The following is a 57,671-nucleotide window of genomic DNA, read 5'->3' on the forward strand; positions in this document are numbered from 1 at the left end:
GCCATTTTTGAATTCCTTATGTTCATCGCCCCGCTTGGTCAAGATCCTCAGTTCATACCTAACTTGAAAAATACGAGTTAAAAGTTCAATATAAAGATAATTGAATGTTAGATAACGATGTTAACTGCGCTAAAGCATGAAGCAACAATAAAATTTTGCCTGCGGTTCTGCCTTGCGGGCAAAGCATAATAGGAGGAATTCATCATGGAGATTGGAGTTAGCTCGTTCGTAGAGACTTGGCCGGATGTGAAGACCGGCGAAGTAATGAGCCATGCGCAGCGGCTGCGTGAGGTGGTTGAGGAAATCGTCCTGGCGGATCAGGTCGGACTGGATGTATATGGGGTAGGTGAGCATCATCGTAAGGATTATGCGGCATCCTCGCCTGCAGTTGTGCTTGCCGCAGCTGCATCGCAGACGAAGTGGATTCGGCTGACCAGTGCGGTTACAGTGCTGTCCTCCGCTGATCCGGTGCGGGTGTTTCAGGATTTTGCCACACTAGACGCCATCTCGAACGGGCGCGCCGAGATTATGGCAGGTAGGGGCTCCTTCATCGAATCGTTCCCGCTGTTTGGCTATGATCTGAACCATTATGATGAGTTGTTCGAGGAGAAGCTGGAGCTGCTGCTTCGCATTCGCGAGTCGGAAAAGGTAACGTGGCAGGGTAAGCATCGTCCGGCGATCCATAACCTTGGCGTTTATCCACGTCCGGTTCAGAATCCGCTGCCGGTGTGGATTGGCAGTGGAGGCAATTCGGAGTCAGTCGTGCGCGCTGGCCTCCTCGGTTTGCCGCTGGTACTAGCAATCATAGGCGGCAGTCCCCGCCAATTTGCACCCTTGGTCAAGCTGTATAAAGAAGCAGCTGCGCATGCAGGACATGATGTATCGAAGCTGCCGATCGGCTCGCACTCCCACGGATTTATAGCGGAAGATACGGAGACCGCTGCGGACAAATTCTTCCCATCGACGCAGGCCAGCATGAATGTGCTGGGACGCGAGCGGGGCTGGGGGTACTATGACCGATCCACTTTCGATGCGGCTCGAAGCTTCGAGGGTGCGCTCTATGTTGGTGATCCAGAGACGGTTGCCCAGAAAATCATTCATCTGCGCAAGCATGTAGGCATTACTCGCTTTATGCTCCATGTGCCGGTGGGCACGATGCCTCATGATGAAGTCATGCGGGCAATCGAGCTGCTCGGCACCGAGGTCGCGCCCCGTGTACGCTCCGAGATTGACCGGTGGGAAGCGGCTGGAGAGCCTGTGGAGTATTAATTGAATCGAAGCGATTTAGGATAGAATTACGAAGCAATCAAGTACTGGATTGTATTCTTGTTGATGTGCCTATTAGCGCCAACCTAACCTTTTTTCATATCTAAAGGTTTAGTCGATTTATGTCGATATAAGAAGAAGTCTGTAACAGACATAAGTAAATAAAGACATAAGTTAAGACTATAAGGAAGGCGCTGACACCACATGCAAAAGAATAACAAGCAGACAAAGAGCAACAAAGCAGCTCGATGGAAGCGGATGAACCTCACCGGTTTGACTGCTAGAATTATGCTGATTTCAATCGCCTGTATGGTCATCCCAATGCTTTTGACATTGTGGTATGCCATCAGCCAATCTACCACCTCCCTGGAGGAGGAAGCCGAGATGTCGATGAAGAACATCGTATCGGAAAATATCAATCAGATGGAGCTGGCTTTTGCGGATTTGGCGCGGGCTTCTACCATGATCGCAAGCAATCCATTCATCGTCCATACATTTGAAAACCTTCAGACAACAGGTGATAAGAAAACGGATGGAACGAAGGAATCAACCGAGTATCTTACTAAACTTGTCACAGATGCAGGGGGACTTTATGAAAATATATACGCAGCCTTTGACGGCGTTATTGTAGCAGATGGTATTGGCGGACAATCGACCGGAATTGATATCGGATTGGCCGACCTGGATCCCGCGCTTCTGGAAGGGATCAAGAAGGGGCCGGTTCTCTATGGTCCATCACAATCCCCTGTAACCAGCGGTCCCATTATGGCACTGCTTGCCCGAATTCCCGACGGCAGTTCGGATATCAAGCCTTCTATCGTCGGAACGGCGGTAGATTTGACGAAGCTGTCGTCCGATATCGTCGAAACGACGGAGCAAGGTGGAGTCAAGACCTTTATGCTCAATAAGGCAGGGGTTGTTATCGCTTCGGAAGATAGTGAGAGTGTGCTGAATTTTGATATGACCCAGGCCGAAGGAGACATTCCTGCCTTTTTTGAAGAGGTAATCAAAAATAGCCGGGGGATCGGCCATTTTACCTTTGACGATCAGAAGCTGGTCGCAGCTTATGCCAAATCGGATACCCAAGATATCTATGTGGTTTCCTATAAACCGGTTAACGAGTATCTGAAGGATGTAAACAAGCTGAGACAGGGTCTTCTGTTTGTCATTATTGGAAGTATTCTGATTTTTGCTATTATTCTGATCCTATTGTCCTTCCGGATTACAACACCGATTAAAATTGCTTCGGAGCGTTTGGAGGTCATGGCAAGCGGTAACTTCTCTCATCCGATCCCTGAGAAGTACATGAGAAGCAAGGATGAGACGGGTGTTCTGCTGAGATCCATGCATACGATGCAAGAATCGATCAGCAGTATGGTTCTCACGATCAAGAACGAGTCTGACAAGCTTGACGAATCGGTTAACGTGGTTAACAACCATTTGGATGAGCTCAATCATCAGATTCAAGATGTAACAGGGACGACGGAACAGATGGCGGCAGCTATGGAACAAACCGCAGCATCTACATTTGAAGTGAATCAGGCGTCTATCAATTTCCGCGAGTCCATAGACAATATATCCAGAAAGGCGCATGAAGGAGAAGAGACATCAAGGGAAGTCAGTAAGCGGGCCGTAAATGTCCACGAGTCGGCAGTTCAATCGTCCCAGCGGGCAGTGCAGATGGGCGAGCAGATGCAGGCTGATTTGACCCAGGCGATTGCACAGACGCAAGCGGTCGAACAGATCCAGATGCTGGCTAGCACCATTTTAGAAATTACGACGCAGACGAACCTGCTTGCACTGAACGCCAATATCGAGGCGGCCAGAGCTGGCGAGGCGGGTAGAGGTTTTGCTGTGGTTGCCGGCGAAATCCGCAAACTGGCCGAAGTGTCTGGTAAATCCGCTAATCAGATTCAGGATGTCGTTTCCGTCGTGACTTCTTCGGTCAACAACTTAAAGGAAAACTCTGAAGCTATGCTTGATTTTATTAACACGACGGTGACCCGGGATTATAACGCCATGATGGAAATCGGACGGAAATACGATCAAGATGCGGTGTTCTATGAGAAGCTCCTCGGAGAATTTAGCAACACGGCTGCCGAGCTGAGTCATTCGATTCAAGGCGTGTCTCAGACGATTCATGAAATCTCGATTGCCAACAATGAGTCTGCAGAAGGGACTGGCAGAATCTCGGAGAAGGCGGGCGTGGTTCTTGGAAAATCAGGTCAGGTGCTCCAGGCTGTAAGCAGTACAAAAACGAGTGCAGAGCATTTAAAAGAAGTTATTTCTAAAATTAAGGTTTAACTTAAATATAACCCCGGCTGTCATTTCTCGACAGTTGGGGTTATTTTTTTGCTCATTTAGATTAGCCATCCTATTGCTAACCGTGTTGTCCGCAATTGAGGCAGGAAGCGAATAGATCGCTTCATAAACAGGGAGAATAAGCGTCATCATGCTGATCGGAAAAGCGGCTAGTCCTAGATTGGAAATCAATTGGGTTGGACAATCCAATTGATAATCTTTATAATTAATAAATAGTTACCCAAGGTAACTAATTTGGACGGAGGTATCAAATGGACGCCCACAGACATTTTTTCCATAAATACTTTACGCTTTACCGCCCTTTCGTCAATGAGTTAAACCGAATGCTTGAAGACTATAACCTGTATTATGCCCAGTGGTCCATTATGTATTATCTGGATGTTTACCAGTCCATGACCTTGGTAGAGCTGTCCAAAATGCTGTACGTCGAGAAGCCCACGGTCACCAGAACCGTGAACGCGCTGATCAAGCTGGACTATGTCGAGCAAATTGCGGTGCGTGATAAACGAGAGAAGCGCATTCAGTTATCTAAGAAGGGAGTTCGCGTCGTTCAGGAAGTTCGCAAGGTGTTTGACCAGTACGAGCAAGAGATTATGACAGGCATTTCTAATGAGGATCAGGCTACGGTTATCCGCGTGATGGAGACGGTGAGGGACAACATTATTAGAAAAGGTGATTAACTTGGAGCAAGCAGACTCTCGAGATCGATTATGGAGCAAGGATTTTTTGATTGTGTTTGGCGTCAATTTCCTGCTCTTTTTATGTTTTTATCTATTAGTAGTGATTATGTCGTCGTATGCGAAGGATCAGTTTCACGCTTCAACGGGAATGGCTGGCCTCGCTTCCAGCATTTTTGTTGTGGGGGCATTGATTGGACGGTTGATCGGGGGCAGCATCATCGAGAGAGTCGGACGTAAAAAGCTGCTCTTTACTGGTTTGATCGCCTTCAGCGTTCTGATCGGATTGTATTTCATCGTTAACAGCCTGACCGTTCTGCTTATCGTCCGATTCTTCCACGGTATGGCCTTCGCACTTGCTTCAACAGCGACAGGAACGATTGCCGCCAGTCTGATCCCGGACTCCAGAAGGGGCGAAGGCACGGGCTATTATGGCGTGAGTATCATTATCGCTTCAGCGATTGGCCCATTCATCGGCCTGATGATTAACGAGCATATTTCGATGATGACTAACTTCACATTATGCGCGGTGCTGGGTGTTCTCTCTTTGGTATCGGCATTTTTTATGAATATACCGAAGCTTACGCTGACTGCCGAACAGGAGAAGGATCTGCAAGGTTTTAAGCTATCCAACTTTATTGAACCGAAAGCACTGCCGATTTCACTGGTCAGCTTTGTCATGGGCTTTGGATATTCCAGCATTTTGACGTACCTCATGATCTTTGCCGGGCAGATTAGTTTGGCTCAAGTCGCCAGTTATTTCTTTATCGTCTACGCCATTGTTGTCATTCTGTCGAGACCCTTCACGGGCCGCTGGTTTGACCAGAGAGGGGCCAATGTGGTGATGTACCCGGCAATTCTCTCGTTTGCGATTGGCATGGTGCTGCTCAGTCAAGCTCATAACGGCCTCACTCTACTGCTCTCGGCAGTATTCGTCGGTCTGGGTTACGGTACGACACAGTCCAGCGCTCAGGCGCTTGCTATCAAGCGTTCGCCGGCTCACCGTGTTGGACTTGCAACGTCGACTTTCTATATATTCGTGGATTTGGGCATCGGTGTGGGCCCCGTTATTCTCGGTCTCCTAACCCCGCTCATCGGTTTTCGAGGTATGTATATTGCAATGGCAGTTCTGCTTGCTGCGGGTATCGTGCTCTACCATGTGTTGGTGGGGAAAAAGGAACGTGACGGGAACGACGGACATGCTGTTATGCATTCATCAACCATTTAAACAGAGGAAAGACTGCCTATGGGCGGTCTTTTTTTGTGTGTTCTGGATGCGAGGGTGTATGCAGGGAAATGTAGGGAAGGTTATACAAGCATTCAAGAGGACACCCTAAGCATTAAAAACGAAAAAGGTGAATTGATGTGAAGGCACGCTTAAGCCTCGTTCTGATGCTGATATGTAGTCTCCTCATATTCGTTCAGGTAGAAAGCACAGTCTACGCACAGCCACAAGCCAAGACTAGAGAGCAGCAGCTTGAGAAGGCTATGCTGCAGCATCTATACCCGGTTATCCGTTCGTCTCTACAGGAAATATTTCACGAGACATATCCTTCTTTTGCCTGTGAGCGAATTTTATCCATTAACGAGCGAACGACGATCACGGAGGAGGAGCATCATGCAAGTCCGGTTGATGCGATGCACGGGGGAAGATATTTTGAGATAACGGTGGGCTTGTGCAAGGGAAGTGGGGAGCAGATCGAGCTGCGGTTCAAGAACGATTCGCCGACAGGGCAGTATGTGTTGAACATGTTCCATGTAAGGTAATATCGAAGCGGATGGGAACAGCCGAAAGAATTATTTTAACCATTTTCTACAAATCACGGGGCTCATCCTATAGTAAAATTAATGGTGATTTGTGATGCTGCTTATTATCCGCCCGCATGAAGGAGTGATTGACCCATGGCGCATGCAAATGATGTTCTGATGAACCAACTGTTAGCGAATGCGAGCGATCCTAGTTGGCATATCCCGTTCCAGCAATCCGTTGAGCATCTAACGGAGGATGAAGCGTTCTGGACGCCCACCAATAATAGCCATAGCATTGCTGAGATTGTCCAGCATCTGATCTATTGGAACGAAACATGGCAGACCCGATTTCGTGAATTGCGGATGGATGCTGTCCCGTCTGCTCCAGACAATCTTGAAACCTTCCATATACAGGACCAAGCTACCTTTGCTGAATTGAGAGATCGATTGATAACAGCCTTATTGCAGTGGCAGGAGCTCCTGTCAGAGAGCAAGCTGGAGCAGGAAGTGAACGGATTTCCGGAGCCAGCCAAGTGGTGGGAGATTGTGAGCAATGCCACCATGCATAACGCCTATCATATCGGCCAGATTGTGTATATACGGAAACTGCAGAAAAGCTGTAGGCGCTGGAATGGTAGCCGACATCTATTTTAAGAAAAGAACTAGGAAGTATGGATTGTAACTAAATACCTGTTGAAGGTGTTTAATATACTGAACGTGTATTTACATCCATTCGGAATAATCTAAATGAAAAGAAAAGATGTTGCCAGGATAAATTAAATAAGGAGTGCTTGAGCGTGAATTTTAAGTCCATTTTCAAAGGGATAGTATCATTTGTTCTGGTGGTTGGTCTAATTGCTGGAACTAGTATGCTACCGGTTTTTGCGAAGTCTACTGAAAGCTCGTCGAAAGATAATGCAGCTGATAGTGGCAGTCATACAGGAACTCAATTTCAGGCCACATACCCATTTAAAAAAAGTAATGGGGCAAAAGTAAACTTTTGGATTAAAAATACCGGGGATGTAAGTGTAAAAATCACAATTAATGGTAGACAGAAAAGAACTATCGCACCAGGTAAAAGTGGCCACATTAGTGCTCCAGTTGGCTTCTTAAGTGGCGATTATAAATTTAAAGCTGTACCAACACCTAATGGTGGTGATATTAGTATTAACTATCGTATTGCTCAAAGAGATTAAGTTTGATGCTTAAATCTAAAAAGCTCAAGTATCAAAGAGTTTGAAAGTATCGATCACTTCAAGCAAGGACTTCCGATTATATCGACTATTAAAATCACCAACGAATCAAGTCAAAATTAAAGGGCATGAGTCCGGTACAATACCGAGCTCATGCCCAACAGGTGCTTGAGTCTAACTTTAAGGGGTCACTTCATTAACCGAAACCGCCTTTTAATCACTAGTTATAAGTATTAACGTTTCGCCGTTACAATACTTGCTGACGGTGCCTTTCCTTTAAAGCGACTCTTTAATTACCCGTTTATAGAACATCACCGATAACAGCCCGAAGATGGAATACAGTGCCGTATACAGCAGCATAACCATAACCATAGGTAGCCACAGCTCGGTTCCGAAGAAGAACCAGCCGGATTTGACGGCAAAGTAACTATGCGATAATCCGACGACCAGGGGAATGCCGAAGTTGAACAGCTGCTTGATCTGAATCCCCCTCAGCAGGTTTCCTTGCGTAAAGCCCAGTTTTCTAAGAATGGTATAGTTCGGCTTCTCTTCTTCCCCTTCATCCATCTGCTTAAAGTACAGGATGCATCCTGAAGTAATCAGGAAGGTAAGCCCCAGGAATCCCACGATGAACATCATCAAACCCATATTGCTCTTCTGGTTGAAAGCCATTTCCGTCTGAGAGAGGTTCCCGGTTTTCTCGCTAATGCCGAGGCTCTTAAAGATCTGATTTGCTTGATTAATAGCGATCGGATCCACAATATCAATGCCGTGATAGACATTGGTTTTCTTCTGGATCTTTGGATCCAGGTCCGAAGCCAGCTTATCGAATACGGTCTGGTCGACAATCGCCATTGGCAGTCCACCGCTTTCAAAATAATAGGATACGTAGGATTCTTTGTCCAAGCCGATCAGCTTCTGCTTAAAGCTTTGATTCGGGCTTATGAGTTCAATTTCCCCTGTGCTTTGAATTGCCATAAATTGCTGGATTGCGTCACTGAATCCCGTTAACAGCATCTCTCCTGGGGAAACATCCTTGTCCTTCACGCTGGCATCACTGATTACCGGGATGGCTGTGGGTCCTAACTGTCCAGATGTATCCAGACTGGTCCCGATAACGCCGGATAGATCCGCAGTAACCTGAATGACATCGCGGTTGGTCTGCTTAAACTCGATATTCTCATCGGATAGTGCCTGAATAAAAGTCGTGAGATCCTTCTCGTCTGCCACTGCAAAATGGTTAGGAACACTCTGCTCGGCCGATTTCTCCGCTGAATAATATGAGATATAGCTGAGTGACAATAGTCCGATCGCAAGTGCGGATACGGTTGTAATGATGGTCAGCAGCAGCGCGTTCGATTTCATGCGGAACATGATGGAGGAGAGAGACAGCACCTCGTTCAGGGACAGGTAACCGCCCTTGCTCTTGCGGATGACATTGAATAGGAAGCTGACCGACCCTTTATAGAACAGATAGGTCCCGATGATAACCGATCCCAAGATCAGGATCATGGCCATGAACAGTTCGTTCATGGAGGTGAAGGCCCCGCCGAACAGCTTGGTAGATACATAATAACCGAGAACGATGAGCCCGATTCCAACCAGACCGAGCAGCATTTCCAAGAAGGACATTTTCTTCACCCGGTTCTCGGTGGTTGATACCGCTTGGAAGAGGGACAGAATGCTCTGTCTTTTGATAAATGTATAATTCATGATCATGATCAGCACGTAGATGACGGCAAACACAATCACGGTCTGAATCATCGCTTCAGTGGAGAAGGTTAGAGCTGCCTTGGTATCAACGCCGGTGATCTTGAACAGAATCATTAAGATCAAGCGTGAACCCGCAAATCCGGCAAAAATGCCGATGACCATCGAACCGAAATACAGAATCAGATTCTCCGCGCTGAGAATTCGGAATATCTTGCCCTTGGTCAACCCGATGAGCTGAAACAGTCCAATCTCTTTGCTGCGCCGTTTAATGAAAATCGTATTGGCATACAGCAGGAATATGGCCACAATGGCTACTAACAGCACGGAAGCGGCGCCAAGTGCAGCCGCCCCTTTAATGGAGCCTTTCGCTTCATCCATCGCCGGGTCATATTCCAGCGTAACAAACGCGAAGTACAGGCCCACGCTGAAGATAAGCGCAAATACATACAGAAAATAATTCTTGATATTCTTCTTCAAATTCCGGTAGATCAGATAATTAATGTTCATTCTGAACACCGCCTAGCACGCCCTGGGTTTTGATAATGTCATTAAAGAAGGCTTGCCGCGACTGCTCACCCTTGTTCAGCTGGGAATAGATCTGTCCGTCCTTAATGAAGACAACCCGGGTGCAATAGCTGGCGGCCACGGGATCATGGGTCACCATGATGATTGTCGATTCGATCTTCTGATTCAATTCACTCAGCTTGTTCAGCAGATCGGAAGCGGACTTCGAGTCCAGCGCTCCTGTCGGCTCATCGGCAAAAATAATGCTCGGATCATGGATGAACGCACGGGCTGCGGAGGTTCGCTGCTTCTGTCCCCCGGAGATTTGGTTCGGATATTTATCCTTGAGTTCGTAGATACCCAGCTCCGTCGCAATGGTTTGGAATTTTTGATCGGCTTCTTTTTTGGATACCTTCTTTATAGAGAGGGGCAGCAGTACATTTTCTTTGACGGTTAATGTATCAAGCAGATTATACTCCTGAAAAATAAACCCGAGATGGTGCTTGCGGAACTCAGCCAGCTCCTTCTCCTTGAGGCCTGTAAACTCCTTGCCCTCTATCTTGATGCTGCCAAGGCTCACTTTATCAATCGAGGAGAGCACGTTTAGCAGTGTGGTTTTCCCTGAGCCTGAGGCGCCCATGATGCTGACGAACTCGCCTTTGTCCACGCTGATATCGATGCCCTTGAGCACTTCCTGTTTATTGAATTTATTGCCGTAGCTTTTATGAATTTGGTTTGCTTCAAGAATTGCCAATTTCAATCACTCCTTCGTTATCTGTCCTTATCATAAAGGAGTCATAGCTTCTTTTCCTTCGATTCACCGAACAAAGCGCAATAGCATGTGACATTGTTGTCACATGCCGGTTATACTCACGAAATCATTCCGTTTTGGAAAGATTAAGGTGAAGCTAGTACCGATGCCAAGCTTCGAATCCACCTGAATGCGGATCAATAGGGCATCGGCTACCCTTTGCGTCAAATACAATCCCATGCCGGTTGCGGCACTATCCTGATGCGAGGTGGTCGATGTGAAGCCTTTGTCAAAAATTCGGGACATGTCCTTCGGGTCTATGCCACGTCCGGAGTCCTGGATAGTAAGTCTGACGTGATCATCCACAAGCTCGCTCTCGATGACGATGTCTGAAGATTTGCTGTATTTGACCGCATTGGTCAACAGCTGGCGGATGATAAAACCCAGCCATTTTGCATCGCTGAGCACTTCGGCTGCCTCGAGCGAAACGTCAAATCCGATGCCTTTTTGCATACACCATGATTTAAGCGCACGTATCTCCTGGAAGATGATCGGCTCAAGCGCGGATACTTCAATCAGCAGATCATTCCGGATAAAAGGGATGCGCTTCTGGTGCAGCTGCTGATCCAGCAGCAGGTGAATGCGGAGCCATTCATATTGGAGCTGTGCTTTTAGCGTCTCATCTTCTACGCGTTCAATCATGAGCTGCATGGTGGTGAGCGGCGTTTTTACTTCATGAATCCAGGATAGCAGATCATCCTTCTCGCCTTCGATCTCCATCAGGCGGGTGGACGATTCCCTCTTGAAGCGCTCGGTCTGCAGAGTGAGGATATCCATGGATATGGTTTCAAATGGGTGTTCCGGCTCGCAGATGGCGGATAAGTCATAGGTATCGTCCCATGCCTGGAGGCTTTTGTAAAATTTCGTTTCCCGATTGTATCTCAAGACCAGAAACACGAAAAAGAACATGGTCGATAAAAATACGATATAGAGGATGGGCAGGAACGGAATCTGGGAATCCACGGCGGCGATGAACAGAAACAGCAGCTGCAGAAACAGGAAGAACAGAATCCAGCTCAGCCGTTCCCGAAGATAGGCCAGAATCATGTATGAGCCTCTTCCGTGGCTATATATCCCTGTCCCACCTTAGTTTCGATGTAAGGATCAAGACCCAGGGGCTCAAGCTTCTTGCGCAGTCGATTGACGTTGACCGTTAGGGTATTATCGCTGACAAAATGCTCGTTATCCCATAAATTCTTGATCAGCTCTTCCCGGCTGACAATTTGATTCTTCCGTTCCATGAGGATTTTCAGAATGAACATCTCATTCTTGGTCAGTTCGGCGATGCCATTAGAGCTGCTAATGGTATTTTTGCCAAACTCGACGGTGGCTCCTCGCCATGTTCGCAGCTCGGTCCGTTCCGTGTTGTAATTGTATACGCGGCGCAGGGTGGCCTGGATTTTGGCAATCAGCACATCGAAGTGAAACGGCTTCTGAATGAAATCGTCCGCTCCCAGCTGCATCGACATCACCATATCGGTGGGATGGTCACGAGAAGACAGGAATATAATCGGCACATTCGAATGCGAACGAATCATGCGGCACCAGTGGAAGCCGTCAAACTTCGGCAGCTGGATGTCGATAATGACCAGGTCGGGCTGAATCGCCGTGAATTCCTGGAGTACAGCGCTGAAATCCTTGACGCCGTAAACGTCATATGACCATTGCAAGAGACGCTCCTGCACTTCATGGAACAGGGTTGCATCGTCTTCGATTAACATAATTTTAAACAAGGGAGATTCACCACACTTTATAAGGTTGTCCATCATGAGAGATATAATCAAGCATCGTTGTTTCTTTCCCAGTGTATAGCAAAAAGACGGTCTGTGCTATCCATGGACAACCTTCGACAAGTGCGTATATGCCTGAGGCATAATTACCTATTTACAATCATTTCCTCCCTGCCGATAATAGAGGATAAGCCTATCACTTGGGAGGGGACTTAATTTAATATGATGAAAAAATTTAAATGGTTAACTGTACTTATCGCTGCTGTAATGGTCATTATGACAGGTTGTCAATCTGTCGGTGGATTGGATATCAACAAGGCTCTGCTGACCAGTCTTGACGTGAAATCCAGTGAATCCAGGTCCAATCTTCGGATTGAGTTAGTAGCTGCGGATAAGACTTTAACGCCTGAAGATAAAGAAGCAATCGATCTTATTAATTCATTATCTTTGAATATCGATCATGCCATCGTTCAGGATAGCAAAACGCTGTCCATTCAAGGCAGCATCCAATATCTGGACAAGAAGCTGCCGGTGCATATCTTCATGGATTCCAAAGGAATGACGATTCAATTGGATGGCGCGAAGCAGCCGATCTATCTGGCGATGGATACCAACGTTCCGGGTCTGCCGGATACCAGCCAGTATGAGCAGGCGGTTCAAGATGTGGTGAAGAAGGCGACAGGGCTTCTGTTGAAGCACTTCCCGAATCCATCCAAGATCGCGGTGAAGCCAGTCCAGGAGAAGGTGAACGGAGAAAGCTTGAATCTGACGCATCTCCAGATGGAGCTGTCGGGTGATGAGATTTTGAATATGATCAAGCCTTTTGCCGAGAGTCTGTTAAAAGACGAGGCGGGCATAAAGCAGCTGATCGGCGATTTCTATGACGCCATGGCACCGATGATTGCCAGCATAAGCGAAGCTTATGGTGAAGAAGCGCTGCCGCAGGAGTCTAAAGAAGAGGTCATCGCTTCGATATACGAGCCTATCATTTTGAGTCTGACCGAACTGGTGGAGGATTTTGAGGGTAAGAAGCAGGAGTTGAAAGAAGAGCTCCCTGAAATAGATACGGTTCTGAGTAAGGGAACCGTACTCAAGCTGGACTATTATTTTGATGGGCAGCTGAATACACGCAAGAATTCACTGGAGCTGACCGTTGCGCTTCCAGCTTCCGAGGACCTGCCATTTAAGGCCTTGAAGGTGTATTCCGAAGGTGAAGTCTGGAATATCGGAGGCGCTGTGAAAGCCAATAAGGTAGACACTTCTCAGGGAGTGCTTGACGTTTTAAGCGATTCGGTAACGCCTGGCCAAGTGCTGCGCAGCTTTGAGAAGGATTCTCTGGTTTACAATACGCTGAAGGATGATCTGGGGATTAGCCATAAATATTTTTTCCTCAATACCTCGAATGGGGAGTTTGGAACCAGTACAATCAAGAAAAATAATCAGACCTTCGTTCCCCTCCGTTATCTGGCCGATCAGCTGGATGCCGAAGTGAAGCTGACCAAAGGTTCGAAGAGCATTACCATCATCAATGATCTGACAGGAGAAAAAATCGTGCTGACGCCTGGATCCAAAAAAGCCAGTGTCGGAGGTAAAAGCGTAACATTGCCGGAAGCTCCGTTCGTCCACTCGGATGGATCTACCTACGTTCCATTGCGGTTTCTAGCCGAAGCGCTCGGTGCTACGCTTCAACTGGAGGGCGATGGCTGGATTTGGGTTGAACGTAAGTAACATTATGCTTAAGGTAGACGGCAAACGTGCTGGTGTGCCGCCTGAATAAGCTGGATATGATTTTGTAATTGAACAGGGCTGTTTCCTGTCATCTTGGGATGATAGGGAGCAGCCCCTTTTTACTATGGAGGAGCAGCTGCTTTATCCTGTAGTTGAAGGCCAAACTGGGGTATTTGAACGCATAAATAAGTTGTTTGTAGAACTTTTGTAGAGAAATTGTCGAGTTCTTTCTGGTATGATCACAAGCTGTACCATCTGTTTTGTGCCTGTAATCCGACCTACATACTATTCTCATAGAAAAACAGATGAAAAACATACTAGGAGATGGAGTGAACTCATGAAGAAGAAAGGAAGCATGCTCGTTCTGATCATCCTGCTGCTTGTTCAAGGGATGTTTGGGACAGGGGTTCGTGCATTATCATTCGATGGGAATGCCTATGCGGCTGAAGTCTCGGGTCTTGCTGCAGACCAGGGAGCTGGCAGCGGATTATCGGTTACGGATGCAGTCTATCATTATCGTGCGAGCACGGGAGATAGCATTTTGACCAAGATCAGAGTCGAGGATTCGAGCGGGACCGTCATTGACTCGGTCTACAATCCGGATGTCGGCCGGGTAGAGCTTGGCTCGGATGCCATCCTGTTCTATGAATGGGAACTGGAGGATGGCCACGGTTATAGTGATGGGATGACGTTTGAATTCGACCTCCCGAAAGAATTTAAACTATATAACAGCATTAACGGATTTCTGGAGACGGACAACGGAAACGTCGGTACATTCTCCGTAACACAAAGCGGCCATGCTGTGATCACATTCAACTCGAATGTGGACAATTCCCAGGTTCGAGGGACACTAAGATTTCAAACTGAGATTAGCCGGCATGAGATCATAGGAAGCGCGGACGTCGAGATTCCGATTATGCTGCGCGATGGTATCCAGCGAATCATCATTCCGGTAAAACCGGCCAAGGGTGAGCTTCTTGGTAAAAGCGGAGAGGTTATCAAGGACTCCAAGGGCAAGCCTTCTACGATCGACTGGCGGCTTCAAGTGAATACACAATTATCGAGGCTGGATCAGACTGTTATCGAGGATTTGATCCCTTCGGGTCTAACTCTGGTACCAGGCTCCATTCAAATAAACCGTCTGACTGTCAATGTAGATGGCAGTACTTTAATAGGGGCTGATGCTACTGGCGAGTTTGACATCGATGAGTCAGATGCTTCCAGGCTGTTAATCACGAAGAAGGCGTCAATGGATGCAGCCTACCAGATCGTATATTCTACGACGATCGATTCAGATAGTAAGACGGAGTTCCTCAATAAGGCGATGCTGTTCGAGAACGGCCAGCAGAAGGCTTACGCGGAGAATAAGCAGACAGTTGATTGGGGAGAGTTACTGGCGAAAAGCGTGACATCCTACGATCAGGACACGCGCACTATCAACTGGTCCATTCTGTACAATTCCCGTCAAACGGTCATACCGTTGAAGGAAGCAATGCTTGAGGATCGTTTCAACTTAACTCAGGAGCTTGTGAAGGATTCATTAACCGTCACTGACACGCAGACAGGAGCTATTCTGAGGGAAGGTACGGACTATCATCTTACCCCTGTGAACAGCGGCGGTGAATATGGATTTAATCTGGTGTTTAATCAAGAAGTTAGCTCTGAATATAAGATTGACTACCAGACAACAGCAAGCGAGCGTGTAATCGAGGATGAAACCGTCACGAACAGTGTGTATGCGAACGGTGTGACGAGAGAAGCGAAGCAGTGGATGCAAAGCTTGGCACTTATAAAGAGCAATACCGGAATTAACTACTACAACAAAACGACGACTTGGGAAATTAAGATTAATCAGGACGCTTACCAAATGGACAAGGTGGTATTAACGGATACGTTCTCCAATGGCGGGCTGGTTCTTGATGGCGGGATTCAGATCTCCGCAGATGGTAAACCACTGATCGAGAATACAGATTATACAGTGGATGCCGCTAATCCTGAAAAAGGATTTAATGTAGAGTTTCTGAAGCCGGTTGATGGGGCTATCATCATCAAATACACAACCAAGTTCGATTCTGATCTTCGAATCAATCAGAATGATCGGAGCTTCCGGAATAAGGCAGTTCTTACCTGGGAAGCTGGCGGCAAATCGTTCAGAGCGATTAGAGAAGCAAGCAAGGAGCCAAACGCACTGACGATACAAAACGGGGATAAGTCAGGAAAATATGACGCTATCAAGAAGGAGATTACCTGGACTATCCGCGGAAATTACAATTACAAGAACTTGGGGACAGCTGTTGTTAAGGATAAATTGAATCTTCCGCAGGAATTTATACCAGATTCTCTTAATGTATATAAACTGAAAGTGGACAAGGATGGAAAGATCGAAACCGATGGATTAATACCTACCACGGAATACAGCGTGACAGCACCGACTGAATCGAATGACTTTGAGCTTCAGGTGGCTTTTGCAAAGACATTGACAGAACCTTTCCAGATCACGTTCAAGACTGCGCTTGACAATCGGATCATTGAGCAGGGACAGATCAACAACCAAGCGATTCTCACGGATGCAGGTACGATAGTATCTAAGTGGGATGGCAATGTGAAGATTCCGCAGGGCGGAGAATATGTCGATAAGAAAGGTACACAGAAGGGCGAGCGAATCGAGTGGACCTTGAATATTAATTTCGGGCAATCACAGGTACAAGAAGCTGTCATTACGGACGAGCCGTCAAGCAACCTGATTTTGGATGAGGATTCCTTCCGGCTGTACGAGACAGAGGTTACGGCCGATGGCAAAGTCAAGAAGTCAGATCCTGTAGACGCCTCGAAATACAAACTTGAATTTGTGTATGGAGATACCGAGAAGTTTATATTGAAATTCTTAGAGACGATTGATCGTCCTTACATCTTGGAATATGAAACATTGATTGATGCAGCCGACCGGGAGTTGGTTAACAATTCGGTTGCCTTTGAAGGCGTGGGTATTACGAAGGGTAAAACGGAGAGCAAACAGCAGTTTGAAGTACGCATGTCCTCCGGCTCCGGTACAGGCTCAGGCGTCCGGGGAAGCCTGGAAGTCTTGAAGGTGGATAAGGAGGATGCCTCGCTTACCCTTGAAGGAGCGACCTTTGTTCTGCAAGACAAAGAAGGGAAGCGCCCTGCAGTGACGCTCACAACAGATGACAAAGGGAAGGCATTGTTCACCAAGCTGCTGTACGGTAATTATATATTGGAGGAGATTTCAGCTCCTGAAGGATATGTAATCGATCAAGCAATAACAGAGATTACTATTGATTCAAGCATTAAACAAACGGGCGATGTGAAGAGTATTAAAATAACCAACAGTAAAAAGAGCACTCCGCCTGATCCAGGCACCCCAGGTCCAGATCCGGGCAATCCAGGTCCAGATCCAGGCACCCCAGGTCCTGACCCAGGCAATCCGGGTCCAGATCCAGGCAATCCAGGCCCAGACCCAGGTAACCCAGGTCCAGATCCAGGCAATCCAGGCCCAGACCCAGGTAACCCAGGTCCAGATCCAGGCACGCCAGGTCCAGATCCAGGCACCCCTGGACCGAGCCCAGAACCATCAGAGCCGAACCCAGGCCCAACGGAGCCTAATCCAAGCACTCCAGGTCCTTCGCAGAATGGGACAGATCCGTCACCAGGCGGTCATGTCGATGAGGTGAAGCCAACTGTTCCTGAGGTTATCATTGAGCCGGACGCAACGAATCCAGCTGTGCCGGGCGAAAGTGATCCAGGTCCTGCCCCGGAAGAGATATCGGGAGAGGACGGTTCTCTGATTGAAAATGAGACGGTGAAACCAGAAGAAACTGCTCCATCGGCTGAGGACAATGCGAATAGTGAACATGCCCAAGCAGACAAGCCGGAAACCCCGATTGCTGTGCTCCCTAAAACAGGGGAGAGCAATCCGCTTCCACTTCAGCTTGGCGGATTGGTTCTAATGCTCGCAGGCATGTACTTGTATCGTCTGCGTAGTAGACGTCAATAAATGATGAACCCCCTTCTTCTGCTTCATAGCGGGAGAGGGGGATTTTGAAATTTGGCTAATCTATAAGAAGGAGGGCTACAATGAGGAAACTATCGATCGTCTTGATCCTTGTTGGCTTCTTCATATTCTTGTATCCGCTGCTTCGCGACTGGAATGGGGACCGCCAGCAGAAAGAGCTGCTGGAGGAAGCCGCACGGATCGAGGCTGAGGCACAGCTCCGTGCTGCAGAGCAGCTTAATGCAGCCGAACATTTCAAGGAAATGTCCCGTATTCTGGACGAGGGAGAAGCGGCTGCCTCAGCCTACGTAGAGCCCGCTGACTATAAAGAGGGGGAGACGGTCGGCATAATCAGCATTGCCAAGCTAGATATGGAACTTCCCATTCTGGAGGGAGCTACCCAGTCTAATATGAAAAATGCAGCGGCTCATCTGACGGGTACAGCGAAGCTCGGACAAGCCGGAAATGCCGCCATTGCAGCCCATCGGGCCCATAAAACCGGGCGTCTATTCAATCGATTGAATGAGCTTACTTACGGGGATGAAGTGATCATCAAAGCGAACGGGCGGGATCTGGTTTACCAAGTGGATCAGGTATCAGTTGTGGAACCAACTGACATATCCGTACTGGAGGGAGATCTGGATAAGCAGAGTATTACTCTGATCACCTGCGATCCTCTCTATGAAGCTACCCATCGATTAATTGTCCGAGCCGAGCTGGTGTCGGGGTAAAGACTAGAGATCCGCAATCAACTCCCTTGCCGGGCATCTAATTAACTTAACTTTAGAAACTGTTTGGAAGTCGAACTCTAATTATGTAGAAAAAGTTGCCTGTCATTGGGTGTACTCAATTTAGATGTGGAGTATCCCCGTAAATGCTAAAAGAGCCATAACAACAATAACGGCCGGACATCATGTCCGGCCGTTTTCTTTTTAGTCACTCGCAGGTTAAACCATCGTTTTCTTGATATTATCTGCGCTAGCAGCAGTCTCAAGGATATAACTGGCGATCTGCTGATTGTCTTCCGTCATGGTTTCTATGGAAGCACTCACCTGCTGCAAACTTGCCGATGCTTGCTCGATGATGGCGGCAAATTCATTGGTGGAGAACTCGACATGCTTGCTGTTCTCACCAACCTCACCCGACAGCCCTTCAAATTCCTTGAACTGCTTGTTTAACTTTTTGAGAATTTCATCCAGCTGAATAAATGTGCTGTTAACTTCATGTGTGGAATCCACGCTCTGTTGTAGACTGAGGCTGCTGGACTGCATATTATTTTGAGCCTCTGCATTGTACATATTAACTTCATTCAGATTATCCGTGATTTTCACAGTCGCTTTATTCGTCTGATCCGCCAGTTTGCGAATCTCTCCGGCAACCACCGAGAACCCCCGCCCTGCTTCCCCGGCACGCGCTGCTTCGATCGACGCATTCAGAGCCAACAGATTGGTTTGCTCCGTAATATCTTTAATATCATGGGCGAATTGGTTCGTTTCTTCAATTTTGGCTGATAACGTCGTGAAATTCTCCTGAAGCGTAGTAATGATGTTGTGTAGATGATCCATTTGATGGGCCAAATCCCGTGCTTTGCTCTGACCCTCTTCTGCCAGATTGCTGGAAGTGACGGAATCATGGATAAGCTCTTGCGAGATGCTAGTCATGGCATGGATGGCATTCAGGTTATCATGGGCTTTCTCGGCAATGGAAGTGATCTGGCTGCTCTGAGCCTGGCTGCCTGAGGACAGCTCCACGATTGCGGTTTTCATTTCGGTTTGCGAGTTTAGATTGCTCTGTGATCTTTCGTTAATCTTGGAGATATTCTCCGCAAGCGTCAGTAATTCGCTCTCCAGCAGGGCCTTCTGTTCTTCCTTGGCACGCGCGTCTGCTTCCGAACGATCTGCATAGTCTTGCAAGTTTTTGAATTGCTTCTGATTAAGGTGAATCAGCAGGGCTAGCAGCAGGCCGAAGAAGGCATACATCATGATTAGAAGGCCTAGTTCATCTTTGACATAAGCATATGTAGCGGTAGCGAACTGGCTATTTAGAATGATGCTGATGAAACCCAGACCGTAGCCGATCCAGAAAAGAACCCGCTTGAACTGCGCTGCCGCAAAAACGGCAAAAAACATGGCAAATACGATCATGGATAGACTTCCACCTACGACGCTGACAGTAGCGAAGTTATAGAGATGAACGCCAATAACGAGGATATAAGCAAACCACTGTTCTTTATGAACTCTTTTTAATATGAAGTACAACACGGGATATAAGATGACCTGCGCAAGTGATCCGTAGAACATGAACCCCGTATGACTCACTAAAAGAATGCTGACCAATCCCAATAAAGTGAAGCTGGTATACATGATCAGCATGAGCTTGTTCTTACTCTGCATATCTTTGTGCTTTAATTGTTCAATAGCATTCATAAAATTCCCCCATCATTGACGTATAAATTAAATATCGACAATTGTTTAAATTTGTTGAATATTGACGTTAAAATATTTTCGTGGTATAATTATCTTAAGTTAAAGATTTATTAATTCGAAATAATATATTGTGAAAAGTTGCGAACACTTCTTAAATATAAGAGACGGAGGAATTTGATTATGAATGGATTAAAAGGTATTCACCACGTAACAGCCATTACCAGCAGCGCAGAGAAGAACTACGAGTTTTTCACCTATGTACTGGGCATGAGACTTGTAAAAAAGACGGTTAATCAGGACGATATTCAGACATACCATCTTTTCTTTGCTGACGATAAGGGCAGCGCGGGAACTGATATGACGTTCTTCGATTTCCCCGGTATTCCGAAGGGCAGACACGGTACAGACGAGATTTACAAAACTTCGTTCCGCGTCCCTAATGATGCCGCACTGGAGTATTGGGTCAACCGATTTGATCGGATGGATGTAAAGCACCAAGGGATTCAAGAGCTGTTTGGCAAAAAAGTACTTGCCTTCGTCGATTTTGACGATCAGCAGTATCAGCTTATCTCCGATGAGAAGAACGAGGGTGTGGCTTCGGGTACCCCTTGGCAGAAGGGTCCCATTCCGCTGGAACATGCGATTACAGGACTAGGCCCAATATTCGTACGGGTATCCACCTTCGATTACTTCAAGGAAATGATGGAGAAGGTACTGCAGTTTACGGAGATCGGTCAGGAAGGTTCGATGCATCTGTTTGAAGTGGGCGAGGGCGGCAATGGCGCCCAGGTCGTTGTGGAGTATAATGCCGTGCTTCCGCGGGCCCAGCAGGGGTTTGGTACCGTTCACCACGCAGCCTTCCGGGTAGAAGATCGTTCGGTGCTGGACCATTGGATCAAGCGTCTGGACAGCTTTCAGTTCCATACTTCGGGCTTTGTAGACCGCTACTTCTTCCAGTCCCTGTATGCACGCGTTGCGCCGCAAATCTTGTTTGAATTCGCTACGGATGGCCCAGGCTTTATGGGAGATGAGCCATATGAAACGCTGGGTGAGAAGCTATCTCTGCCTCCATTCTTGGAGCCGAAGCGTGAGCAGATCGAGTCGATGGTCCGTCCGATTGATACCGTGCGCAGCACGAAAGAGTTCGTGAAGGAATAATATACCGATAGTTTAAAAGCAATCCGGCTTGTTTACCACGAGCGTCGGATTGCTTTTTTGTATTCTACATAACGTATACGCCTATTTCCTATCCCTTTATCTCTCCCATACTGCGATATTTAACGATTAGGCACATCATTTCCGGTTTAAATACAGATACTGTATAGGAAATAATGTCTAAATAGTTGAGGTGGAGCAATTGAAAGGGAAATTTTACAAAAATGTAGTGTTTACAGTTTCGGCCATTATCATTGCCATCCTTGCTGTACTTGGTGCTGTGAGGCCTGGAGCTTTCGGTGAGGTGGCAGGATATTTATACAGGTTCACCACGAACTCCTTCGGCTGGTTCTATTTGCTCTCGATCTTCACGATCATCATATTTTTGATCTGGGTGGCCGCAAGTAAGTACGGGGCTATCCGCCTTGGAGGAGATAAAGAGAAGCCGGAATATCCGTTCTTCACCTGGATCGGGATGCTGTTCTCGGCAGGTTTTGGTGTGGGTCTTGTGTTCTGGGGCGTTGCGGAACCAATGAGTCACTTTTTCACAACGCCGTTCGCAGGCATGGAAGCACAGAGCGCAGAGGCGGCACGTGTGGCGATGGGGTATGCCTTTTTTCATTGGGGCATTAGTCAATGGTCCGTATTTGCCCTTGTCGGTCTTGTCATTGCATTTCTTCAATTTCGGAAGAAGAAAGATGGGTTAGTGTCCACTGCGCTTGAGCCTGTCACCGGTTCGAAGCCTGGGGTGAAGAACGCGATCGATATTCTGGCAGTGATCGCAACAGTTATGGGGATTGCTACCTCAATCGGACTTGGTGTTCTGCAGATGAGTGGTGGTTTGAACACGATAGCCGGATTTAATAATGGGGTAGGATTGCAGCTCGTGATGCTGGTGATTATCTATGTAGCATATATGATCTCGTCGACTACAGGGCTGGACAAAGGGATCAAGTATTTAAGCAACCTTAACCTGGCTATGGCGCTGGTCTTCCTGTTGTTCGTATTTGTCAGTGGCCCGACCGTGTTTATCCTGGAGACGTTCACTTTGGCACTGGGCGATTATATTTCGAATTTTGTATCATACAGCCTTCGGCTTCAACCCTATGCGGAAGGCACCTGGGTACGGGAATGGACGATCTTCTACTGGGCCTGGGCCATCGCTTGGTCGCCTTATGTAGGAGCCTTTGTGGCGAGGGTATCGAAGGGGAGGACCATTCGCGAATTCATCGTGGGTGTCATGGTTGTCCCCCCGGTCATTGCCTGTCTTTGGATCGCGGTTTTTGGCGGGACGGCGATCTGGTTTGATCTGCACGAGAATACCGGGATTGCGGCGGCTGTTCATGCGGATGTGACATCGGCATTGTTCCAGCTGTTCAACCAATTACCGTTCTCTTCCGTCATGAATGTGCTTGCGATTATACTCATTCTGACGTTCCTCGTAACATCGGCCGACTCCGCGACCTACATCCTATCCAGCATGACCACTTATGGCAGCCTGAACCCTCCTCAATTTGCCAAAATCGTGTGGGGTACGCTCATGGCAGCTATCGCGGGTGTGCTGCTGTATGCAGGTGGGCTTGAAGCTTTACAGACCGCTTCGCTGATCGCGGCCTTGCCGTTTACGGTGCTGCTTCTCCTATTAATCATAGCGGTGTTGAAGCTGCTGAGCCGCGAGCCGCTGCCGATTCGGAAGGCTGATCTGAAACGGTTTCGTCATTTGGAGGAAGCAGCTAATCGGAGTAAGAAGTGAAGCCGATCGCAAGATAAGATCAAGAGGGAGCAGCGCCTCATGCTCCCTCTTGTTTTTGTTGGAGATATGTCCGGAGATGACTGCAGCCATAGCCGAACCAATACAAGCACAACAGGGATAGATGAAGATAGTAAGCATACCAGGAAGACAGTTCGTAAGATCTGAACAATCCGTGCACCTCAAAGAAACATAGGATGTTCAGGACCGCAAAGAGAAACAGGGGGGATTGAAGGAGGATTCGTTTCTTTAACGGGCCGGAATGGAGGTTATCACCCTCGGTGTTGGAACGTTCCATATTTACATACCAACGATCAAAATAAACATACAGCACGCCAGCAAGATAACCAATGAGATATGTTCCTGTAATCGCCATATTGATCCGGACCGCAGCCTGTGAAGACAACCCAAGGTCGATCCATAGATCATATAACCAAAATATACTTAGCGAACTGATGATCAGAAGGAGCCCTATAGGAAACGTTAAGCTCCATCGTTGTTCAAATGAACCGCTCGATAATTTTGCCATCTCCCTCACTCCTTCCCAAGCAGCAACTTACCCTTATTTTACCTTATATATATTATGAATGTATATTAATGCGTTCATGCCAAAAAGCCCTCTTACACCCGATAAGGGGGATAGAGGGCTTTGAACATGCGATAAATATGCACCTGTCCTTGAATATATGTTTCCTGATAAGGAACAGGTAAATCGCCAATCATGGCATGAGACGACAGCATTACGAATGAACAGCAGCTTGATAAACAGGCAGAGCCGTTTCTTCATCTGGGTGGAGCTGTTCGGCTAGAGGCCGTTCTTCTTGTTCTCCTCTTAATAGATTGTACGTAATGCAGATCGGTTTAGCTGTACGGGGATCGCGGCCAATCTCGGCATCAATATGGAACACTTTCTTAAGAACCTCATGAGATATGACGCTTTCCGGATCGCCAGCCTGAACGACATTGCCGTCTTTCATCGCAATAATATAATCAGCGAATCTAGCAGCCTGGTTCAAATCATGTAGTACCATGACAATGGTCCGTTCCTGCTCGATATTGAGCCGTTCCAGCAGCTCCAGAATCTCTAGTTGATGTGCCATGTCCAGGTAGGTAGTTGGTTCATCGAGGAAAATCATTTCAGTCTCTTGGGCGAGTGACATCGCGATCCATACCCGTTGGCGTTGTCCGCCGGACAGCGCATCCACCGGGCGGTATTTATAATCCTGGGTTCCTGTAACTTCAAGCGCCCAGTCAATGACTTCCATATCTTGCTTCGTCAAGCGGCCAAAACCACGCTGATGAGGATAGCGACCATAGGATACAAGCTCGCCAACCGTTAACCCGCCCGGTCCTTCCGGAGTCTGAGGCAGTATGGCCAGTTTCTTCGCCAGCAGCTTGGTATTCATCTTGGCGATTTCTTCCCCGTCAAGGATGGCTGCACCGGACTGGTAGGGAATAATACGGGTAACAGCTTTCAAAAGCGTGGATTTGCCGCAGCCGTTAGGCCCGATGATCGTTGTGATTCTTTTATCCGGAATATCTACATTAAGACGATTCAATATCAGATTCTCGCCGTAACCGACGCTTATTTGATCTGTACTTAGGCGAATCATCATTTCACCTCCAGGTAGTTAGCTGCCAAACGATAATGATTCTCAATTTCAATTATTATAACCCGGTTAGGGGTGTTATTGTCAATAAATATCTTAATGCAAATTTTATAAGATATTCATGTTCTACAATGAATAATCCTATATGTTGATCATTTGATTAAATGAATTCTATATATAGATGTAGGATGGTTAAAATAGATTTTTAACACAAGATGGATTGTAAAATAGAGAAAGGCAACGTATACTAATTGATAATGATAATCATTTACGTTAGGGGTTGTTCCATATACAGCCTTTTAATCTATAGACCGGGAGTGAGATACATGAAAGGGAACGAAATCTGGGATGTAACGGTTATTGGCGGAGGACCTGCGGGGTTATACTCGGCCTTTTACAGCGGCCTGCGCGGCATGAAGACCAAGATTATCGAATATCAGCCCAAGCTTGGCGGAAAGGTTCATGTCTATCCGGAGAAAATGATATGGGATGTCGGTGGGTTGACCCCAACTCCCGGCGCAAAGCTGATTGAGCAGATGGTTCAGCAAGGCTTGACGTTTAATCCCGATGTGCTGCTAAGCGAGAAGGTTGAGTCGATTGCCCGCAATGAAGAAGGAATATTCGAACTACATACCGCGAATTCCGGCGTGCATCTGTCCAAAACGGTCATCGTGGCGGTCGGAGGAGGAATCCTGAATCCGCAGAAGCTGGAGATTGAAGGAGCGGAGCGGTTTGAGGTGTCAAACCTGAATTACACGGTGAAGTCCCTGCAGCATTTCAAGGGCAAAACGGTGATCGTCTCCGGTGGTGGTAACTCGGCCGTCGATTGGGCTAATGAGCTGGAGCCTGTAGCGAAGAAGGTATTCCTGGCTTATCGCAAGGAAGAATTGTCAGGCCATGAAGCCCAAGTCGAGCAGCTGATGAACAGTTCGGCCACCTGTTATCTCCATACGTCGATTACAAAGCTCATCGCTTCAGATAATCATGAGGTGATTGAACGGGTAGAATTGACCAATAACGCAACGGGGGAAGTGTCGTATCTGGCTGTTGACGAGGTGATTATTAATCACGGCTATGAACGGGATATGTCCCTGCTCGAGAACAGCAAGCTCGATATTCATCGGGTCAATGATTACTATGTCGCAGGCAGTGCAAACTGCTGCTCCTCAATTCCAGGACTGTATGCGGCAGGCGATATCCTGCATTTCGACGGGAAGCTGCATCTCATTGCAGGCGCCTTCCAGGATGCCGCCAACGCGGTGAACAGTGCGAAGCAGTTCATTGAGCCGGATGCCGGTAAATCTGCGATGGTCTCCTCCCATAACGAGGTGTTCAAAGAGCGCAACCGCGAGCTTGTGAAGCAGTTGATCGATTGATCCTAGGGCTCCTTTTCACATGACTTCCCCAGGAATCACTGGCGAGGAATTTTGACAGATTCATAAATGAAGTAATAGAATAACCCCCAGTCTCTGGGGGTTATTCTATGCTGCTTATTTGGTTAGCCGGAATGAATCTTTAATGTCTTCGACATCCTTAAACATTTCAGAATATCCCTCTTTCAGCTGTTCATCCCCGCTATTGAACTGAACATCGGTTGGCGTACTGAATGTATATACTTTCCCATCAGATTTACCAACTTCGGCAATATGGATGTTATTAAGCAAGTCTTCACCCTCTTCTTGCCACTGCTGTTCTAAGAATACTCTAATGGTAAATAAAGCGCCGCCTGCTCCAGCCTCATTGTTGGCCTTATTCAGAAATTCAATGCTCTCATCTTTCTCAGAAATGATGTAAGCATTCCTCCAGTTTCCCGGTAGTTCCAGTGTGAAATGATAGTCCTGATTCTCATAAACAATGGGAATTTGATCAACTGGATTTTTCTCGATTTCCCTCGCCTGCTCCTTGCCACAAGCTGTTGTTAAAAGAATTACGGTGCAAAGAAAATAATAAATGATCTTTCTTTTCTTGAACATGGTTTTGTCAGCTCCTTTTATCATTAAACGAGTAAAACAAGCTGCAAGTTACCATAAAAGAGCGCTTAGATAGGAATGGATTTCATAAATAAAAATAAATAATTTTTGGGAAATATGGTTCGTGTATTTATGTTATGTTTAGTAGGTTAAAGGCTATTTTTTACATATTTTTTAAATGGACTGGAAGGCATAAGATAATGGGAAACCGGGATTATCAACGTCTTGTGGTGATAGGTAACGGGATGGCAGGGATCAACACCGTGGAGCAGATCCTAAAGCTTTCACCCAACACTTATAAGATCACCGTATTCGGGAGCGAGCCCTATCCGAATTATAATCGTATTCAGTTGTCATATGTTCTGGAGAAGAGTAAAGCGGTCGAAGATATTATTTTGAATGATTGGGACTGGTATATAGAGAATGGTATTGAGCTTCATACTGGAACGTCAGTTACCCATACTGATACAGAGAAGAAAATATTAAACGAAGAGGTGCGGTTCCAGTTGTTCGGTCGCTTCAGGGTTTGACGGATTCCAGTCCGGAAGAGGTAGAGGCGGATGTGTCCCGCTTTATAGAAGAAGGAGCGAATTGGTTCATATTTACGACAGGTACAGGGTTTAAAGCCATGTATCAAGCGGCAGAACGAATGAATGTCGTGCAAGCTTTTGAAGAGAAGCTTCGAGAGGCCAAGATTGCCTGCCGCGGCTATAAAACTAATGCGTTCTTGAAGAAGTCCGGCGTTCACCCCGTGGTTTGTGATGATGACGGAACTATTGCCAGCATGATTGATAAACTTCAGGTGTTTGATATGAAAGATCAGCGTGTGTGGATTCAGCTGCATGGTGAATTATCCAATCAACTTTTTCAATTTATAAAGAACAAAGGTGGGCTGGACGTACAAACAGTGCTTCCTTATCGTTATCATGCACCAGACAGAGAGACACTTGTACAAATCACCGAGGAATTGATCGAAGGAAAAGTGGACGCCGTCTGCTTTACGACAAGGGTTCAGGTAAATTATTTGTTTGAGTATGCAAGACAAGTGGGGCAAGATGAGAAGGTGAAGACGGCTTTTGAACAGAAAGTGCTTGCTGCTGCCGTGGGTAAAGTAACGTTTTAAGCGTTGCATGCTGAGGGGATTCACAGAATAATCGTCCCGGAGAAGGAACGTATGGGCTCCATGATTGTTGAACTCGCTCAATATTTTGAGCGCATAGAAGAGAACGAATGAGTTAGACAGAAGAAAGTGAAGATAAAGCTGTTCTAATTGTCTGCATTTGATGATTGGGACAGTTTTTTTATGAGATAATTACGCCTAAAGACAAGCTGCAACCATAGCCTGAAATGCCATACATAAGGTTTTGCATTCATAAAGAACTGATAATATTGGAATGTGAGGTAACCTTTTTTATATGAATCGGCACTTAAGAGATAGAGACATCGAGAAGGGAGGATAGTGAGCGTGTTCCAATGGATTGAAGAAGCCCGAGAGGGAAGTAGGGGGGCTCAGGAAAGCTTGGTCCGGCATTTTACCGGCATGGCGCTCGCCGTAGCCTACGATAAATTGCAGGACCCCCATTTAGCCGAGGATGCCGTGCAGGAGGCGTTTACGGAAGCCTTTGCAAATCTGCATAAGCTGCAGGATCCCCGGCGTTTTCCCGGATGGTTCAAAGTGATTGTGGAGCGGCAGTGTTACAGGGACTTGCGCCGTAAGCATTTTCAAATGGTACCAATCCATGAGGTAGAATTGCCATCAGAGGAGCAGCGAAGCCTGGAGTCGGTCGTGGAAAAAAGAGAAATGATCAGTAAGCTTCATGCTACGATTGCGGATTTGCCATCCAGCATGCGGATTGCCGTCCAGCTTTATTATTTTCAAGGCTACAGCCTGCGTGAGATTTCGCAGTATTTGGACGTTTCTTTACCGGCTTTGAAGAAGCGGCTCTTTGATGCAAGGCGGAAGCTGAAGAACACGCTTCATGTAGCCGACTTTGTATCGGTGTTCACCGATCTATATGAGGGAGGCAGACGTATGCTGCATATCGTTAACGGAGATTCAGTGGGGGATAAGCTGAAGCAAGGGAATATTCAAGGGGATATCCTGGTGTGGAGAGAGCTTTATTCATTCGGTCCGGTCTTTAAGCGCATGGACGAGCCGGATCACCGGAGAACAAGAGCTCAATATCTGGAGCAGACGCTCGGGATTCCACAGAAGGAATATATCGAGACCTGCGAGTCACAGGAGGGGAAGCTCCAGGATTTTCGCAAATATGATGAAATCGTGCTCTGGTTTGAGCATGATCTGTTTGACCAGACGATGCTGGCCTATTTGCTGCATTGGTTTAAGGAACAGTCACTGGGGAATACGAAGCTGAGTCTGCTGTGCATTGGCGCATACCCGGGCATCGAGCTGTTCCGCGGGCTGGGGCAGCTTAGCACGGAGCAGCTCGAAACTTTATCGGGCACATGGCATGAAATTGGAGAAGAAGAGCTCATGCTGGGCAGCAGGTTGTGGGAATCCTATACCTCAGATCTGCCGGAGAAACATCAGCATATGCTGGAGATGGACTCCTCGGCACTGCCTTTTGCGAGGGATGCATTCGCAGCTCATTTGGCACGGCTGCCCTCTGTAAATAATGGACTCGGGATCATCGAGCAGACCACGTTGGAGGCCGTAGCGGGCGGAACCGATAAGCCGCATGAGTTGTTCCGAAAGGTGGGGGACCAGCTCCATACGCTTGGCATGGGAGACCTAGAGTACTGGTATTACCTGGCGAAGATGACGCAGGGGTCGGATCCCTTGCTCTTGATCGATGGAACGGAGCCTTTTCCTGATTTCAAGCTTTCCGTTCCCCAATTCCAGGATCGAGTGCTGCAAGTAACGAATCGGGGGCGTGACATATTAGACGGAAAGGTCGACTATGCCTGCACCGGAATGATCGATAAATGGGTAGGGGGTCTGCATGTGCAGGGAGAGACTCCGTCATGGCGCTGGAACCCGGAACGGAAATTCGTTGAGCGTACGGATAACCGGACCGACTGCAGATAAGCTGATAAAGGGAAAGGGACGATCCAGCTTGGCGTTGATGCCCAAGCACGGATTGTCCCTTTCTACTGTATCGGATACGACTCGATTTCAAATCCGAGTTGGTTTTCAGGTTGGAGGGGCTAGGCTTAACCTAAACGAGGCCTCCCCGTTGCGACATCCAGATTTAGATGCCCGTCTTGGCATGATAGACCGAGGATGAAGTTCCCGTCTGGTAGTACGGGTAGCTCATCTCCGTCTTCAACTGTTCAGCGGCAGCTTCATCGGTTAGCCTTTCGGTCACATACAAACCGAGATCAATGGATGAAGATACCCCGCTGCCCGTGATGATACGGCCATCCTGGACAATGCGTGCTTGAACGACCTCCTTACAGTAGGGGGCCAAGAGCTCGTAAGCGGATGCATTGGAAGTAGCCCGCTTGCCTTCCAGCAGGCCAGCTGCGCCAAGAAGCAGTGATCCGGTGCACACGGATACGAGATACTTTGCATTCCGGGCTGTCCGCAGCCACGTCAACATGTCGGGATCAAATCTTAGCTCCCTTGTGGCAAAGCCGCCGGGAACGAAGACCAGGTCATATTCCGATAGATCCGGCTTAAGCCGCGATATGGCAAACGCGAGTCCGTGATCATCCGTAATTTGCGCATTCATTGCACAATAATCCCAGGAAATCTCAGCTTCGGGACGGATGCGAGAAAGCCTGGTTATCCCATCGGTGAAGCCGATAAGGTCCAGAGTCGTCATTCCTTGGAACAGAATAAATGCCATCTTCATGATAAACACCTGCTTATACAAATTTTATTAAGCCTTGGCCGCCGACTGATCGGATACAGACCGTCTGCGATTCGACGCCCGGTGAATTCCGTAGTAGCCCATTGCCGACAGGGCACTGAACAACAGGTTGAGGCCGATCAACCATTGGTAGCTATTCGTTAGGTCGAACAGAAATCCGCCCGCGAAGGAACCGAGAACAGCACCCGCCTGATGAAAAACAAGCAATGCCCCTGTCTGCAGCCCAACGGAGCGTTGACCCATGGCTTCACTAGCCACCAGCATGCCGCCGGGAATCGCCCCTAAATAGCTGGCTCCGAAGATAACCGAGAAGATGATCGGAGAGATACTGAAGTGCAGAAACAGCATCGTAAAGGCCACAATGCGGAACAGATACAGGAAGGATAAGGCCAGACTTCTCGACACCCGGTCCAAGAGAAAAGCGAACAGCAGTCCGCCTGCAAGTTCAAGCAGACCGAGAATGCTCAGTGAGGATGTGAACATTGCCGAGCCAACCTGATCATGCCGATGAATGGCCATCAGATGCATCTCAACCGTACCCATGCTGAAGCCGCAAGTAAATAAGGCGAAGATTACCAGAAGCACCGTACGGTTCGTTGCCATCTCCCTGACGATTGAGAGAAGCTGCAGCCGTGCAGGCGAAGGAGGAGGCGAGTCGGAGTCAAGAGGCTTCGCGTCAGGCTGGCCCGGTTGGCGTTCTTTCAGAATAAGCAGGATCAGTGGTATGGATAGAAGTGTAACCCATAAGGTAATCGTGAATGCCGTTGTCCAGTCCAGCCAATCCCGGTTGCTGACAAAAAGAGGTGTCAGGATGGCTAGTCCAAGGGAGCTCGCGCTGGTCATAATCATAAGTGCCTTCGCTTTATGCCGGCTGAACCAGCTTGCAACCAGGACATATCCCGTACTTGCGGCCATGCCGGACAGACCGGAGAGCAGTCCGAGCCCCAGGAAAAACCCCGCCGGATGATGAAGCTTGAGCACGGTCAGCATGGACAGCACCCCAAAGAGTGCGTTCAGAAGCATTACTTTTTTAGGACCGTAGCGGTCGGTTAACCATCCGCCGAGTGGAGAACAGATGGCGGCTACGGCGATGTTGAAAGACCATGTGAAGCTGATAAAGGTCAGGTCCGCGCCCAGATCCGAAGCCATCTCGTGCTGGTAATAAGACATGACGAATCGGCTGATAGCCGCTGCAAAACCAAGTGTCCATAGAAATCCTAGAATGACCCATGCATACCCCCGGTCTGTTTTCATTGCTCTTCCCTCCAGCTCTCTCATATATCTTTACTTCCGCTAACTCTTGGAATAAGCTAATTCTAATCATAGGATAGGAAAATGCCAGGACAATTTTGATCAACTGTATTAATACAGGGGAGTGGGTTTAATGAGCGGGATGGAGACGAAACACGAACAAATTGTTGCCTTTATGATCCGGGAGATGGAGGGAGGGCATATTCGGCCGGGTCACAAGCTGCCTTCTGTCCGGACCGTGGCGAAAATGTTCTCCTGCAGTCCGAATACGGTCGTTCGGGCGTATCAGAGTTTGGAGCGAGAGGATGTCATCTACCCTGTACCCAAGAGTGGGTACTACCTCGTAGAAGGGAAGGGCATTGCGCCTGAGCGAACGGAAAGTATGACATTTGATTTCGCCTCCACGACGCCCCGAGGCGATTTTTTGCCATTCCGTGAGATGGAGCATTGCCTGCGTAAGGCGATTTCCCTGTATAAGGAGGAGCTGTTCGGCTATACCGATCCGCAGGGGATATGGTCATTAAGAAACGAGCTGTGCAAGTATTTCCATGAGCAGCAGATTTTCGCCAAGCCGGACCGCATCGCTGTCGTTACTGGAGCTCAGCAGGCGTTCTCGATCCTAACACGCTTGCCATTCCCGGGCGGTGGGCAGGCCGTGCTGGTGGAGCAGCCGACGTATTTCGGTTTCCTCGCGGCAGCCCGTGCTGCCGGCTGTCCCGTTATTGGCATCAAACGAGATGAGCAGGGCATCGACCTGGAAGAGCTGGAGGCTCATTTTCGCAGCGGATGCATCAAATTCTTCTATACGGTACCGAGATTTCTCAATCCGCTTGGCACCTCCTATACGCTGGAGCAGAAGCAGCGGATCGCCGAGCTTGCCAGACAGTATGACGTCTATATCGTCGAAGACGATTATCTGGCGGATCTGGAGGACGATACGAAGGCGGACCCCTTGTATGCACTGGATTCATCCAACCATGTCATTTATGTCAAAAGCTTCTCCAAGACGATTCTGCCGGGCTTGCGAATGGGGGCCGTTATTCTGCCTGTACCCTTACTGGAATTGTTCCTTGCCCAAAAGCATGCTGCGGATGTTTCGTCGCCAATCCTTTCTCAAGGGGCGCTTGAGATTTATATAAAAAGCGGTTTGTACAGACGACATACAGCCAGGATTCGGACCCATTACCGCGAGAAGATGCGCTATGCCACCGAGGTGTGCGCCGATGTATTTGGCAGGGGCGTCCCTTATACTTGCCCCTCCTCCGGCGTGTTCATCACCCTCTGGCTGCCGAAGTATGTGAAGGCCTCTGCGATACAGGAACGTCTGAAGTTGAGGGGAATTTCAGTGACGAATGTGGATCAACATCTGTTGCCGGAGAATCAACATAATGACCGAATCCGAATATGTATCATCGGGGTAGAGAACGCTCAGATTAAGGCCGGATTTGCTCTGATCGCTGAGGAGATCCGCGCCATGGAGCGGCGAATGAGATAACAGGTATGGTATTCAAGGGAGGGCTGCCCAATGTGGCTTTTTGTTTTTGCGTTTTTTATCGTTGGATTAATTTCTGTCATAAGTCCCACAACATCTTGGCTATTATCTAATTGGTGGCGGTTTAAGGGTGATGCAGATCCAAGTGACCTGTCCTTGGTTATTCATCGCATTGGAGGAGTGATAATGATCATTGTGGCAGTTTTCCTGGTTACGCGGCTTCTCTAAATTGAGGAAGTCCTCTTTATTAAACGCATCTTGGCCTCTGATTACTTCTTATAAGATCTGAAGTGAATCAATTAAAAAAAGACATTCCCTGGACTTATTATTTACTAATTAGTCCGGGAATGTCTTATAAGTGCCCTACAGGGCCAACCATCTTTCAGATCGGCTTGTTACTTCTTCTTCGAAATGGAGAATGGCAGTTCTTCATCGCTGTATTGACGGTAGCTTGGAGCTAGTCCTAGACGGAAGTCGAGGGACTTGCCTGCCAAGATATCTTCATGCGTAATGTACAGCTTGTTGTAATCTTCTCCTTCTAATTGGACGTTCGCAACGAAATTGGATTGCGGATTATTGTTGTCCGTATGAATCTGCATTTGCTTGCCGCTCGGCAGCTCAATCGATACGCTGTCGAATAACGGAATGCCAAGAACATATTCATTACTGCCCGGACATACCGGATAGAAGCCCATGGAGCTAAACACATACCAACCGGACATGCTGCCGTTATCCTCGTCGCCAGGGAAGCCATCGAATCCGCTGTTGAACAAGTTCGACATGATCTGCTTAATGACAACCTGGGAAGAAGCTGGCTGCCCTACATAGTTGAACAGATAAGGAATGTGGAAGCTAGGCTGGTTGGAGATCGCCAGCTGGCCATAATCGACGGCAGCCATCTCGCTCATCTCATGAATTTCAAAACCATATCCCCGCACGTCAAAATCCGGTGCTTTGTTGCACAGCTCAGTGATTTTATTGAAAAAGCGTTCTTTCGAACCGTAAGCCTCAATCAAGCCCTGGAAATCCTGGAATACGGCAAAGCTGGTCTGCCAGGCGCTTCCCTCCGCATAATCAAGCCCCCAGCTTGTATCGTTGAATCCTGGACGGAACTGGCCATCCTGATCCTTGGCCCGCATGAAGCCAGTCTCGGGATCGAAAATATTATTATAGTTGAGCGCGCTTTGTCTGTACTGCTCGGCCACATCCGACTTGCCTAGGACCTCGGCTACGCGGCTGATACAGAAGTCGCTGTATGCGTAATCCAGCGTGTGATTCACGCTCTCGTGATAGCTGCTCGGAACATAACCGTACTTGATGTAGTCCAGCGTTCCTTGACGTCCATAGCAATTCTGCCCGCTCTGCGTGGTGGCAGCGGTCAGCATAGCTTCCAGCAGTTCCGGCAGCAGATGCTGCGCCAATCCCTTAGCTGCCGCATCGGCAATGACAGCGTCAATAAGTGTGCCCGGCATCAATCCGCGCTCATCTGGAGACAGCCATTTTGGCAGGAAGCCGGTCTCGCGGTAGGAATTCAGGAAACCTTCCAGCATTTCCTCATATTCTTTCGGGGCGATGATGGAATAGAGCGGATATACCGTTTTGTAAGTATCCCAGAAGCCGTTATTGGTATAGAGAACGCCCTTCTTGACGGTGCGGGCCGTTGTATCGTAGTGAACCGGCTCCATATTGGCATCAAGCTCATAGAACTTCTGCGGGAACAGGAACATGCGGTAAAGACAGGTGTAGAAAGTACGCAAATACTCCTCGTTCGAGTGAGTAACCTGAATTTTGTTCAGATAATGGTTCCAGGCCTGCGCTGCCGATTCTTTCTGCTCGTCCAGGGTTGTGCTCAGCTCACGCGCAAGATTAAGCTCTGCTTGCTCCAGACTAATAAAAGAGGTCGCCAGTTTAACATCGAGCGTATCCTTTTCGCAGTCTTTGAAGCGAAGGACGACATGCTGGTCCACCTTGTCAAAAGCAACCTCAGGGAAGAACTGGCCTTCAGCGTCGTAGTAACCCGTCGTAGAGAGATCTATTTCCTTGCTGAAGCTCATGGCCACGTACATACGGAATTCTTTATCATGACAGTCTGCGAAGTTGCTCACATAGCCGGTTATTCTGCGCTGGGCTGCATCCAACCGGAACTCACTTTTGTTATGAACGTTAAGCACGAGGCCGGCCTGGTGTCCGGAATTGTATTTCATGCGCATAGACGCGCCATAGCAGCTAGGAACCAGCTCTGTGGTAATGTTGTAGCGCAGCTGCCTTACTTTGAGATAATGAGGCTTAAATATCGCTTCTTCCGGCCGGTAGGAGCTTTGGCAGGTGAAGACAGAGCCTCTGATTTTGTCGTCAGCGATCGGCGTCATCAGGAAGTGGGAGAAGTCTCCCATCCACGGACTCGGCTGATGTGTGAGACGAAAACCTTGGAAGATACGGTCATTCGGGTTGAAGAACCAGCTTCCTTCATTCTTGGTCTGCACGACATAGTGATTCATACCGAAAGGTACACCTGTATAAGGAAGTGCATTCCCGTTGGAAAAGGTATATTGATTGTTGGTGCCTTGTCTTGTATCGACATAGTTCAGCATGTAAGAGATCTCCTTCGGTGTGTAGATATATAGGTGTGTTATAGCTTTTTCACGGTCTGACGTTCAATGAGCTGAACAGGGACCACGGCATCCTCACGCGGATGATTGTGAGGGTTTTCAATAAGGGCGATAAGGTTTCGTGCAGCTTCATACCCCATCTGTTCAAAGTTTTGGGATATGGTTGTCAGCTTGGGCTCAACGAAGTTGGCCAAATCAATATTGTCAAAGCCGACTACAGAGAAATCATCCGGCACGGACAACCCCAGTTCTTTGGCGACTTGAATGATTTCGATGGCGATTAGATCATTCTCGGCAACAATCCCGGTGATCCCTTGGGTCATGACAGACTGAACAAACTGGATATAATATTCCCTGTCGTTATTATGCGTTAAGTAACGATCGGTCAAGTCGCTGACGCTGTAATCGATCAGATTATAATCATACAGTGCTTTCAAATAACCAAAATACCGCTCCCGGATTGATGAGGAATTCTCTACTTTTAAGGAGGAGATGAAGGCAATTTTCTTATGATTATTCTCGATTAAATGCTGGCAGGCTTGATATCCCCCGCCAAAGTTGTCAGAGATAACCGACAGGAACGGAATGCCTTCAATGGATTTATCCATCGTAACAAGTGGGTATTTCGCCAGATGATACTGATACAGAATGCCAAGATCGGAAATGCTGCTAACCGGATAGAAGATTAGTCCTGAATTTGCACTCTGAAGTGCGGATTCCAGCAGCTTTCGCTGCCCGACAATCGTATTGGACTGAATGTTCAGCGTATAGCCAGTCGTTGCGAGAAATTCATTGATGCCTTTCTCGTAATCTCCCAGGCCTGGATTATGGGCGAACGGGAGAATCAGCAGGATCTCTTTGCTCGCTTTGTTCAAGGACGGCTGAGGGGATATGTCGTCACTCACGAAGCTCCCCTTGCCTTGGATCCTGTAAATCAGCTTGGCGTTTTCCAGCTCAGTCAGTGCTCGTTTGGACGTGATACGGCTAACGTTATATTCCTTTGAAATCTCAGCTTCGGTCGGAAGCTGATCCCCTGCCTGAAGCTCCCCTGATTCAATCTTGGCCGTTAGGGCATTCACGATATGTTGATATAGTGGAATTTGTTCCATATCGGATCTCCTCGCTAAATTTGATATATCATTTATTGTCGTTTATGTCAAAGTCTTATGACATTTTTGAAGATTATAGAATTTGTCCGTTTCCAACGAAGCCGGCAAATTTGGTGACTGTAAGAATCACATCTTTGAGGCTACAGTTATTCTGTTTGAATATACGAAATAAACGACGTGGGAGCAACCATATTCTTGATGACTACAAGCGTATTTCTTAACTTCTATTGCAGGAAGGGTATGTGATGGGTCACAACTGATTTTCCATTCAGCGTTTCTCGTTAGAATACCATCCTGCACCTCTATCCCTCATAGTATAGTCCCCCTCAACTATATTTCAAGATCGAACGTTTTCTAGACCAATAAATAGAAATGTAAGCGCTAGACAAAATATTTGATATATCATATAATCGACCATATCGCTAAATATGATATATCAAATACGGGGGTTGATGAAGTGTTCCAAGCTAAAAAAGGGAAAGTTGTCATGTCGATGTTGCTGGCTTCAGCTCTGCTTGTTACCGCCTGCGGTGGTAAATCTGGAGAAGCAAAGAACCCGAAAGGGAACGAAACTGCCGATACAAAAGAAATTTCGCTCTTGCGTCCAAGCTGGAATAATCTGCGGCCTGCATCCAGTGATCTGTGGATGTGGCAAGAATATGAGAAAATGTCCGGAATTAAGGTGAACTGGGAAGAACTCACCGATATCGGAGAGAAGAAAAACGTCATCTTGACGAGAGGCAATTTGCCGGATGCGTTCTATCAGGTTGATTGGAGCAATGGGGAGCTGCTCAAGTATGGTCAGCAGGGACTATTCCTGCCGCTGGAAGATCTGATCAAAGAGCATGCGCCAAATCTGCAAAAATATCTTGAAGAGAACGAGGATGTAAGAAAGGGTTTGACCAGTGCAGACGGTCACATATATGCAACTCCTTACCTTGACCCTTATCCGGAAGGGAACCGGACGATCCGCCTGTGGATCAACAAAAAATGGCTCGATAACCTCGGCATGGAGGTTCCTAAAACAACGGCCGAGCTGGAAGAAGCCTTGAATGCTTTTGTGACCAAGGATCCGAACGGCAATGGCGTGAATGACGAGCAGGGCTGGTATATGCCAAGCGGCTCGCTTGGCTGGACGTTTGAGCAGATGATGATGGGCTCCTTCGGAATCGGCAACGGTGGGCGCAAGGCGCTCGGAAACTTCATTTACGTAGATGATAATGATGAAATTCAGCTGACGATTACAGCCGATGAGTACAAGGAGCTCTTGAAGTATGAGAACCGGATGTACAAGAGCGGTGCCATCAACAAGCAGGCTTTCAGCGGCGTGGACTATGATAAATGGACGGCCGATGCAGCCAAGGATACCGTTGGTGCCTGGAACTGGGCGGCCATCGATTACATTGGCGAGAGCGTAAAGAATGACTTCGTAGCCATTAACGTGCTTGCAGGCCCGAACGGAGATACCGCGTCGTTGACGGATTCCCAAGTTGCAGGCGCTTCCAGTCTGGTTGTTACGAAGGACGCAAAAGATCCTGGAGCGATCCTGAAATGGGTGGACTACTTCTACAGCGAAGAAGGCAGCGTGTTCGGTTATCTTGGTAAAGAAGGCGTCACCTACAATGTGGAAGATGGCAACAAAGTCTACATCGATGAAATCTTGAACTATAAAGACGGCATCGGATTGGGCGCATTCCAATACGTTGATAACGTGTATGGCGGTTACTTCCCGTATATCGAGCTTTCACCAGAGGTTCGAGCTGCTGCGGGTCGCAAAGAAGCGCCGGTTTACACGGATTTGACGGAAGAAACCTTGCCAAGCGTCATGCTGCCGGATCTGCCAGCTACGATCCAGGAAGCGAATGAATCTTCTTCGATTATTGCTGACGTAGGTAACTATGTTGGTCAGATGCGTGTGGAATTTGTGACGGGCACCAAGGATATTGATAAAGAGTGGGACAACTACATTGCCCAATTGAAGAAGATGGGCTCGGATAAATACCTCGAAATAAAGCAAGCCCAATACAAGCGTTATAAAGATAGCTAAACCGTTAGGTTGGGGAGATTCTTCGGGAATCTCCCCACATTTTAAATTTTAAGGAGAGGGGAAAACCATGGAATCTTCACTTCACGAGAAGCAGCTCAAGCCGAAACGCAAATCCATTATGAAGCAAAAATGGCTGTACTTCATGATGCTGCTGCCGCTAACCTCCTTGATCATATGGAATTACATCCCGATGTACGGGATTATCATATCGTTTAAAGACTACTCTCCCGCATTTGGCATCATGGACAGCCCTTGGGTGGGATTTGCCCACTTCGAGCGTTTCTTTAACGCCTTTTACTTCTGGGATGTCATTATTAACACACTGAGAATCAGCTTGTACAGCCTTCTTGTCGGAATTCCACTTCCGATTATATTGGCGCTCATGTTTAATGAGCTGCGCAGTAAGAAATACAAGTCGCTTACACAGACAATCTCCTACATTCCGAATTTTATCTCGATTGTTATCGTGGTCGGCATGGTTACATTCTTCACCTCTCCCGTCGACGGCGTAATCAATACAGTGATTCAATATTTTGGCGGCACCCCGATTGACTTTATCGGCAGCGCCAAGCTGTTCCCGCATGTGTTCGTCTGGTCGGGCATTTGGCAGACCGTGGGCTGGGGAACGCTGATCTATACCGCTGCTATGTCCGGCATCCCGCAAGATCAATATGAAGCTGCCCATCTGGAAGGCGCCACTCGCATGCAGTGCATTCGGCACATTACCATTCCGGCGATTATGCCGACCATTGTCATATGCGCCATTCTGGCGACCGGGTCCGTCATGTCTGTCGGGTTTGAGAAGGTTCTCCTTATGCAGAATGATGCGAACCTGGCTACGTCCGAGGTTTTATCGACTTATATGTACAAATCGGGTATTTTGAACGCAGAATACAGCTTCTCGGCCGCTGTCGGATTGTTTAACAACCTGATTAACTTTATCGTGCTCTATCTGGTGAATAAATTCGCGCAGAAATTCAGTGAGACCAGCCTGTGGTAAGGAGGGGCAACCATGCAGTTTCATCTATCTAGAGAAGACAAAATTTTCAATTGGATCAACATTGTTGTCGTTGGTATCATCACACTGCTGATTCTGTATCCATTATTATTCGTTGTATTTGCTTCACTGAGCGATCCGCGCCAGATCTTCGACAATGCCTTGCTGCTGTGGCCCAGGGGGTTCACGCTGGAAGGATATAAGCGGGTGTTCGATAATCCCGATATATGGATGGGGTTTAAAAATGCGGTCATCTACACCGTGCTTGGAACGGCTGTGAACGTGATCATGACCACGCTGGCGGCCTATCCGTTATCCCGGAGAGATTTCCGGGGGCGAAACGTCATTACGATTCTGTTCACATTCACGATGTTCTTCTCGGGTGGTTTGATTCCAACTTATCTGGTGAACCAGCACTTGGGGATCATTAATACGATGTGGGTGATGATCCTGCCGGGAGCGGTTAGCGTATACAATATGATCATTATGCGTACGTACTTCCAGCAGAACATTCCGCTTGAATTGGAAGAAAGCGCGTTTATTGACGGAGCTACCGACATGCAACTGCTCCTGAAAGTGGTTCTTCCGCTCTCGACGCCAATTATTGCCGTGATGATGATGTTCTATGGTGTAGGCCGATGGAACGGCTATTTCGACGCGATGATTTACTTGTCTGACCGTGAATTGTTTCCATTGCAGCTGATTCTGAGAGAAATCCTTGTGCAGAACCAGATGGGGGATGCGGCTAACCAAGCGATGATGAACAGCAACCAAAGCGAAGTCAACATGATCAAGCAATCCATTAAATATGCGGTGGTTGTCGTTTCGAGTATCCCGGTGTTGATCTTCTATCCGATTGTGTCCAAGTATTTTGAAAAAGGTATCATGATTGGTGCGATTAAAGGCTAAGTTTCATGGCACGATACATTCTTTCATCAAAGGAATCTTCCTGGAAATCTCTCATAGTGGAGATTTCTTTTTTTATATTTTAACATCAGTGGTTCTTATTTGGGCCTTACTATAAAGGAACGTGTGTTCTATAATGGGGTAGGACTGATTCCGATTATGATGAGAGGATGATTGAGATGGGGAAGAGTGCTCTATTGGTTATTGATGTACAGAACGAGATGTTTGATGAAGGGAATCCGGTCTATGAGGCAGAACGATTGCTCTATAATCTCAAGCAGCTAATTGCTAAAGCCAGAAACAGCCGGACACCTATTTTTTACATACAGCATAATGACGAAGGTTTGAAGGAGGGGATCGAAGCGTGGAAGATTAACTCCGAGATCACTCCTGCAATGACGGATACCATTATTCAGAAGACCAGACCCGATTCCTTCTATAACACCACGCTTGCAGAGGAATTGAAGCGGCAAGGCGTCAAACATGTGATTCTCGCTGGAATACAGAGTGAACTATGCGTTGATACCACATGCAGGAGAGCATCCAGTCTTGGTTATGATATTACGCTGGTATCGGATGCCCACAGCACTTGGAGCAATTCGATGTTAACCGCACAGCAGATCATAGATCACGCGAATCTGACTCTGAGATGGTTTGCGGACATCAAGACAACAGAACAAGTCCTCTTTATGGAAAATGCCGGCGAATAGTCGCCGGCATTTATTATAAAAAAGATAAGAATTAAGTTTCAGAGGTTTATTTTAATCTCGTAGGGAATCTCGCAAGGAACCTCGTAAAAACAAACTTCGCTAAACGCATGCCGTCTTCGGAGAAACCTACCATTCGACGTATCTTATTATTGAACAGGCAGAGCGTTACTTAAATCGGGCGGTTCTTCCTTACGACTCCAATTTGAGGGAGATTAAAATATTCCTTCAGGCACTTTTCCTTCCCAGCAAGCTGGTGCAGGAAGTTCAAGCAAATGTCCGATGACAGCAGTTGTATCCATGATGTTGATTGGTGAATTGAGAAGTCCTGGCTGTACGCCCAGACCCGTAATTCCCCAAGTGATGGTCATATCCATCGGGTGATCACTGCCATGATCGTTAGGGTGAGCACCCCCGCCGCCATGATCGGTGACCGTGATGATCCAGGTGTCTTCCAGCAGCTGCTGATCCTCCAGTGCTTTGACAATTTTGCCTACGTATTGATCTGTAACAGCAATCTGTTCCAACTGCTTATCCGTATCAAAACCATACTGGTGGCCCGCTGCGTCGGGATGATCCAGCTGGATGAACATCAGCTTGAAATCAGGCTGTTTATGAATATATTCGACGATGGTCTCGGCGAGCTCGGGGTCGGGTTTAGATTCTAAGTGCACATGGATGGAATTCTCAATGATCCCTGAGTTGATCGGTCCCCAGCAGCTGAACGCGGACAAGGGAGCATCCGGCCATTGCTGGCGTGCCAGCTTGAATAACGACGCATAGGGAAAGTCCTTCGGAATTTGCTGGTGGATCGCCCGGTCATTATCAAGACCGTGCTGGTCCGGGGCAACACCATATAGTAGCGAGCCCCAGCACTCCGCACTGATGCTGGGATATACGGTTTGAGCGTCGTATGAATACGCTCCTGCTTGCAGCAGGGCGTGAATATTCGGGGCATCCGCTTTCTGAATGAAGCCGCCTGCTCCATCAATTCCAAGAATAACGACACGGTTAGCCATTGATAGTTCCTCCTCGGTATGAACACGTTGATCTGTATGCTTAAAAGCTTGATAGGACGGTTTACGCAACAATAGGCAGTATTGATTTAAACATGATCCTTTCGAATGCTAACCCCATAGGGCAATCGTGATGATCCCGCAGGTGATGAGCATGGACATGGCAATCCGTCGCCAGCCTTGCTGCTCCCGCAGCACGATAATGCCAAGCACGGTGCCGAATACCGTGCTGATTTCACGGATCGGAGCAATATGTGCAAGCGGTGTGAGCCGCATGGCGAACAGGAATAATAAATATGATCCGGGTGCCAGGATCGAGCCGAGCAGAATCGTGCGCCAGTTCACCGACCATTCCTGTTTTAGCTGTCTGGACAGCATTACGGGAATGATCAGAGCGATAAAGTAACTGATATTGGATAGCTGAATCAGCGCAATAGGAGAGACACCTGCATCCAGAATGGCCTTGTCGGTCAGGGTATACCCGGAAATGCACAGTCCGACCAGGCAGGCGTAGGTTAAGGCCTTGCGATTCAAACCGGAGGGACCTCGGAACCTTATTCCCGATAGAGCAAATAATGAAAAAATAATAATGCAAAGCCCCGCGTATCCCGCTGAGCTTAACTGCTCATGAAATAACACAAGACTGCACAGCGAAGTCAGCATGGCGCCAAGCCCCCGCATGAACGGGTATACCTGGGACATATCGCCGTGGGTGTAGGCTTTCGATAACAGCGTGATATAGCAGCCTTGGATGGTCATGGATAGAAGCATGAGTCCATATACGTTCAGGCTGAGCGTAAGCTTTGACATCTCCATGAGAAAAGAGGGCATCAGAAAGATTAGCGTAACTGAATGGATGCACCACAGAAACACAGACTTCTGAATGCTTCGCTTCGTAAACAGATTCCATAGGGCATGGGTCAGCCCGGATGACAGCACCAGCAGAAGTGAGAGCAGTTCCATCAGCGATATCCGATAAGCACTTCGATACCGCGAGCGGACAAATTATCCAACCATTCCTGCGAGCAGGCCTCATCCGTGATGACCATGGAGATATCCTCCAGTTTGGCGAGCTTCGAGAAGGTAGTGACGCCCAGTTTGGAATGATCAGCGAGAACGATGCCTTCCTCTCCACGCTCCAGCATTTTGCGCGATATGTAGGCTTCATCCAGATCATAATCGGTAATCCCATCCGTTAAGGAGATACCGCCGACTGAGATAAATGCTTTATTCACTTTGAATTGTTCCAACAGCATTTCGGTGAGCGGACCTGTGGCCGCTTGTTTGGTTCGGTCCATATTCCCGCCGATAAAAATAATTTTCCCCTGAAACCCCTCCATTGCCAGATTCAATACGGGCAGCGAATGGGTGATGACCGTTACATGCGGTCGATCCTGAAGATAACGCATAACTTCAATCGTGGTTGTTCCGTTATCAAGCAGTATGGTCTCCCCGTCCTTGACGAGGGAGGCGGCAAGTTTGCCGATCGCGGACTTCTCTGCCGCGCATGTCTCCGAGCGGCTTGTAAAGGAAGGTTCAATATGCCCGGAACGGGATTTGACAGCACCGCCGTAAACCTTGCGCAGCATGCCTTCCTTCTCTAATCGGTCCAAATCGCGCCGGATCGTTTCCGCTGATACCTCCAGCTGCTCCGCGAGGACGTGGACTTTGACCTTGCCTTCCAGTTCCAATTGATTGAGGATTTTTCCCCTGCGATCTTCGTAGGTTAAGGACATAACATATTCACCTCTAACTATATGTGACTGATGTTGACTAAATATGTGGATTTGAACCTATATTAGGACTGAATATCCATGATGTCAACAAAAATTATTGACTTTTACTTATGATTTCTTCTAATATACACATAAAACCACAACAAACAACATGAAAACTGTGTTCCCAAGTAAAAGGAGGCCATATACGATGAAGCCGATTCTACGATTCAAAGACGATCACACTTTCACTATCGTGCAGTTCACCGATATCCATTGGAAGAATGGAGAACCGGAGGATCTGTTAAGCCGGCAATGCATGGAAACGGTGCTCGATCTGGAGCAGCCCGATTTAGTTGTATTTACCGGGGATCTCATATACTCCGGAGAGGCCGATTCCGGCTTCAAGAAATGCCAGGACCCTGTGCAGGCCTTCAAGGAGGTTGTGTCAGTGGCAGAGTCCCGCGGCATCCACTGGGCTTTCGTATTCGGAAATCATGATACGGAAGGGGATATTACGCGCGAGGAGTTGATGGATGTTGCCATGCAGCACACATACAACTGCGCGGAGCACGGCTCGCCTGACATTCATGGCGTCGGGAATTACACGCTTCCTCTATACGGCAGTGATAGAGAAGAGACAGCTGCTGTATTGTACTTCTTCGATTCGGGGAGAGAATCCGAGCATCCTGCTGTTCCGGGCTACGATTGGATTCGTCGCGATCAGATCCGCTGGTACGAGATGGCGTCTATGGCTTACAGTGTCAAGCATCAGGGAAGCCCGCTGCCGTCGCTGGCCTTTTTCCATATCCCGTTGCCGGAGTATGATGAGGTTTGGGAGCGCAAGACGTGTTATGGCAGCAAGCATGAGAGAGTCTGCTGTGCTGAAGTGAATACCGGCCTGTTCGCAGCGATGCTGGAGCGGGGCGATGTGATGGGCACATTCGCCGGGCATGATCATATTAATGATTACCGGGGAGAATTGCACGGCATCCAGCTCTGTTACGGCCGAGCTACCGGCTATGGTACATATGGTCGCGAGGGTATGCTTCGGGGCGCAAGGGTCATCCGCTTGCAAGAAGGACAACGGCAGTTCGACACCTGGCTCAGGCTGAGCGACGGTTCGCAGATCCGGGAGCAGGAGAAGCATGAGCCGCAGATGCGTGATTAATTTTTCATAGCGATACAGTAGAGATACACCTCTTTGGAGATGTTCGGGAGTGAATCCCGATGATTTCATGGGAGGTGTATTTTATATGAGATGTCCTATTGAGGTCGAATTCGGGAACCGCTCATCGTTTAAAAAGCGTGAATTGCCTATAACTCCCCTTGTGTTCCCTGCGGAATTTTGGGACAATAAAGAGCGGACTATGAATAGAAAGAGGACCTATCTATGAACAAACCATCCATTTATGGATTAACTTTAGATCAGTTGACAGCTTGGCTTGGCGAGCGTGGACATAAGAAGTTTCGGGCAACACAAGTATGGGAATGGCTGTATCGTAAGCGGGTCACGACTTTTTCCGATATGACGGATGTGAATCCGGAATGCCTGCAGCTGCTCACAGATCATTATACGATTCTGACCTTGGCAGAGCATACTAAACAGGAGTCACTGGACGGGACTGTGAAGTTCCTGTTTAAGCTGGTGGACGGCAACCTGATTGAGACCGTATTGATGCGGCATAAATTCGGCTTGTCGGTCTGCGTGACGACCCAGGTGGGTTGTAATATCGGCTGCAGCTTCTGTGCGAGCGGCTTGCTGAAGAAGAGCAGAGATCTGACTGCAGCGGAGATTGTGGAGCAGGTCATGCAGGTTCAGCTTCACTTGGATCAGAGAGGCAAAGACGAGCGGGTTAGCCATCTTGTCGTAATGGGGATCGGAGAGCCGTTCGACAATTATGAGAACATGTCGGATTTCATCCGCGTGATCAAGGATCACAAGGGCCTCGCGATCGGTCCGCGTCATATTACGGTATCGACCAGCGGACTGGCTAACAAAATCGTCGAGTTTGCAGACAGCGATCTGGGCGTGAACCTTGCCATCTCCCTGCATGCACCGAATGACGAGATTCGGACCCGCATCATGAAGATTAACAAAGCGATTCCGATCGAGAAGCTGATGGCAGCGATTGATTATTATCTGGAGAAAACAAATCGCCGAATCACGCTCGAATACATCCTGTTGAAGGATGTAAACGATCAGCGGGAACACGCGCTTGAACTGGCAGAGCTTGTAGGGGAGCGCCGTAATCTGGCTAATGTAAACCTCATTCCGTACAACCCGGTCGATGAGCACAGCCAGTATCAGCGCAGTACCAAAGAATCAATCACTGCCTTTTACGATACACTGAAGAAACAGGGCATCAGCTGCAGCGTTCGACTTGAGCATGGCACTGATATCGACGCGGCCTGCGGGCAGCTGCGCAGCAAACAGATTAAGAAAGCCCAGTAACATCTGCATAAACCACAATTCTGGAAAGTGTATACGCCCCGTGGATTGTTGAGATGAAAGAGCGTATCCATCCAGTGGGTAGGCTCTTTCTGATTAAAAGTCTCTGATGGCTATAAAAATATTAATGGAGAGGACGAATCTGAACATGCCGGAGATCCATCCCATAGTCAAAAAACTGCAATTCAAAGACCTCGGCCAGCCAGTTCTGATGCTAAACGCACCGCAGGCCTATCAAGAGGTCATTCATTCCCTGCAGGGAGATGTTCATACAGAGCCTCAGCAGATACCTTATGAGTTCGTACAAGCTTTCGGAGCAAGCAATGAAGAGTTGCGGCGGCTGGCCAAGGTAGCTGCCGGCAGTGTGGCTGACGACGGCCTGCTCTGGCTGTGCTATCCCAAGAAGTCGTCCAAAACCTTCAAGAATTCCGATTGCAGCCGGGAGAGCATAGCGGGCATTCTTTCTGACCAAGGCTATGAGCCTGTCCGGCAAATAGCCATTGATGAGGATTGGTCGGCCCTGCGCTTCCGCAAGGTGGAGTTGATCAAGAAGATGTCCCGATCGTTCGCCGTTACTGCAGAGGGGAAGGAACGGACAGGTCGAGAGAATGATCATTGATGATAAGCACCCACAGGCTTACGTCAGACCGGTCTTGAGTGAAATGACAGCCAAGATATAAAAAAATGACCCCTGCGAGGGTCATTTTGTCATCTTCATACGTTTTTCTCTTCTTTCGGTGGTTATGCCTGAACTTCCACTCATAAATGTGTAGACTTTCACTTGTGGCGCTTAGGCTTGCGGCTGCGATGTTTAATGTCTTTGTTGATCGCCTTGCTGCCGCTTCCTCCGCCGACGGCGTGCTGCTGTCTGGTGCCGCGGCTTTCAATCGCGGAATTGGTGCCGCCTGTGCTGGATTTACCGGCGCCACTGGCGATTTGCGTGGCCGAGGCATTTTTGCTTCCTTTCGGAAGCTCTACGACTTGCTTGTTAATGACGAATACTACTTCTTTTTGATGTTTTTTATGTTTGCCGCCGTGTTTTGAATGATGCTTCGCTGAACGATGTTTGGAGAAGTGATCCTTGCTGTCCTTCAGCCTCAAATTTTTGGCGATTCCACCGGCACCGACACTTTGTTGCTGGTATGTGTGCGGGGACTGGATCGCTGCGTTGCTTCCGGCTGCACTGTTTTTGCCGGCCCCACTGGCAATTTGAGTGGTGTTGGGCGCATTGGTGAATTGATCATTTACGACAATAACAAACCGTCCTATCCCGCCAAGGGGCGATTTTACGGTGAATCGTTGTTGGCCCTTCTCTACCGTGATGGTCAGATGTTCCTGCTTCGACACGCGATTCAACTCCTTTTTCTCAGGTGGAATCTTCCTTATCGTAAGTGATTTCCCTGCAGTTTATAAGAGGTATACGCTGATCGGGAAGAGGATGGGGAAAGGGCCTGGGCTCTTTCCAGCAGCAGAAGCAAGGAAGAGTGTAAGAATGATTGCTCTATTGTGTATAATAGGTAGAGTTATAGAAAGGATGGGAATATGTTAACGATTCAGGAGTATAGCGTAGAATTGGTGAAGGATCCCTTTGGCATCTTGGCCGGCAAACGCTTTGAGTTTGTATGTGATTTGGACGTGCCGGAGGATGACGAGCTTTACTCGGAGCATGGCGTTTATTTGCGGGTGATCTATCTGGATGATGAAGAGCGTTCGCGAATTGTGAAATACGACTTCTATGAGCGGACCACGGATCAGTATCTGGATTTCGATATGGAGCCTGAGGAAGAGGAAGAGCTGCTGACTTTTTGCAGAGAACATGCGCAGGAAGAGGCTTAGAATCAGAAGATAAGTAGAAGAGGCGCCTTACGGGGCGTCTTTTTTTATTCGAGTGGCAGATGGCCGACAGTCATTCAAGAATGCCCCGAACCATGAATCGTGCATACGATGCACAGGTTCTGACATGGAGGATGGGGGTACATTGTTACAAAATGTTGAAATAACTAAAACCCACGTGTTTTTGGATGAGCTCCAGGACATATAATAAAATCATGGTGAGATTTACATACCTGTAAACCTTTTGGAAGAATAATTATGTTATCCTAGACATACTAACCGTACAAACATCATTCATTAGGGAGGGATTGACCGTGAATATTGAGGTGCGTTTATGCCCGAAGGAACAGTCTTATATTCTGCATAACATCTATCCACTGTACTTGCATGACATTGCTGAGATATGGGGGATCCGCCCTAACCGGTTCGGTATATTCGAAAAAGAGGATATATCGACTCTAACCGAACAGAGCAAACAGCTCGATGTTTGGTGGGGACAGCCGTCCGTTCTTTTTCCGTATTTGATTACCGTGGATGACATTGCAGCAGGATTGGCTCTGGTGTCGACCGCGCCGCATGTTCCATCACGGAATATCCAGTATTACTTAAGCGACTTTTTTGTGCTTCGGACTTTTCGAAGACAGGGTGTAGCCCAACGAGCGGCTGAACTTGTGTTCGATCAGTTCCAAGGTACATGGGAGCTGCAGACTAATCCAACCGAGCGCAATATGAGCACCCAAATCTTTTGGCGCAAAACCTTGAATACATATACCGGTGGGAGGTATACGGAGCATGATGGCGTTCATCCTGAAAAAGGGGATGTGCTGGTCCTTCGCTTTAACAACAAATAAGAATGCAATTCCAAGCAAGCAAGCCGCCATCCATAGAAGGAACAGGGCTTGACAGTTAGGGGATATCGGGATTACACTGAATTAAATTTTTTCCAAAATGCTAGGATGAGGAAGCCCACATCGCAACTTCAGCTGGAGCAGAGAACTGCTGGGTGGTGAGAAGCAGTCAGCGAGCGATACATGGCCATCACCTCGGAGCAGATCCGCCGATCGTTGATGTCTTGAGGCGTATTCGGGTTACCCTGCCGTTATCATGGGGCATCATTGATGGATGATGACTAGAGTGCGCACCAAAATTTCTGGGGCGAATCAGGGTGGTAACGCGGAGCGAAGCTCCGTCCCTACAAGGGGCGGGGCTTTTTTGTATTCTCTGCTGTCAGGACAAGACGCCCGGATAATGGACTGCAGGAGGCGTTGATGCACGGGTCTGAATTAGGAAGAGAGAGGGAGTGCGTATATGCTGGAGCGGTTGCTGCCACAGGATGAGGCGCTTTGCCAAGAAGAGTTTATTCAGGATGAAGTGCCGTACAATCTGATTCATCTCATAACTGGATTACCGGAAAGTGTATGCCTCAAATCGTCCGACGGACGCATGATTTATGCCGGGTCTCCCCGTGCAAACGCCTGGTTATGGATATCCCCGAATGTTCCCGACGATACGCGGCGGCATCTGTTTCAAGAACTGCTAAGAGAGCTGGGGGAGATGATTCTTCCGGGAGTGACCGGGAAACCGGTGGTAGCGGAGCAGTTTGCAAGCTGTTATGCAGAATATCATCGCAGAGCCTATCGCCGTCATATGACAATGGAGTCATACCATGCTCCTGACGTAAGGCGTCCACCTTTTGTCGAGGGGATGATCCGGCGAGCCGGCGTGGAGGATACCCAGCAAGTGGCGAAGTTTCTGATGGGATTCTCGGAGGATGCTTACGGCGTCCGTGTTAGTGCAGCTACTCAGCATGAAACCGCCGGACGATTCGTCCGGGAAGGCGGATTGTATTTATGGATGGTCGGCGGCAAAGTCGTATCCATGGCCAATATCGCGCACCGGTCGCCAAAGCATGGCCGCATAAACGCAGTATATACGCCGAGGGGTGAACGGAAAAAGGGATATGCCAGTGCATTGGTTGCGGAACTTGGTCTATCCCTGCTGCGGGAAGGAATGGTGCCAATGCTGTATGCTGATCAGGCCAATCCACATTCCAATCGGCTGTATCAAAATATAGGCTTTAGCAGGTGCGGGGAGATCGCCGACTTTAAATTCGCTTCCAGGGAAACATAATTGCAGCAAGCCCCAAAGCTTGGCAAAAAGCCGGGGAAGACGAAGGCATCAACAAATGTTATTCTATAAAGGTAGCTATAAAATGCCGGGCGCGATTGGATAGGACATGATCTCTGAGCCAGACAATGCCTACATCGGATTGAAAATCTGCGCTCGTGATCGGCAGAGTCCGTATGTTGGGGATCGAGAAGGAAGACATGACCGATTCGGGCAGAATCGTGGCACCAATGCCTTCTGCTACCAGCGCAACGATGATGGCGACGCTGGAACATTCACATAGGACGCGTGGCTCAAGCTCGCTGCGGTTGAACTCCTGAATGACCCGCTCATGCATGCCGATCGTCTGATCGGTTTTTAAGGACAAGAAGGGGTAATCCGCCAGCTCGCGCATCGAGATTTCGCACTGGGAGGACGCGCTTTCCCAGCTGCTTGGAATGACGGCAACGAACGGGTCGGAGGGCAGAGGCTGAACGACATAACGTTCTGGTCCGAAGCTGGATTCGAAGGGGAGCCTGGTCACCGCAAGCTCGATATTGCGTTTGTCGAGTTGATCGGCCAGCAGGGAATGATCGCCTTCCCGAATTTTGAAGGTGACCTCGGGATATTGCTGCCGAAAGATATGGATGCGCTGGGGCAGGAGCGAAATACAGGAGACCACCGCGCCGATGGAGAGCATACCGCGAATTCCAGCATGAATTTCTTTCACCTCGGTGAGAGTCTCGTTGAATTGGTTTAGCAGGGATGCAGCTTTATTCTGCAGCAGCTCGCCTGCATGGGTAAGTTGAAGCTGCTTGCCGCTGCGTTCAAACAGCAGCACGCCAAGCTCTTCCTCCATCTGTTTCAGCTGGCGGCTTAATGGAGGCTGCTCCATATTGAGCTGTTTCGCTGCACGTGTGATTTGCCCTTCCTGCGCTATGGTCAGGAAATAACGCAGCTGCCGGATATCCATGGATATATACCCCCTATTTCCATACCTTAAAGGTATGGTACACCTATAAATCAGATATTTTTAATATAGAGTATCGATTGATATGATTCAACTAATAACGTTTGCGAAAATAAGGAGATGTGTGCACATGACTTACCCGATATCCGTGGAATTAACGACCAACCCGAAGGAGAAGCCGAGCCATCATAAACAGGCTTTTGGCACGGTATTTACGGACCATATGTTTATGCTTGACTTTGACGCCGGTCAAGGCTGGCATGATCCACGCATCGTTCCGTACCAGCCAATCGAGCTGGACCCTGCTGCCAAGGTATTTCACTACGGGCAGACCGTATTTGAGGGCTTGAAGGCGTACCTGACGGAAGATCAACGAATTCTTATGTTCCGTCCGAACAAGAATATTCAGCGTCTGAACCTGTCCAACCAGCGCCTGAGCATTCCAACGTTGGACGAGGAGCTTGTTATGGAAGCACTTAAGCAGCTCGTACTCGTAGACCGCGAATGGATTCCTTCTGAGCCGGGCACGTCACTCTATATTCGTCCTTTTGTCATCGCAACCGAGCCGGTGCTGGGAGTAGCCCCATCACTGCAATACAAATTTATGATTATCCTGTCAGTGGTCGGTTCGTATTATGCGGAAGGCATTAACCCTGTCAGCATATATGTCGAGCCGAAATATGTACGCGCCGTAGCCGGAGGCGTGGGCAATGCCAAGACGGCCGGCAACTATGCGGCAGGATTGAAGGCGCAAGATGAAGCCACTCTGAAGGGGTATTCCCAGGTGCTGTGGCTTGATGGCGTACATCGCAAGTACATTGAGGAAGTTGGAAGCATGAACGTGTTCTTCAAGCTTGGCGATAAGGTAGTAACTCCGGCATTAAACGGAAGCATCCTGGACGGGGTTACTCGGAATTCGGTTATCCAGCTGCTTCAGCATTGGAACATCCCTGTAGAAGAACGGGCTTTGTCCATTGATGAAATCGTGGAGGCACACCGCAGCGGCTTATTGACCGAGGCTTTCGGTACCGGTACGGCGGCAGTCATTTCACCGATCGGTTCACTGGAATGGCAGGATGAGCAATTGGTGATTGGCGAGGGAGCGACCGGCGAGCTGTCCAAGCGCGTTTATGATGCCATCACAGGTATCCAGCTCGGAACAGTGGAAGATCCATTCGGCTGGGCCGTGGAGCTACCCTTATCTTAAATAACTTATAGGACTCGCCCCTGCATGGATGGGGCGGGTCCTTTTTTTCTTCATGCAGGCCATGTTACGATGTGGGTAAATCTTGACACGATGATGTACGAAGGTATGGAGGTGCTTTTTTAATGGACCGTCCGCAGAGCGTCGTTCCAGACGCGATCGATTTTTCGAATGCTGCATTTCCTTTTACCGCGTCGACCACGCGCGGCATATTCGCTGGCGCCCAGCGCCTGCATTGGCATCATGCGCTGGAGCTTAATTATATACAGAGCGGCACCGGATTTATTCTGATTAACGGCGTGAAGCTGCCTTTTCAGCAGGGAGATATTATTTTTATCAACAGTAATGATCTGCACCGGGCGTATGAGACCGAGAATCTGGTGATGGATGTCATTATGTTCGAGCCATCCCTGCTGTCTATTGATCTCAAGTTTGATCCGGATCTAATGACCCCCTTTCGTTCGCTCGGGAGCGTAGACAGGCACTCTCCGGTGCATGGTGAATTGGCCCAGCTGCTTCAGCGAATGATGGAGGAAAATGAAGCACGGGGCACCGCCTACAGGAGTTTTATCCGTTCGGATCTTATTCGCTTCTTGAGCCTGGCAAACCGCCATCTGTCGTCCCCGATTCAGGAGGAGAGGCCGATCAAGGGGAGAGGAATGCATGCGCTAAAAGAGGTTCTCCGCACGATGGAGCTTCATCTGGACTACAGCTGGACGCTGCAGAAGCTGTCGGATCTAACGCATCTGAGTCCTTCTCGGTTCAGCGCCCTGTTCCAGCAGGCGGTCGGGACTTCACCGCATTATTATCTGATTCAGCTGCGCTTAACGCATGCTGTGCATCTGCTCGAGACAACGGATCAGAAGATTATCGAGATTGCTGAAACCTGCGGATTTCGGAATCTGTCCAATTTTAATCGCCTGTTCAAGCAGCATGTCGGTGCATCGCCAAGTGAGATTCGGGAGCGTGCGTATGCGGGCAATCCCGTGCTTCCTTTCCCGGCGAAGCTCAGGAAACAGTAAGATAGTATCACTCCTTAATGCTATAACAGTAGATGGCTCACCATGGAAACGGTATCTTGAATATATACCACCACATGATGCGCTATAAGGCAGGTAGGAGTGAAAATCCATGAGTTTATATCTGGGTGTAGATGCCGGCGGTAGCAAGACTCACGCTGTCATCTGTGATGAACAAGGGAATATTCTCGGCAAGGGTGAATCCGGCAACGGGAATCACCAAATTGACCGTGAACATGCAGCCCGTAACATTGAGGAAGCTTGCAAAACGGCTCTTCAAGAGGCTGGAGCTGCTAAGGAAGATATCAATTTTGCCTATTTTGGATTGGCAGGAGCGGATCGGGAAGCCGATTACGAGATCCTGAGGCCGATGATCGGGGCTCTCGGTTTTCCGAGACATGCTATCGCCTGCGATACCATTATCGGAATGAGAGCTGGCACGAGCCGTCCGTATGGCGCCGCATTGATCTGCGGTACGGGCTTCAACAGCGCTGCCCGCAACCGTAGGGGAGAGGAGCTGCAATATGGCGGCTTCGGTTTCATGTATGGAGATGGGCACGCGGGGGGATCCGGGTTTGCAAAGCTGGCTTTTCGAGCGGTCATCCGGGAGTGGGATGAACGGGGACCAGCAACCTTGTTAACACCGCTTGTCCTGGAACAGATGGGATATACATCCGTTGAACCTATGTACGAGGATGTCCTTTACGGGAAGACGAAGATTCCGCCAAGTCTGGTGAAGACGCTGTTTCAGGCAGCCGAAGCGGGCGACGGGGTAGCCACCCGAATTCTTGAGTCTGAAGGTGAAGAGCTAGCCAATGCAGTATGTACGCTGATTCGGAGGCTGGACATGAAGGATGACGTCTTCGACATTGTCTATATCGGCAGCGTGCTGAACAGGCCGAACAGCTCGATCCTGACGGATGCGATCGAACGGATCGTAGCGATCCGGGCACCTCATGCATCTTGCGTAAGGCTTACATCTGATCCGGTTTCCGGCGCGCTTCTGTGCGCAATGGATGCTGACGGTCATGTTATGGATGCGGCGACGGAGGCTAAACTGAAGGCATTTACGTTTGAGCAGGTAACGACAGCCTGATCAGCATAGCGTTGCAATAAAGCGTGACAGATCTTAATAGTTGATTGATATCATACCTTGGAGGCGATTAACATGACAGCAGGATTGAAGATAGCGGTCATTGGGGGAGGATCCTCCTATACCCCGGAAATTGTTGAGGGTTTCATTCGCAATTATGAGCAGATGCCAATTCGCGAACTATGGTTCGTTGATATTGAAGAGGGCAAGCATAAGCTGGAGATTGTGGGCAATCTGGCCAAACGCATGGTTAAGGAGTCCGGTCTGCCGATAGAGGTTCACCTGACGCTGGATCGCAGAGCGGCGATTGCGGGTGCGGATTTTGTGACAACCCAGATGCGGGTTGGGCTGCTGGCGGCACGGAAGCAGGATGAGCATATTCCGATTATGCACGGTGTGATCGGCCAAGAAACGACAGGTCCCGGCGGTATGCTAAAAGCGCTGCGCACGGTTCCGGTCATCCTGGACATTTGCCGGGATATCGAGGAGCTGGCACCGAATGCATGGATGCTGAACTTCACAAATCCGGCAGGCATTGTTACCGAGGCAGTTGCAAAGTACAGTAAGGTAAAATCCGTCGGTCTGTGCAACTCGCCAATTAACTTCCAGAAATTCCTGGCAGCCGAGTATGGCGTGTCGGAGAAAGATGTTCTGGCTGAGTTTGTCGGGATCAACCATTTACACTGGGTAACATCGGCGATAGTTAACGGAGAAGAGAAGATGCCGGAACTGCTGGACGGCGGCAAGTCGTATACGGCGAAGAACGTGCCGACCTTCGGTTGGGATGCGGACTTTATCCGTTCGCTTGGAGCTATTCCGACGTATTATCTTAAATATTTCTATATGACGGATATGATGTTCGCAGACATGAAGGCATCGCTGGAGAAGGACGGAACCAGAGCGGACGTGGTGAGCCGGGTGGAGGAGGAGCTGTTTGAGCTCTACAAGGATGAGAATTTGGCTGTAAAGCCGAAGCAGCTGGAGCAGCGGGGTGGCGCCTATTATTCGGAAGCGGCCGTTAATCTGATGACGTCGATCTATAATGACCGCCATGACATCCAGACGTTGAATGTTTCCAATGGCACAATTTATGACTTCTTGCCTGCGGATGCCAGCATTGAGATCAACTGTGTCGTCACAGGCCAGGGTCCCATCCCGCTGGCGCCGCAGCATGTGCCTTCCCATGTGAAAGGCCTGATGCATGCAGTGAAAGTGTATGAACAATTGACGATTGAAGCGGCTGTAACCGGTGATCGCGGAATTGCGCTGCAAGCGCTGGTACATCATCCGCTGGTGCCATCCGTAAGTGTGGCCAAACAGCTGCTCGACGAAATGTTAGAGGCGAATAAAAAGTATCTGCCGGCTTTCTTTAAGCCGGAGGCTGTTCTGTAGAATGTTCTAAGCGGCAAAGATAGACAACGAAGTATACTATGCATCCTTGTAAACCTGATAAAAAACGAGCCTTAGCGTTATGCGATGGCTCGTTTTTTATGCGCATATGTCCAGTCTAATTCCGACATGATGATAATCAATTGTCCGGTCTTTATAGGGAGGGGGGCTATATGATATAATAAGAATAAGGTTAGAATAAGAGGGAGTACCGTGATCAAGGGGGGAATGGGTGTGACAACTGAAAATCATCAACATGATGCATGTGCAGTGACGGGTGAGCGGAAGAGCCATCATTCAGACAAAACGAAAAGCAATCTGGTTAGCCGGTTAAACCGGATCGAAGGCCAGATTCGCGGCGTCAAAGGCTTAATTGAGAAGGATACGTACTGTGACGATGTATTAAACCAGATCTCCTCGATCCAGTCGGCACTGAACGGCGTCAGCAGATTGCTGCTTGAGCATCATATGAAGAGCTGTGTGGTTGAGCGCCTGCAGGAAGGTGACGATGATGTCATTACCGAGCTGTTAACCACGATGAACAAGTTAATGAAATAACGGAATTGCCATCTCTATGCGATCGATTATCCGATTAGGAATAAAATCCATGAAACTGCCACCTGCTCGGAAGGTGGCAGTTTGTGTTTACTAAAGAAAGAAATATCGGGCAGGATGCGCTTTACATCATCGCAGAAGTTATTTTTCAGAAAAATGGAGAAAACCCATTGACTAATTATAGGGTAGGGGGGTATACTAAAACCGAGCGAAGTGAACAACATCAAAATCAAATTTCCAAAAGGAGAGATTTTATATGGAGCAGGTAACAATAAAAGTAGAAGGCATGTCCTGCATGCATTGCGTTAATTCAATAGAAGGTGCATTGAAGGAGCAGAACATCGAGGGACATGTGGATCTGAAAGCAGGCACGGTTTCCGTAAATTATGATGCAAGCAAGTTCAACTTGGACCAAATCAAAGAAATTATCGAAGAACAAGGATATGACGTAGTTTAACCAAACAGCACGAGGATGAAGAGGGGTGAGGAGAAGATGGAAGCAGGAGCAACAGCAGAGCAGAAGAAAGCGTCACTACAGTTAACGGGTATGACATGTGCAGCCTGTGCGAATCGCATCGAGAAAGGCCTTAGTAAAATGGAAGGCGTACAGGAAGCGAACGTGAACTTTGCGCTGGAGAAAGCAGCGGTTACCTTTGATCCGAATGTGGTCACGGTTCAGCAGATGGAAGAGAAAATCGAAAAGCTGGGTTACGGGACAGCGAAGGAAACGGTAGACCTGCAGCTGATCGGCA

The 57,671-nt window shown here is 48.3% G+C and carries 52 protein-coding genes and 2 pseudogenes (1 of these 54 running past the window's edge); 37 read left to right on the forward strand and 17 right to left on the reverse strand.

Features of this window, described 5'->3' with window-relative positions; translation table 11 throughout:
- Nucleotides 1-204: 204 nt before the first annotated feature.
- From ABEQ74_RS09490 to ABEQ74_RS09525, 8 genes and pseudogenes are all read left to right on the forward strand, one after another.
- Nucleotides 205-1,269: an LLM class flavin-dependent oxidoreductase gene (locus ABEQ74_RS09490; protein ID WP_430121788.1), complete on the forward strand. Its 1,065-nt coding sequence runs from the start codon at nucleotides 205-207 to the stop codon at nucleotides 1,267-1,269.
- Nucleotides 1,270-1,470: 201 nt separating this feature from the next.
- Nucleotides 1,471-3,570 (forward strand): methyl-accepting chemotaxis protein, encoded by a 2,100-nt coding sequence (locus ABEQ74_RS09495; protein ID WP_430121790.1) that lies wholly within the window; start codon nucleotides 1,471-1,473, stop codon nucleotides 3,568-3,570.
- Nucleotides 3,571-3,839: 269 nt separating this feature from the next.
- Nucleotides 3,840-4,268 (forward strand): MarR family winged helix-turn-helix transcriptional regulator, encoded by a 429-nt coding sequence (locus ABEQ74_RS09500; RefSeq protein WP_430121792.1) that lies wholly within the window; start codon nucleotides 3,840-3,842, stop codon nucleotides 4,266-4,268.
- Complete coding sequence (locus ABEQ74_RS09505) at nucleotides 4,261-5,493, forward strand: MFS transporter (protein WP_430121794.1); 1,233 nt, start codon at nucleotides 4,261-4,263, stop codon at nucleotides 5,491-5,493. Before ABEQ74_RS09500 ends, ABEQ74_RS09505 begins: the two co-directional genes overlap by 8 nt.
- A gap of 137 nt (nucleotides 5,494-5,630) precedes the next feature.
- Nucleotides 5,631-6,032, forward strand: a complete 402-nt coding sequence (locus ABEQ74_RS09510) for a hypothetical protein (protein WP_430121796.1) — start codon at nucleotides 5,631-5,633, stop codon at nucleotides 6,030-6,032.
- A 135-nt stretch (nucleotides 6,033-6,167) separates the two neighbouring features.
- Nucleotides 6,168-6,668: a DinB family protein gene (locus tag ABEQ74_RS09515; RefSeq protein ID WP_430121798.1), complete on the forward strand. Its 501-nt coding sequence runs from the start codon at nucleotides 6,168-6,170 to the stop codon at nucleotides 6,666-6,668.
- 143 nt (nucleotides 6,669-6,811) lie between these two features.
- A complete protein-coding gene (locus ABEQ74_RS09520) occupies nucleotides 6,812-7,210 on the forward strand; it encodes a hypothetical protein (protein ID WP_430121800.1) in 399 nt (132 codons plus the stop codon).
- A gap of 33 nt (nucleotides 7,211-7,243) precedes the next feature.
- A pseudogene (locus ABEQ74_RS09525) lies at nucleotides 7,244-7,407 on the forward strand (IS3 family transposase); the annotation flags it as partial.
- A 76-nt stretch (nucleotides 7,408-7,483) separates the two neighbouring features.
- On the opposite strand, the gene ABEQ74_RS09530 reads toward ABEQ74_RS09525, so the two are convergent.
- The 4 genes from ABEQ74_RS09530 to ABEQ74_RS09545 form a co-directional block, all read right to left on the reverse strand.
- Complete coding sequence (locus ABEQ74_RS09530; protein WP_430121802.1) at nucleotides 7,484-9,427, reverse strand: FtsX-like permease family protein; 1,944 nt, start codon at nucleotides 9,425-9,427, stop codon at nucleotides 7,484-7,486.
- Nucleotides 9,417-10,178, reverse strand: a complete 762-nt coding sequence (locus tag ABEQ74_RS09535; protein WP_430121804.1) for an ABC transporter ATP-binding protein — start codon at nucleotides 10,176-10,178, stop codon at nucleotides 9,417-9,419. The genes ABEQ74_RS09530 and ABEQ74_RS09535 overlap by 11 nt, the downstream gene beginning before the upstream one ends.
- A 99-nt stretch (nucleotides 10,179-10,277) precedes the next feature.
- Nucleotides 10,278-11,282 carry a sensor histidine kinase gene (locus ABEQ74_RS09540; protein WP_430121806.1) on the reverse strand — a complete coding sequence of 335 codons (1,005 nt, stop codon included), beginning with the start codon at nucleotides 11,280-11,282 and terminating at the stop codon, nucleotides 10,278-10,280.
- Nucleotides 11,279-11,968, reverse strand: a complete 690-nt coding sequence (locus ABEQ74_RS09545) for a winged helix-turn-helix domain-containing protein (protein ID WP_430121808.1) — start codon at nucleotides 11,966-11,968, stop codon at nucleotides 11,279-11,281. Before ABEQ74_RS09545 ends, ABEQ74_RS09540 begins: the two co-directional genes overlap by 4 nt.
- 219 nt (nucleotides 11,969-12,187) lie before the next feature.
- Here ABEQ74_RS09545 and ABEQ74_RS09550 point away from each other — a divergent pair, with 219 nt between their 5' ends.
- From ABEQ74_RS09550 to ABEQ74_RS09560, 3 genes are all read left to right on the forward strand, one after another.
- Nucleotides 12,188-13,693 (forward strand): stalk domain-containing protein, encoded by a 1,506-nt coding sequence (locus ABEQ74_RS09550; protein ID WP_430121810.1) that lies wholly within the window; start codon nucleotides 12,188-12,190, stop codon nucleotides 13,691-13,693.
- A gap of 337 nt (nucleotides 13,694-14,030) precedes the next feature.
- The gene (locus ABEQ74_RS09555) at nucleotides 14,031-17,705 is read left to right on the forward strand and encodes a collagen binding domain-containing protein (protein ID WP_430121812.1); all 3,675 of its coding nucleotides are present in this window, start codon (nucleotides 14,031-14,033) and stop codon (nucleotides 17,703-17,705) included.
- 80 nt (nucleotides 17,706-17,785) lie between these two features.
- Nucleotides 17,786-18,433 carry a class D sortase gene (locus ABEQ74_RS09560; protein WP_430121814.1) on the forward strand — a complete coding sequence of 216 codons (648 nt, stop codon included), beginning with the start codon at nucleotides 17,786-17,788 and terminating at the stop codon, nucleotides 18,431-18,433.
- Nucleotides 18,434-18,649: 216 nt separating this feature from the next.
- Here ABEQ74_RS09560 and ABEQ74_RS09565 read toward each other — a convergent pair whose 3' ends face one another.
- On the reverse strand, nucleotides 18,650-20,128 hold the full coding sequence (locus tag ABEQ74_RS09565; protein WP_430121816.1) for a methyl-accepting chemotaxis protein: 1,479 nt from the start codon (nucleotides 20,126-20,128) through the stop codon (nucleotides 18,650-18,652).
- 180 nt (nucleotides 20,129-20,308) lie between these two features.
- Between ABEQ74_RS09565 and ABEQ74_RS09570 the strand changes: the two genes are divergently transcribed.
- Both ABEQ74_RS09570 and ABEQ74_RS09575 read left to right on the forward strand, forming a co-directional pair.
- Nucleotides 20,309-21,286 carry a ring-cleaving dioxygenase gene (locus tag ABEQ74_RS09570; protein ID WP_430121818.1) on the forward strand — a complete coding sequence of 326 codons (978 nt, stop codon included), beginning with the start codon at nucleotides 20,309-20,311 and terminating at the stop codon, nucleotides 21,284-21,286.
- Between the two features lie 199 nt (nucleotides 21,287-21,485).
- A complete protein-coding gene (locus ABEQ74_RS09575) occupies nucleotides 21,486-23,036 on the forward strand; it encodes a BCCT family transporter (protein WP_430121820.1) in 1,551 nt (516 codons plus the stop codon).
- Nucleotides 23,037-23,073: 37 nt separating this feature from the next.
- Here the strand turns inward: ABEQ74_RS09575 and ABEQ74_RS09580 are convergent, their stop codons facing one another.
- Nucleotides 23,074-23,562 (reverse strand): hypothetical protein, encoded by a 489-nt coding sequence (locus ABEQ74_RS09580; protein ID WP_430121822.1) that lies wholly within the window; start codon nucleotides 23,560-23,562, stop codon nucleotides 23,074-23,076.
- Nucleotides 23,563-23,773: 211 nt separating this feature from the next.
- Nucleotides 23,774-24,646, reverse strand: a complete 873-nt coding sequence (locus ABEQ74_RS09585) for an ABC transporter ATP-binding protein (RefSeq protein WP_430121824.1) — start codon at nucleotides 24,644-24,646, stop codon at nucleotides 23,774-23,776.
- Nucleotides 24,647-24,969: 323 nt separating this feature from the next.
- Here ABEQ74_RS09585 and ABEQ74_RS09590 point away from each other — a divergent pair, with 323 nt between their 5' ends.
- The gene (locus tag ABEQ74_RS09590) at nucleotides 24,970-26,019 is read left to right on the forward strand and encodes an NAD(P)/FAD-dependent oxidoreductase (RefSeq protein WP_430121826.1); all 1,050 of its coding nucleotides are present in this window, start codon (nucleotides 24,970-24,972) and stop codon (nucleotides 26,017-26,019) included.
- Nucleotides 26,020-26,133: 114 nt separating this feature from the next.
- On the opposite strand, the gene ABEQ74_RS09595 is transcribed toward ABEQ74_RS09590, so the two are convergent.
- Nucleotides 26,134-26,616, reverse strand: a complete 483-nt coding sequence (locus ABEQ74_RS09595) for a methyltransferase (RefSeq protein WP_430121828.1) — start codon at nucleotides 26,614-26,616, stop codon at nucleotides 26,134-26,136.
- A gap of 197 nt (nucleotides 26,617-26,813) precedes the next feature.
- Here ABEQ74_RS09595 and ABEQ74_RS09600 point away from each other — a divergent pair.
- The 3 genes and pseudogenes from ABEQ74_RS09600 to ABEQ74_RS09610 all read left to right on the forward strand — a co-directional run.
- Nucleotides 26,814-27,098: pseudogene (locus ABEQ74_RS09600) on the forward strand (FAD-dependent oxidoreductase); the annotation flags it as partial.
- Between the two features lie 41 nt (nucleotides 27,099-27,139).
- Entirely contained in the window at nucleotides 27,140-27,736 is a 597-nt protein-coding gene (locus tag ABEQ74_RS09605) for a uroporphyrinogen-III synthase (protein ID WP_430121830.1), read from the forward strand.
- A gap of 342 nt (nucleotides 27,737-28,078) precedes the next feature.
- Entirely contained in the window at nucleotides 28,079-29,662 is a 1,584-nt protein-coding gene (locus tag ABEQ74_RS09610) for a sigma-70 family RNA polymerase sigma factor (protein ID WP_430121832.1), read from the forward strand.
- A gap of 163 nt (nucleotides 29,663-29,825) precedes the next feature.
- Here the strand turns inward: ABEQ74_RS09610 and ABEQ74_RS09615 are convergent, their stop codons facing one another.
- Nucleotides 29,826-30,431 (reverse strand): DJ-1/PfpI family protein, encoded by a 606-nt coding sequence (locus tag ABEQ74_RS09615; RefSeq protein ID WP_430121834.1) that lies wholly within the window; start codon nucleotides 30,429-30,431, stop codon nucleotides 29,826-29,828.
- Nucleotides 30,432-30,458: 27 nt separating this feature from the next.
- The gene (locus ABEQ74_RS09620) at nucleotides 30,459-31,703 is read right to left on the reverse strand and encodes an MFS transporter (protein WP_430121836.1); all 1,245 of its coding nucleotides are present in this window, start codon (nucleotides 31,701-31,703) and stop codon (nucleotides 30,459-30,461) included.
- A 130-nt stretch (nucleotides 31,704-31,833) separates the two neighbouring features.
- On the opposite strand from ABEQ74_RS09620, the gene ABEQ74_RS09625 reads away from it, so the two are divergent.
- The gene (locus ABEQ74_RS09625) at nucleotides 31,834-33,195 is read left to right on the forward strand and encodes a PLP-dependent aminotransferase family protein (protein ID WP_430121838.1); all 1,362 of its coding nucleotides are present in this window, start codon (nucleotides 31,834-31,836) and stop codon (nucleotides 33,193-33,195) included.
- A 30-nt stretch (nucleotides 33,196-33,225) separates the two neighbouring features.
- Nucleotides 33,226-33,420: a DUF6199 family natural product biosynthesis protein gene (locus tag ABEQ74_RS09630; protein ID WP_430121840.1), complete on the forward strand. Its 195-nt coding sequence runs from the start codon at nucleotides 33,226-33,228 to the stop codon at nucleotides 33,418-33,420.
- 167 nt (nucleotides 33,421-33,587) lie between these two features.
- On the opposite strand, the gene ABEQ74_RS09635 is transcribed toward ABEQ74_RS09630, so the two are convergent.
- Both ABEQ74_RS09635 and ABEQ74_RS09640 read right to left on the reverse strand, forming a co-directional pair.
- Entirely contained in the window at nucleotides 33,588-35,783 is a 2,196-nt protein-coding gene (locus ABEQ74_RS09635; protein ID WP_430121842.1) for a GH92 family glycosyl hydrolase, read from the reverse strand.
- A 38-nt stretch (nucleotides 35,784-35,821) separates the two neighbouring features.
- Nucleotides 35,822-36,910 carry a GntR family transcriptional regulator gene (locus ABEQ74_RS09640; protein ID WP_430121844.1) on the reverse strand — a complete coding sequence of 363 codons (1,089 nt, stop codon included), beginning with the start codon at nucleotides 36,908-36,910 and terminating at the stop codon, nucleotides 35,822-35,824.
- A gap of 457 nt (nucleotides 36,911-37,367) precedes the next feature.
- Between ABEQ74_RS09640 and ABEQ74_RS09645 the strand changes: the two genes are divergently transcribed.
- The 4 genes from ABEQ74_RS09645 (at nucleotide 37,368) to ABEQ74_RS09660 (ending at nucleotide 41,570) form a co-directional block, all read left to right on the forward strand.
- Nucleotides 37,368-38,957, forward strand: a complete 1,590-nt coding sequence (locus ABEQ74_RS09645) for an extracellular solute-binding protein (protein ID WP_430121846.1) — start codon at nucleotides 37,368-37,370, stop codon at nucleotides 38,955-38,957.
- A gap of 67 nt (nucleotides 38,958-39,024) precedes the next feature.
- The gene (locus ABEQ74_RS09650) at nucleotides 39,025-39,957 is read left to right on the forward strand and encodes an ABC transporter permease (RefSeq protein ID WP_430121849.1); all 933 of its coding nucleotides are present in this window, start codon (nucleotides 39,025-39,027) and stop codon (nucleotides 39,955-39,957) included.
- Between the two features lie 12 nt (nucleotides 39,958-39,969).
- Nucleotides 39,970-40,863 carry a carbohydrate ABC transporter permease gene (locus tag ABEQ74_RS09655; protein ID WP_054405256.1) on the forward strand — a complete coding sequence of 298 codons (894 nt, stop codon included), beginning with the start codon at nucleotides 39,970-39,972 and terminating at the stop codon, nucleotides 40,861-40,863.
- 176 nt (nucleotides 40,864-41,039) lie between these two features.
- A complete protein-coding gene (locus ABEQ74_RS09660; RefSeq protein WP_430121852.1) occupies nucleotides 41,040-41,570 on the forward strand; it encodes a cysteine hydrolase family protein in 531 nt (176 codons plus the stop codon).
- Between the two features lie 212 nt (nucleotides 41,571-41,782).
- Here the strand turns inward: ABEQ74_RS09660 and ABEQ74_RS09665 are convergent, their stop codons facing one another.
- The 3 genes from ABEQ74_RS09665 to ABEQ74_RS09675 all read right to left on the reverse strand — a co-directional run bounded on the left by ABEQ74_RS09665 (nucleotide 41,783) and on the right by ABEQ74_RS09675 (nucleotide 44,319).
- On the reverse strand, nucleotides 41,783-42,586 hold the full coding sequence (locus tag ABEQ74_RS09665; RefSeq protein ID WP_430121854.1) for an alkaline phosphatase family protein: 804 nt from the start codon (nucleotides 42,584-42,586) through the stop codon (nucleotides 41,783-41,785).
- 108 nt (nucleotides 42,587-42,694) lie between these two features.
- Nucleotides 42,695-43,546: an SMR family transporter gene (locus ABEQ74_RS09670; RefSeq protein ID WP_430121856.1), complete on the reverse strand. Its 852-nt coding sequence runs from the start codon at nucleotides 43,544-43,546 to the stop codon at nucleotides 42,695-42,697.
- Complete coding sequence (locus ABEQ74_RS09675; protein WP_430121857.1) at nucleotides 43,546-44,319, reverse strand: DeoR/GlpR family DNA-binding transcription regulator; 774 nt, start codon at nucleotides 44,317-44,319, stop codon at nucleotides 43,546-43,548. The genes ABEQ74_RS09670 and ABEQ74_RS09675 overlap by 1 nt, the downstream gene beginning before the upstream one ends.
- Nucleotides 44,320-44,509: 190 nt before the next feature.
- Between ABEQ74_RS09675 and ABEQ74_RS09680 the strand changes: the two genes are divergently transcribed.
- The 3 genes from ABEQ74_RS09680 (at nucleotide 44,510) to ABEQ74_RS09690 (ending at nucleotide 47,369) form a co-directional block, all read left to right on the forward strand.
- On the forward strand, nucleotides 44,510-45,469 hold the full coding sequence (locus ABEQ74_RS09680; RefSeq protein WP_430121859.1) for a metallophosphoesterase family protein: 960 nt from the start codon (nucleotides 44,510-44,512) through the stop codon (nucleotides 45,467-45,469).
- A 222-nt stretch (nucleotides 45,470-45,691) separates the two neighbouring features.
- Entirely contained in the window at nucleotides 45,692-46,753 is a 1,062-nt protein-coding gene (rlmN, locus tag ABEQ74_RS09685; protein WP_430121861.1) for a 23S rRNA (adenine(2503)-C(2))-methyltransferase RlmN, read from the forward strand.
- A gap of 145 nt (nucleotides 46,754-46,898) precedes the next feature.
- The gene (locus ABEQ74_RS09690) at nucleotides 46,899-47,369 is read left to right on the forward strand and encodes a DUF3052 domain-containing protein (RefSeq protein WP_430121863.1); all 471 of its coding nucleotides are present in this window, start codon (nucleotides 46,899-46,901) and stop codon (nucleotides 47,367-47,369) included.
- A gap of 158 nt (nucleotides 47,370-47,527) precedes the next feature.
- Here ABEQ74_RS09690 and ABEQ74_RS09695 read toward each other — a convergent pair whose 3' ends face one another.
- Nucleotides 47,528-48,097: a hypothetical protein gene (locus tag ABEQ74_RS09695; protein ID WP_430121865.1), complete on the reverse strand. Its 570-nt coding sequence runs from the start codon at nucleotides 48,095-48,097 to the stop codon at nucleotides 47,528-47,530.
- Between the two features lie 195 nt (nucleotides 48,098-48,292).
- On the opposite strand from ABEQ74_RS09695, the gene ABEQ74_RS09700 reads away from it, so the two are divergent.
- From ABEQ74_RS09700 to ABEQ74_RS09710, 3 genes are all read left to right on the forward strand, one after another.
- Complete coding sequence (locus tag ABEQ74_RS09700; RefSeq protein WP_054405265.1) at nucleotides 48,293-48,586, forward strand: DUF6509 family protein; 294 nt, start codon at nucleotides 48,293-48,295, stop codon at nucleotides 48,584-48,586.
- A gap of 311 nt (nucleotides 48,587-48,897) precedes the next feature.
- Nucleotides 48,898-49,434, forward strand: coding sequence for a GNAT family N-acetyltransferase (locus ABEQ74_RS09705; protein ID WP_430121867.1), 537 nt, complete (start codon nucleotides 48,898-48,900; stop codon nucleotides 49,432-49,434).
- Nucleotides 49,435-49,891: 457 nt separating this feature from the next.
- Nucleotides 49,892-50,713 (forward strand): GNAT family N-acetyltransferase, encoded by an 822-nt coding sequence (locus ABEQ74_RS09710; RefSeq protein WP_430121869.1) that lies wholly within the window; start codon nucleotides 49,892-49,894, stop codon nucleotides 50,711-50,713.
- A 58-nt stretch (nucleotides 50,714-50,771) separates the two neighbouring features.
- On the opposite strand, the gene ABEQ74_RS09715 is transcribed toward ABEQ74_RS09710, so the two are convergent.
- Entirely contained in the window at nucleotides 50,772-51,662 is an 891-nt protein-coding gene (locus ABEQ74_RS09715) for a LysR family transcriptional regulator (RefSeq protein ID WP_430121871.1), read from the reverse strand.
- 127 nt (nucleotides 51,663-51,789) lie between these two features.
- On the opposite strand from ABEQ74_RS09715, the gene ABEQ74_RS09720 reads away from it, so the two are divergent.
- The 8 genes from ABEQ74_RS09720 to ABEQ74_RS09755 all read left to right on the forward strand — a co-directional run.
- Entirely contained in the window at nucleotides 51,790-52,866 is a 1,077-nt protein-coding gene (locus ABEQ74_RS09720) for a branched-chain amino acid aminotransferase (RefSeq protein ID WP_430121873.1), read from the forward strand.
- A 122-nt stretch (nucleotides 52,867-52,988) separates the two neighbouring features.
- Entirely contained in the window at nucleotides 52,989-53,885 is an 897-nt protein-coding gene (locus ABEQ74_RS09725) for a helix-turn-helix domain-containing protein (protein WP_430121875.1), read from the forward strand.
- 109 nt (nucleotides 53,886-53,994) lie between these two features.
- The gene (locus ABEQ74_RS09730; protein WP_430121877.1) at nucleotides 53,995-54,978 is read left to right on the forward strand and encodes an N-acetylglucosamine kinase; all 984 of its coding nucleotides are present in this window, start codon (nucleotides 53,995-53,997) and stop codon (nucleotides 54,976-54,978) included.
- Nucleotides 54,979-55,050: 72 nt separating this feature from the next.
- The gene (locus ABEQ74_RS09735) at nucleotides 55,051-56,367 is read left to right on the forward strand and encodes a 6-phospho-beta-glucosidase (RefSeq protein ID WP_430121879.1); all 1,317 of its coding nucleotides are present in this window, start codon (nucleotides 55,051-55,053) and stop codon (nucleotides 56,365-56,367) included.
- Between the two features lie 231 nt (nucleotides 56,368-56,598).
- Entirely contained in the window at nucleotides 56,599-56,922 is a 324-nt protein-coding gene (locus ABEQ74_RS09740; protein ID WP_053490991.1) for a metal-sensitive transcriptional regulator, read from the forward strand.
- Nucleotides 56,923-57,005: 83 nt separating this feature from the next.
- Nucleotides 57,006-57,188, forward strand: a complete 183-nt coding sequence (locus ABEQ74_RS09745; protein WP_430121881.1) for a hypothetical protein — start codon at nucleotides 57,006-57,008, stop codon at nucleotides 57,186-57,188.
- Complete coding sequence (locus ABEQ74_RS09750; protein WP_053490992.1) at nucleotides 57,176-57,376, forward strand: cation transporter; 201 nt, start codon at nucleotides 57,176-57,178, stop codon at nucleotides 57,374-57,376. The genes ABEQ74_RS09745 and ABEQ74_RS09750 overlap by 13 nt, the downstream gene beginning before the upstream one ends.
- A gap of 36 nt (nucleotides 57,377-57,412) precedes the next feature.
- Nucleotides 57,413-57,671 carry the beginning of a heavy metal translocating P-type ATPase gene (locus tag ABEQ74_RS09755; RefSeq protein WP_430121884.1) on the forward strand. 2,174 nt of this gene lie beyond the right edge of the window, so only the first 259 of its 2,433 coding nucleotides appear in the window; its start codon is at nucleotides 57,413-57,415; its stop codon lies off the right edge, out of view.

The sequence above is a fragment of the Paenibacillus solani genome, assembly GCF_050475945.1.
In the GTDB taxonomy this organism is placed as follows: Bacteria; Bacillota; Bacilli; order Paenibacillales; family Paenibacillaceae; genus Paenibacillus_AQ; species Paenibacillus_AQ solani_A.

Excerpts from the sequence above, each read along its gene's own strand:
- ABEQ74_RS09490 (WP_430121788.1), top strand. The coding sequence starts at position 205 with ATGGAGATTGGAGTTAGCTCGTTCGTAGAGACTTGGCCGGATGTGAAG.
- ABEQ74_RS09495 (WP_430121790.1), top strand. The coding sequence starts at position 1,471 with ATGCAAAAGAATAACAAGCAGACAAAGAGCAACAAAGCAGCTCGATGG.
- ABEQ74_RS09500 (WP_430121792.1), top strand. The coding sequence starts at position 3,840 with ATGGACGCCCACAGACATTTTTTCCATAAATACTTTACGCTTTACCGC.
- ABEQ74_RS09515 (WP_430121798.1), top strand. The coding sequence starts at position 6,168 with ATGGCGCATGCAAATGATGTTCTGATGAACCAACTGTTAGCGAATGCG.
- ABEQ74_RS09530 (WP_430121802.1), bottom strand. The coding sequence starts at position 9,427 with ATGAACATTAATTATCTGATCTACCGGAATTTGAAGAAGAATATCAAG.
- ABEQ74_RS09540 (WP_430121806.1), bottom strand. The coding sequence starts at position 11,282 with ATGATTCTGGCCTATCTTCGGGAACGGCTGAGCTGGATTCTGTTCTTC.
- ABEQ74_RS09550 (WP_430121810.1), top strand. The coding sequence starts at position 12,188 with ATGATGAAAAAATTTAAATGGTTAACTGTACTTATCGCTGCTGTAATG.
- ABEQ74_RS09555 (WP_430121812.1), top strand. The coding sequence starts at position 14,031 with ATGAAGAAGAAAGGAAGCATGCTCGTTCTGATCATCCTGCTGCTTGTT.
- ABEQ74_RS09560 (WP_430121814.1), top strand. The coding sequence starts at position 17,786 with ATGAGGAAACTATCGATCGTCTTGATCCTTGTTGGCTTCTTCATATTC.
- ABEQ74_RS09565 (WP_430121816.1), bottom strand. The coding sequence starts at position 20,128 with ATGAATGCTATTGAACAATTAAAGCACAAAGATATGCAGAGTAAGAAC.
- ABEQ74_RS09570 (WP_430121818.1), top strand. The coding sequence starts at position 20,309 with ATGAATGGATTAAAAGGTATTCACCACGTAACAGCCATTACCAGCAGC.
- ABEQ74_RS09580 (WP_430121822.1), bottom strand. The coding sequence starts at position 23,562 with ATGGCAAAATTATCGAGCGGTTCATTTGAACAACGATGGAGCTTAACG.
- ABEQ74_RS09585 (WP_430121824.1), bottom strand. The coding sequence starts at position 24,646 with ATGATTCGCCTAAGTACAGATCAAATAAGCGTCGGTTACGGCGAGAAT.
- ABEQ74_RS09590 (WP_430121826.1), top strand. The coding sequence starts at position 24,970 with ATGAAAGGGAACGAAATCTGGGATGTAACGGTTATTGGCGGAGGACCT.
- ABEQ74_RS09595 (WP_430121828.1), bottom strand. The coding sequence starts at position 26,616 with ATGTTCAAGAAAAGAAAGATCATTTATTATTTTCTTTGCACCGTAATT.
- ABEQ74_RS09615 (WP_430121834.1), bottom strand. The coding sequence starts at position 30,431 with ATGAAGATGGCATTTATTCTGTTCCAAGGAATGACGACTCTGGACCTT.
- ABEQ74_RS09620 (WP_430121836.1), bottom strand. The coding sequence starts at position 31,703 with ATGAAAACAGACCGGGGGTATGCATGGGTCATTCTAGGATTTCTATGG.
- ABEQ74_RS09625 (WP_430121838.1), top strand. The coding sequence starts at position 31,834 with ATGAGCGGGATGGAGACGAAACACGAACAAATTGTTGCCTTTATGATC.
- ABEQ74_RS09630 (WP_430121840.1), top strand. The coding sequence starts at position 33,226 with ATGTGGCTTTTTGTTTTTGCGTTTTTTATCGTTGGATTAATTTCTGTC.
- ABEQ74_RS09635 (WP_430121842.1), bottom strand. The coding sequence starts at position 35,783 with ATGCTGAACTATGTCGATACAAGACAAGGCACCAACAATCAATATACC.
- ABEQ74_RS09640 (WP_430121844.1), bottom strand. The coding sequence starts at position 36,910 with ATGGAACAAATTCCACTATATCAACATATCGTGAATGCCCTAACGGCC.
- ABEQ74_RS09650 (WP_430121849.1), top strand. The coding sequence starts at position 39,025 with ATGGAATCTTCACTTCACGAGAAGCAGCTCAAGCCGAAACGCAAATCC.
- ABEQ74_RS09655 (WP_054405256.1), top strand. The coding sequence starts at position 39,970 with ATGCAGTTTCATCTATCTAGAGAAGACAAAATTTTCAATTGGATCAAC.
- ABEQ74_RS09660 (WP_430121852.1), top strand. The coding sequence starts at position 41,040 with ATGGGGAAGAGTGCTCTATTGGTTATTGATGTACAGAACGAGATGTTT.
- ABEQ74_RS09665 (WP_430121854.1), bottom strand. The coding sequence starts at position 42,586 with ATGGCTAACCGTGTCGTTATTCTTGGAATTGATGGAGCAGGCGGCTTC.
- ABEQ74_RS09670 (WP_430121856.1), bottom strand. The coding sequence starts at position 43,546 with ATGGAACTGCTCTCACTTCTGCTGGTGCTGTCATCCGGGCTGACCCAT.
- ABEQ74_RS09675 (WP_430121857.1), bottom strand. The coding sequence starts at position 44,319 with ATGTCCTTAACCTACGAAGATCGCAGGGGAAAAATCCTCAATCAATTG.
- ABEQ74_RS09680 (WP_430121859.1), top strand. The coding sequence starts at position 44,510 with ATGAAGCCGATTCTACGATTCAAAGACGATCACACTTTCACTATCGTG.
- rlmN (WP_430121861.1), top strand. The coding sequence starts at position 45,692 with ATGAACAAACCATCCATTTATGGATTAACTTTAGATCAGTTGACAGCT.
- ABEQ74_RS09690 (WP_430121863.1), top strand. The coding sequence starts at position 46,899 with ATGCCGGAGATCCATCCCATAGTCAAAAAACTGCAATTCAAAGACCTC.
- ABEQ74_RS09700 (WP_054405265.1), top strand. The coding sequence starts at position 48,293 with ATGTTAACGATTCAGGAGTATAGCGTAGAATTGGTGAAGGATCCCTTT.
- ABEQ74_RS09710 (WP_430121869.1), top strand. The coding sequence starts at position 49,892 with ATGCTGGAGCGGTTGCTGCCACAGGATGAGGCGCTTTGCCAAGAAGAG.
- ABEQ74_RS09715 (WP_430121871.1), bottom strand. The coding sequence starts at position 51,662 with ATGGATATCCGGCAGCTGCGTTATTTCCTGACCATAGCGCAGGAAGGG.
- ABEQ74_RS09720 (WP_430121873.1), top strand. The coding sequence starts at position 51,790 with ATGACTTACCCGATATCCGTGGAATTAACGACCAACCCGAAGGAGAAG.
- ABEQ74_RS09725 (WP_430121875.1), top strand. The coding sequence starts at position 52,989 with ATGGACCGTCCGCAGAGCGTCGTTCCAGACGCGATCGATTTTTCGAAT.
- ABEQ74_RS09730 (WP_430121877.1), top strand. The coding sequence starts at position 53,995 with ATGAGTTTATATCTGGGTGTAGATGCCGGCGGTAGCAAGACTCACGCT.
- ABEQ74_RS09735 (WP_430121879.1), top strand. The coding sequence starts at position 55,051 with ATGACAGCAGGATTGAAGATAGCGGTCATTGGGGGAGGATCCTCCTAT.
- ABEQ74_RS09750 (WP_053490992.1), top strand. The coding sequence starts at position 57,176 with ATGGAGCAGGTAACAATAAAAGTAGAAGGCATGTCCTGCATGCATTGC.